The following is a 50,875-nucleotide window of genomic DNA, read 5'->3' on the forward strand; positions in this document are numbered from 1 at the left end:
CGCCCCACGTTTCAGAGGAGAGCGGTCAGCACCGCCCACACCACGAACGCCGAGGGCAGCAGGCTGTCGAGGCGGTCCATGATGCCGCCGTGGCCGGGGAGCAGCGTCCCCATGTCCTTGATGCCGAGATCGCGCTTGACCTGTGACTCCACCAGGTCGCCGAGAGTCGCGCACACGACCAGGACGGGTCCCAGGATCAATCCGATCCACCAGTGGCTGCCGATCAGGAACGTGATGCAGCCGACCGCGCCGACCGTGCCGACGAGCAGCGAACCGACCAGGCCCTCCCACGACTTCTTGGGGCTGATCGCCGGCGCCATGGGGTGTTTGCCGAACAGGACACCGGCGGCATATCCACCGACGTCGGAGCAGACGACGACCACCATGAGCGTCGCGACCCGGGCCGCACCGTCCTCCTGCGTCACCAGGTGGACGCCGAAGGATGCCAGGAGCGGCAGCCAGGCCAGCACGAACACGGTGAGTGCCAGGTCTACGAGATAGTCCTCCGGTGCGTTCGAGATGCCCTGGGCGAGCAGCTTCCACACCATCGACACCAGGACGGTCGCGACGAAGGCGACCAGCACTCCGGTGGGCCCGTACGGCCAGCTGATCCAGATGATGACCTGGCCGCCGATGAGCAGTGGCCAGAAGGCGACGTTGTACCCGGCGGTGTGCAGCCGCTTGGTGACCTCCCAGGTGGCGATCGCGAACGCGACGGCGACGAGGCCGTACCAGAGCATCGGCGCGAACAGCAGGATCAGGATGATGCTGACCCCGAGCGTGCCTCCGACTGCGATCGCAGCCGGGAGGTCACGACCTGCCCGTGACTTCTTCTCGGGCCCGGACTTCTTCTCGGGCCCGGACTTCTTCTCGGGGTCGGATGCCTTCTCGCTCACACCTCGAGCAATTCGTCTTCTTTGTGCTTCACCAGCTCGTCGATCTGATGCACGTAGGTGGCCGTGGTCTTGTCCAGTTCCTTCTCGGCACGGGTGACCTCGTCCTCGCCGGCCTCGCCGTCCTTCTGGATGCGCTTGAGCTCGTCGGCGGCCTTGCGACGCACGTTACGGATGGCGACCTTCGCATCCTCACCCTTGCCCTTGGCCTGCTTGACCAGGTCGCGACGACGCTCCTCGGTGAGCTGCGGGATGGCGACGCGGATGATCGTGCCGTCGTTGGTCGGGTTCACACCGAGGTCGGAGTTGCGGATCGCGGTCTCGATGTCTCGCAGCGTCGACGCCTCGTACGGCTTGATGACGACCAGGCGCGGCTCCGGGGTGTTGATCGACGCGACCTGGGTCACCGGGGTCATCGCGCCGTAGTACTCGATGTTGATCTTGTTGAACATGGACGGATTCGCCCGTCCGGTGCGGATGGAGCCCATGTCCTCCTTGGCGACGTTGACCGCCTTTTCCATCTTCTCCTCGGCGTCGAGCAGCGCGTCGTCGATCATCTTCGTCCTTGTTCCGTTCGGTAGGGCCTGGCGAGGCCGTGTTCTCGTGCGGGGCGCGGGTGTTCGTCAGGTGCTGACCAGCGTGCCGATCCGGTCTCCGGCCACCGCCCTGGCGATGTTGCCCTGTTGGAGCAAATTGAACACCAAGATCGGCATCTTGTTGTCCATACACAGACTGAAGGCGGTCGCGTCGGCGACCTTGAGTTCCTTGTCGAGGACCTCGCGGTGGGTGATCTCGGTGAACATTCGGGCGTTCGGGTCGGTACGCGGGTCCGCGTCGTAGACCCCGTCGACGGCCTTGGCCATGAGGACCACCTCCGCCTTGATCTCCAGCGCGCGCTGGGCGGCGGTGGTGTCGGTGGAGAAGTACGGCATGCCCATTCCGGCGCCGAAGATGACCACGCGTCCCTTCTCGAGGTGACGCTGGGCGCGCAGCGGCAGGTACGGCTCGGCGACCTGACCCATGGTGATGGCGGTCTGCACGCGTGTGCTGATGCCGCGCTTCTCCAGGAAGTCCTGCAGAGCAAGGCAATTCATCACCGTCCCGAGCATGCCCATGTAGTCCGAGCGGCTACGGTCGAGGCCACGCTGCTGCAGCTCGGCGCCGCGGAAGAAGTTGCCGCCGCCGATGACGACGGCCACCTGGACACCGGAGTTGACGACGTCGGCGATCTGATCGGCCACGGTCGCGACGACGTCCGGGTCCAGACCGACCTCTCCCCCGCCGAACATCTCACCGCCCAGCTTCAACAGGACTCGATGGAATCCGGAACGCCCGGACCCGGAACGCTCGGACTTGTCGAGATCGGATGGGGTGGGATCGGGCGCTTCGCTCATTCGCTTCCTCACTCGTCGGTTCGGAGAACTATGGTACGTCCTCACCGAATGCGACCCGCGACACGCGTAGGTGTCAGCGTGCGAGCGCCGCGCGGAACTGGGGCCAGGCGCGGTGCAGTTCGTCCTGCCAGTACGGCCACGAGTGGGTGCCGCCGGGGTAAAGGTGGAAGGTCGCCGGCACCCCGACCTCGCGCAGCCGGCGCTGGAGGTTGCGCGTGCACTCGGCCGTCGCGGTCTCGATCACCGCACCGACGGCGAGCTGATCGAACAGTTTGGAGAGGTTCCCGTCGATGCCCGGGCCATCGATCGTGTCGTAGCGCCCAGGTGTGCCGGAACCATTGGACACATAGATCGACTTGCCGCGAAACGACGCCGCGTGCACATACGGGTCGTTGGCCCGCCATGCCGGACTCGTCGGCGGCCCCCACATGTTGAGGGTGTTGCCGTGGCCGCGTCCCTCCACGACCATTCGCACGACCGCCTGGCCCATCGGGTCGCTGGTCTGGGCACACCCGCTGAACGAGCCGAGCGCCTCGTACAGTTCGGGGGCGTGCAGCGAGAGCTGGAACACCGAGGCCCCGGCCATCGAGATGCCCGCGATCGCGTTGCGGCCGTTCCCGTCGAGACGACGGTCGATCACCGCGGGCAGTTCCGAGGTGAGAAACGTGGCCCATTTTTGCACCCCGAGCACGGGATCCGGATGCTGCCAGTCGGTGAAGTAACTCGCGGTGCCACCCATGGGTACGACCACGTTGACGTTCTGATCGGCGAAGTACGTCCGGATGTCCGTGCGGTCGAACCAGCTGCTGCCGCCGTCACCGCCGGCGGCGCCGTTCAGCAGGTACAGCGTGGGCGCCGGCCGATCCCCTCGTGCGGGAAGAACTTTGACGGTCACCGTCTGACGCATCGCCGTCGACCGCACCGCCAGGTCGATCTCACCCGCAGGCTGCACGTGTTCGGCGACGATCGACGCCGGGTTCGGCTCCGCGGCAGCACGGCTGGGCAGACCGACCATCATCGCCAGCACGACAGCGCGACGAGACCCACTGCACCGAACATGCGGCGACCGTTCACCCCGGTGAGACCTTGTTCGTTCATCCACTCCGCTTTCCCACAGCACCACAGCGATGCGATCCGCATCACAGGCGATGCGGAGGCAGTCTGCCGGACGAGAGCGACGGTGTCCACCAGGGGACCAACTGACATCAGATGTGGTCAATTGTCCAGGAAGCCTGACATTTTCACCAGAACGAGGCCCATCCGTCGGAACCCCGTTACATCGTCGACCAATCTCATGTAGCGTCCGGGCGACCGTCGAAGTGCTATAAGTCACCTGAATGACAAGCGCCTCGAAACCCGGTTCACCCGGTAGCAAATCCCCTTCAGCAAAGAGGTGGTCACACGATGATTAAGTTCGGACTGATCGAGGAGTGGGACCCGCGCCCCGGTCATCTGACGAGTTGGGTGGCCTCACTCGCCTCGGTCACCGCCGCCGGACAGGCGCCCGCCCATCCCGTCCCCGCGTCGCATTAGCAGGAGGAATACCTGAAAGTTGCGTGGCGCAACGAATCCGCCGGTTTCCGGTTCGCCCGGTTGTGCCTCATGGCATTCGACGTCGCGGCCCCGCTGGATGTGGAGGCGATGACCACGGCGGTCAACGAGTTCATCCGGCGTCACGACAGCTTCCGTTCGTGGTTCTCGATCGAGAACGACGGTTCGGTGCTTCGTCATCTCGTGCCGACCGAGGACATCGAGATGGTGCCGGCATGTGGGGTCCAGTTGAGCGAAGACTGGCGTTAGCGAGTGCTGGTGTGGTGATGCCCAGAGGATCCCTCGGGGCATCGGATTCGGGCCAGATAAATCGGCTCGTAGCGCTCGGTCGCGACGAAACGGTGCCTGCGGCGACTTCCCTGGGTGGCCGGCGTGTCGCCTGGTTGAGGAGTGAGAGTCGTTCGCGTGGAAGGATTTTCGCCTTCTGCCCATTTTTTCTGCGGAAACTGGCGCTAAGCATCTACCGCACATAGTGACGCACTATGTGCGGTAGTCTCGGGCGAGTCCTGGCGCGATGCGTCTCGTGGGCGGGGGCGACTCGGGAAACTATCTGCGGTAGTGCGTGGGGAGGTCGGTGGGATGGGACAGGTTCGGAGGCTGCCGCGGTCGGCGGGTGGTGTGCGGCTGGCCGATGCGGTGCGGATCTATCTGGCGACGATCACGGTGCCGAACACGCGCGCGACGTACGCGGCGGCGCTGGTTCGCCTCGTCGCCGACTTCGGGGCGGATACGGATGTGGCGCTGCTGGGTTCGGAGCCGGATCGGGTGAGTGGGTGGTTCACGTTCGTGTGGGGTGGCAAGTCGGCGAAGACGTTCAACATCCGGTTGACCGCGCTGGGGTCGGCGTGCGGGTACTGGCGGGAGCAGCAGTGGCTGGCCGGTGATCCGCTGGTGCGGCTGCGGGCACGGCCCGCGCCGCCCGACACCAGCAAGGCGCTGAGCCGGGACCGCGTCGCGGAGATCTTGGGATCGGATGCGGGCCTGCGGCAGCGGGTGTTGTGGCATTTGCTGTATGAGTCCTCGGCGCGTGCCGAGGAGGTGTTGATGCTGGATGTGCCCGATCTCGACATCGCGAACCGGTGTGCGGTGGTGACCCGTAAGGGTGGGGCGCGTGAGGTCATCGCGTGGCAGACCGGCACTTCACGGTTGTTGCCGCGGATGCTGGCGGGCCGCAGGACCGGCCCGTTGTTCCTCACCGACCGCAGGGCCCGCCCCTCGGTGGCCCGCAACGATGTCGACCCGGTGACGGGCCGGGCCAGGTTGTCCTACCGGCGCGCGGCCGAGCTGTTCGAGGCCCACACCGGGCACTACGACAACGGCCCGTACACGCTGCACCAGTTGCGGCATTCCCGGTTGACGCACGCGGCCGAGGACGGCGCGTCGACGCCGCTGCTGATGAAGCTGTCGGGGCACACGTCGGTGCGCAGCCTCGCCAAGTACGCGAGGGTCTCCGACGAGGGGCTGCGGCGCTATCAGGCCGACACCGACCCGGCCGCGCGTCGCCGTCCGGGTCGCTGAGCCTGCCGACGGGATCGAAACGGTCAGGTCGTCGCGGGGCCGGTGCTGCCGTGGCTGGTTTGTTGTGGTCGGGGTAGCGGCAGGAGTCGGTGGTCGGTGGTGAACACGCGCCGCACGAGTCCGAGAGTCACGACGACGGTGGTGGTGGATACCGATGCCAGGACCAGGAACATGACGACGGCTTGCAGCCGCACGGCCTGTACCGGTGCGACGCCCGCGAGGATGAGTCCGGTCATCGCTCCGGGCAGGAATACCAGGCCGGTGGCTTTGGTGGTTTCGATCTGCGGTGTCAGCGCCGAGCGCAGTGCCGCGCGCACGTACGGTCGGGCGGCTTGGCTGGAGGGTTGGCCGAGTGCGAGCCGGGCCTCGACCTCGTCGCGCTTGTCGCGCAGTTCCTCGACGAGGCGGCGGGCGGCCAGCACGGTGGCGGTCATGGAGTTGCCGACCATCATCCCGGCGATGGGGACCAGGGTGCGTGCTTCCAGGGGAAGGACCCGGAATCCGAAGACGACGCCGAGGGTGATCGCGGCGGCGGCGGCGAACGCGGTGATGGTCAGCGCCATGATGCGGGGGAACTCGGGTGCGCGTCGGCGGGCGACGTCGCCGGCGTAGGCGACCATCGCCGCGGTCCACAGCCACGACCACGCCAGTGACCGGCCGGGTTCGAGCAGCAGGCTCAGCGCGGCCCCGACCAGCAGCAGCTGAACCAGCGCCCGGACCGCGGCCCACAGGATCTGCCGGTGCAAGCCGAGGCGCTGCCACAGCGAGATCGTGGCGGCGACCCCGACCAGGGCCAGGGAGGTCGCCAGCCCGGCGATGCTGATCAGATCGTTCACGATGGGATCTCCTCGAGGGTGTCCGGTGGCGGGTTGACCGGGTCGAGGCCGACGCATCGTCCGGCGTCGATGCGTAGCACCCGGTCGGCGACACGCCGGACCTGCTGTGGATCGTGGGTCACCCACAGCACGGTCACTCCGTCGCCTGCCAGCCCGAGTACCGCGCGTTCCACGATGTCTACGGCCGATTCGTCGAGTGCGGAGGTGGGTTCATCGAGCAGCAAGACCTCGGGTCCGGTGATCAGGGTGCGCGCCAGGCACATTCGCTGCGCCTCACCCCCGGACAGCGCGGTCGCGTCGCGGTCGAGCCAGGACCCGGACAGCCCGACCCGCGCCAGCACCTCCCGCATGCGCGGCGGATCCGCGTCCGGGTCGGCGGTGTGCAGGTTCTCGGCGATCGTGCCGGGAAATGGTGTGGGTCGCTGGAACACTATGCCCACCTGTCGGCGCAGCCGCAGGGGATCGAGTTCGGCGATATCGCGGCCACCGTAGAGCACGCGTCCCGTGGTGGGAATCTCGAGCCGATTGCACAGCCGTAGCAGCGTGGACTTTCCCGACCCCGAGGGCCCGTAAATGGCCGTCACACCGTGGCCGGGGACGACCGCGCTGAACCCATCGAGCGCACGCACACTGTCGCGCACCACCACGACATCGTCGAACCCGAAGTCTGCCGCACTCATCCGACCTCCTCGAACCCCGGGCAGCCCAGCTGCATACCTGGGAAACACTATCGGAGTTCGATATCGTGAGTCGATATCTTGTTGTGTGGGTGCGAGCGATGGGCTCGTGATCGTGACGAAGGGTGCGCAATTGTCTGTGCTGACACGTCGTAGGTTCCTGATCGGGCTCGGTGCGGTGCCGCTGGCGGTGGCCGCGTGCGGCACCGAGGATCACCCAGCGCCGTGACTTCCCCGGCGTGGAAGAGGCTTGCTGCGGCCTCGGTGATGCTGATGGTGCTCCTTGGCGTGGGGGCGGCGGCAACGAGCACCGAGGTGACGCGATGGGGTATCGCGGTCGATGACGCGGTGGCCGGGTGGCGTAACGGGGTGTCGACCGCGCTGTCGATCGCCGCGACGCACGCGGCGTCCGCGGCGGTCGGGGTCGCGGCGACGATCCTGGCTCCGGCCGCACTGTGGTGGCGCCGCCGAGGTCGCGACGCGGTACAGACACTGCTGGTGCTCGGCGGTGCGCTGATGATCGCGTCCGTGATCAAGCTGGGTGTGGCCGAGGCCCGGCCCCCGAGCCGGCTGTGGGTGATCGCTCCCGACAACGCACAGAGCTTCCCCAGCGGCCACACCACCCTCGCGGCCGCCGCCGCGCTGGCCGCGGTGCTCGTGACGCAGGGCGGCTGGCGCATCCTGGCTGGGGCCGTCGGCGCCACCGCAACCCTGGTCGTGGCGGCGGCCCGGGTGTATCTGGGCGTGCACTACCCCATTGATGTCCTCGGTGGCGTACTGGCCGCCATCTGCGCGGCGTTGCTGGCCGCCGGTCTGGTCGAACTGCCACCCCTGCGCCGTCACCTGCGCACCCCGGCCGTCTCCCGTCCCTGATCCCGGTGGGCACCGCCGGATCCCCTGCCCCAGCCGGTGTCACGCATCGGCATCCGGCGACACACACGTCCGACAGAGTGGTCGACTCGCGAACCGACGGGTGGCGACCAACACGCCGCGCGTATATCGTCTCCCGATATCGGAGAACGATAGGAGAAACCGGTGGTGTCGAACAGCAACCCGTCGGGCACGGCGCGGGCCACCGACGTGCCCGACGAGCTGCACCGGCGGCTGGGGGTCGCCGACGCGGTGGTGATCGGGCTGGGGTCGATGATCGGCGCGGGCATCTTCGCCGCCCTGGCTCCGGCGGCCCGCGCGGCGGGGTCGGGGCTGTTGCTGGGCTTGGCGGTCGCGGCGGTGGTGGCCTACTGCAACGCGACCTCCTCGGCGCGGCTGGCCGCACGATACCCGGCCTCGGGTGGCACCTACGTGTACGGGCGGGAACGGCTCGGCGATTTCTGGGGATACCTCGCGGGGTGGGGGTTCGTCGTCGGCAAGACCGCCTCCTGCGCGGCGATGGCGCTGACCGTCGGCAGCTACGCCTGGCCCGCGCATTCGCACGCCGTCGCCGTCGGCGCGGTGGTCGCGCTGACGGCGGTCAACTATGCCGGGGTGCAGAAGACCGCGTGGCTGACTCGCACGATCGTCGCGATCGTGCTGGCCGTGCTCGCCGCCGTCGCCGTGGCCACCCTCACCTCCGATACCGCGCACGCCACCCGGCTCGACCTCGGAGGCGACGTCACCGCCGCCGGTGTCCTGCAAGCGGCGGGCCTGCTGTTCTTCGCCTTCGCCGGCTACGCGCGAATCGCCACCCTCGGCGAAGAGGTCCGCGACCCGGCCCGCACCATCCCGCGCGCCATTCCCCTCGCACTGGGTATCACGCTGGTCGTCTACACCGTCATCGCCGTCGCGGTGCTGAGCGTGCTCGGCCCGGATACCCTGGCCACGGCCACCGCGCCGCTGTCGGATGCCGTGCGCGCCGCCGGTTGCGGCTGGCTTTCCCCGGTGGTGCGGGTCGGCGCGGCGGTGGCCGCACTGGGGTCGCTGCTCGCGCTGATCCTCGGGGTCTCGCGCACCAGTCTGGCCATGGCGCGCGACCGGCACCTGCCCCACGCCCTGGCCGCGGTCCACCCCCGGTTCAAGGTGCCCCACCGCGCCGAACTCACCGTCGGCGTGATCGTGGCCGTCCTCGCCGCGACCGTGGACGTGCGCGGTGCGATCGGCTTCTCCTCGTTCGGTGTCCTGGCCTATTACGCGATCGCCAACGCCGCCGCCTGGACCCTCACCCCCGCCGAAGGCCGTCCCGCGCGCCCCATCATGGTGGTGGGCCTGGCCGGATGCCTCGTGCTGGCCTTCTCCCTGCCGCTGTCTTCGGTACTGGCCGGGGCCACGGTCCTGGCGCTCGGCGCCCTCGCCTACCTCACCCGCCGCGCGCTGGCACGCACAGCACCCGTGCCGGGCGAGGGCAACCACAACAACGATTGACCCTCGACACATCCGATCAGAGAGGTATCCCGTGTCCCCGTTCGACACCTGGCAGGCCCGACTGACCACCACCACCGCACCCGCGGCGGTGGTCCTGATCCGCTTCTACGTCGGCGCGGTCTTCCTGTTCGAAGGCATCCAGAAATTCCTCTACCCCGACCAGCTCGGCACCGGACGCTTCGACAAGGCCGGCATCCCCGCCCCCGATGTCCTCGCACCCTTGGACGGCATCTTCGAAATCGCGTGCGGCGCCCTCATTCTCGTGGGACTGCTCACCCGCCTGGCCGTGATCCCGATGATCGTCAACATGGCAGGCGCACTACTGATCACGAAACTGCCCATCCTGTGGGGTGATGCGGCGTTGTTCACCGGCAAGTCCGGGTGGTGGGACTTCGTCCACGAATCCCGCACCGACCTCGCGCAACTGTGCGGCAGCCTGTTCCTGCTCATCGTCGGCGCCGGCGCCTGGTCCCTCGACGCCCGGCTGCGCCCCGCCACGTCCGCCACCGCGGATTCACGCTGACCGCTCGCCGAGCTCGTCTCCGAGGACCTCTCTCGCCAGCTCCAGCAGGGCACGGCGGTCCTCGGCCAACGCCGCCCGCCCGGCGTCGGTGGCCCGATACACCCGCCGCGCCCGGCCCTCGACCACCTCCTGCCGCGAGGTCAACAGCCCGTCGGCCTCGAGCCGATGCAGCGTCGGATACAACGTCCCCGGGCTGATCCGGTACCCGTGGTGGCCGAGCTCCTCGGTCAACCACGCACCGTGCACATCCTCGAGCGCGGCGTGGTGCAGGATGTGCAACCGCACCGCACCCCGCTGAAACTCCCGCATGCCACCCTCCACACCAGCAATGACCAAACCGATATCGGACAACGATAACAGCCCGTGAACAGTGGCGATCGGTTCCGAACGCCCGGCGCTCGAGACTCATCAGTCGTCATCATCGGGAGCGTCCGGATCCCGCAGTGGCCGGTGCGCACCACCGAGGTCGGGCAGCAGAAAGGAGTAGTGACCGTCGAGACGGATGTGGCGGCGGACGAACGGCGACAGCCGGGCGGCATCCTCGTCACGCACCGGGTAGCCCTGGGCACGCAGCTCATCCAGAGCACGGCTCAGATACACCGAATTCCACAGCACAATGATGTTCAAAACGAGCCCCAGCGCGGACAGCTGATCTTCCATGCCGTCGAGGTAGGCGCGCACGAGTTCACCCTTGCGGCCGTGGAACACGGTACGGCCCAGGTCGTGGCGTCCTTCCTGAAGGTTGGCCTGTGCCTTGGCTTCCCGCCGGTAGGGTTCGTCGTCGGCCAGCCGCAGGATATGCAGGGTCTTGAAGATCCGGCCGTAGTGGGCGATGGCCTGGCCGAGATGGGTGGGATTGCCGTCGCGGGAAATCATGCGCGTGACCTCGTGCGCGGAGACCTCACCACGGTTCATCGACACCGCCACCCGGCACATGTCCTCCCAGTGAGAGCAAACTTTCTCGATGTCGATCCGCCCTCGTGCGGCCTTGTCCAGGGGCCCGTAGTCGGCGGCCGGGTCGATGCGCCACAACCGCTGGTCGGGCAAGTGCTTCAGCTGCGGCCGGTACTTGCGGCCCAGCAGATGCAGCAGGCCGAAGACAATGTCGGAATATGATCCGGCGTCGGAAATGATGTCGTCGGGAACCTTGCTGCCCTCGGGTTGACGCAGGATCACGTCGATGGCGTTGAGCGAGTCGCGCGGCGTGCCCGACACAACCATCGCGTTGAGCCCAGCGGCCTGGTCGTTGAGCATGTTCAGCCAGGTACTGCCCCGTTTCGGCCCGAAGTACTTTCGGTTGGGTCGGGCGTGGATCGACCGGACAGGTACCACGAACCGCATCCCGTCCACGCTGGCGACGCAGCCGCCGCCCCACAGCTGGGCCAACGCCACCTCGGCTTGGGCGTTGACCAGCACCGTGTTCGCCGCGGCCATCGTCTCCGCCCGTAGGTAGTGCTGGTCGACGTGGCGCAGCCGATCGCGCGTCGGCGCCAGGCGAGGTCACCGGTGTGAGCCCGACATTCATAGCCTGGGCGCACAGGAGTGCGGCCACCGACACACCCAAGTCCGCGACGCGGGCCTTGGTGCCGGCGACGTGGGTGAACGACTCCCCGAATTCCGGATACCAGCTCATCACCTCCAGGACCATCTCCGGCAGGTCCACACGCGGGATCATCGCCGCGGTGCGGCGGCGCAGATCGACCAGGCTCGGCGGGTCCGGCACCGCGTTCAACGCCGCCACGTGCAGTTTCCCGTCCTCGTCCACCGTCGCCGGAGTGTCGGCACCCAACCGTGCGGCCAGCTCCCGGTAGGTGGCGTCGAGGCTTTCGCCCAGCTCGCCCAGCATCGAGCGCGGATTGTCCGGCAGGCCGAGGACGTTCATGCCGCTGTCGCGGGCGGATTCCCACGCCATGCCCGACAACAGGTGCGCACGCGGGTCACGCCATTTGGAGGAGTTCTCGGCGAAGATGTTGCGGTGCTTGAGATGCCCGTGGAACTGCTCGAGCACACACAGGGTGTAGGCGGCCCGGTCCACGGTCTGTTCCGGCCGCTCGGGCGGGTAGACCAGGCGCTGCCAGCCGCCCCCGACCAGGTCGTGATCGACACGGCGGGCATCAAGCCAGCGGGCCGGTAACCCGCCGCGACCAGTGCGTTGCGGAGAGATCAGATCCGCCAGCGCGGCAACGGCTTTCAACACCGGCGCGGCATCGGCGGTGGCACCGAAATCGATGTTGCGCATCATCGCGGGCAGGAACGCCCGCACCGTGGCGTACCGGTTCGCCAGCTCCTCGAGCCGCTGCGAGTCGCACTCCGGATCCGCCTGCGGCACCAGCTCATCGATCGCCGCGAGCGCCGCACGCAGCTCCGCCTTGGACACGGTATTCTCGATCAGATCCCACACCAGCTCCAGCGACAAGCCCGGCTCGTTTTCGCTCATCTCCAGCAGCACCCGCACCGCCTGGGCCAGCTTGCCGGCGTTGCGGCTCACCCGCGGGTAGCGCTTCAGCTTCTCGTCCTTGGACTGGCGTTCGGCCTTGGCCATCAAGTCGGTGACCATCAGCAGGTCGAACAGCTCCAGCACGTCATCGATGGCTTTGGCGCGCAAGGTGAACACCGTCGCGCACAGCAACGCCAGTAACCGCTCCCGCTGGGATTTCAGCCGCCGCAGGTGCGCGGTCTTGCCGGTCAGGCCGTGCGCGGCCAAGGCGATCAACCGGCGCGCCGGCACCGCCGCGATATCCACCGAGGCCGGGATCACCGCGTTCACGTCACGCACCCGGGCAAGAGCGTTCTTCATGCCCGTCGACGAAGGGGTGAACGCGCCCTTACGCAGCCGCTCCAGCTCGACATACCTGCGGCGGTTCCCCTCCTGGGTGTCCAGCAGCCCCAGCAGCTGCCCAGCCTCCCTGCCCGACATCTGGCTGGCCAGCTGCGCCCACAGGCGCCGGTCAGCATCCTGCTTGCCGTCGGTGACCAGCCGCTCCAGGGTCGTGACACCAGGCAGTAGAGCGTTGCGTTTGCGCAACCAGTCCACCGCGCCCGCAAGCAGGGCCTTCGGGCCGTCGCCGGTCATCCACGCCTGATCCGCGATCCACGTCAGCAGCTCGGCCTCGACCTGCGCGTACGAGACCAGCCCCTCCCTGCGCTGGATCTCCCACGCGTGTTCGAACCGGGTCTTCTCCCGGTCGGTGTAGGACTTCACACACGACGGATCCGCGATCTCCAACTGCTCAGCCAGGTAATCGACCTCGCCCGGAACATCGAGCGGATCGGGCAAAAACATCCCCAAGTACCGAACAGTCACCAGCTGAAGCGCGAAACCGAGCCGATTCGAATCCCGCCGCCGGCCCGCGATCAGACGACGATCCTCGTCATCGAGGTAGAAGAACCGCTCCAGCTCGCCCCTCGACAGCACACCGAACTGGCCGTACCCGGCCCCGCCCTCATCACGCACAACCCGACATGCAACCACCACACGCCCGCCAACACCCACCAATCCGGCGAATCAACCGCCATAGCAACGGGTTTCGCCACCGGCACTCGCTAACGCCAGTCTTCGCTCAACTGGACCCCACATGCCGTGCCCGTCGACCACGGCGATCTCGACGCCGAGCGTCTCTGCACTCTCGTCCAGGACGAGACGGCCGGTCCGTTCAACTGGGACTGCTTCACCTTCGGTGCGATCGAATGGGATGGCGGTTTCACGGTCTACGCCGCCGTCGACCACCTCAACACCGACGGCATCTCCCAGGCGTCCACCTGCCTGGAGCTCATGACGCTCTACATGAACGCCGCGTTCGGCGCCGGGGCCGAACTCCCCTCCGTGGGAAGCTACATCGACTATTGCGCACGTGAACGCGCCATCTCCCGGCAGCTCACCCGGCGCTCGCCCCACGTCGAAAGGTGGATCGAGCTGGTCCGGGCCAACGAGGGCCGGTTGCCCAGCTTCCCGCTCCCCCTCGGCACCGGCGACGAAGGCTACACGCGGAGTGCGCTTCTCAACGCGACGGTGTTCGACGAGGCTGCCGCCCAGCGCTTCGAGGACGTCTGCCGCGAACTGGGTTCCAACGTGATCTCCGGGGTCATGGCCACCGCCGCCTTGGTCTACGCCGAATTCACCGGCAAGAACGAGTATTTCGGCATGACACCGAAGAGCACCAGGTCCGGCGCCGAGGAGATGAACTCGGTGGGCTGGTTCACCAGCCTCATCCCGGTACCACTGACGGTCGACGACACGACGACGTTCCGCAGCCTCGCACCGCAGGCGGCACGCAGCTACGCCGCCGGAAAAGAGCTAACCGACATCTCCTTCCACCGGGTGCTGGAGCTGGCCGAACCCCGGGACGGGCTCGATGTCGTGCCCGGCTGGTCGGTGCCGATGATCTCCTACATCGACGTTCGCAAGCTGCCGGGTGTAGAGATCTTCGAGGCCGGAAACGGTTGCCTGTTCGGCAACCGCGGTAGCAGCGAAGAGGTCTACATGTGGGTGAACCGCTTCCCCACCACGACCTCGATCACCTTCCTGTACCCGAACACCGACATCGCGCGGGAATCGGTGCAGCGCTACGTCGAACGCTTCGTCGAGGTCATCAGCACGGCGGCCGAGCAGGGTGACTATCGAGCCTCCTTGCCCGCACTCACCTCGTGACCGCAGGCCCGGCGTGGCTGGCCCTTGCCGGGTGTCTGCTGGGCGTGTTCATGCAGATGCTGGACACGACGATCGTCAACATCGCGCTCCCCGACCTGACGGTCGACCTCGGGGCGTCGACCTCGCAGCAACTTCTCGTGCTGACGGTCTACACGTTGTCGTTCGCGTGCACGCTGCTCACCGCGGCGACCCTCCGCGGACGGTACGGGCGTCGGCGCTTGTTCCTGATCGCGATGATCGCCTTCACCGTCACCTCGATGTTGTGCGGCATGGCAACGGCTCCGGTGATGCTCATCGTGTTCCGCGGTGCGCAGGGCATCAGCGCGGCGCTGATGTCCGCACAGACACTGGCCTTGATCGCCGCCCTGTTCACCAGGGAACGCCACGGGCTGGTCTTCGGGATCTACGGCGCCGTGGCGGGTCTCGCCGCGATCCTGGGTCCCGTCGTCGGTGGACTGCTCGTGCACGCCGACGTCGCCGGATGGGGTTGGCGCACCACCTTCTTCGTCAACCTGCCGCTCGGGGTCGTCGCCTGCGTGCTGGCGTGGCGTCGACTCCCCGCCGACGTCGACCCCGATCCCGACCGGCCCGACATCGTCGGGATGACGCTCTCGGCAACCGCGCTGCTCCTGCTGTTGTACCGACTCGCCGTGGGGCGGGAACAACAGTGGCCGGCACTCCTCTGGGTCATGCTCGGCGCCGCCGTGGTCCTGTCGGTCGCCTTCGTGTGGCAGCAGAAACGGCTCGCGGCCCGGGGCGGAACACCGTTGCTGCGCATCGATCTCTTCTCTTCCCGCCGGTTCGCGGTCGGACTGGGCATGTCGCTGCTGTTCTTCAGCGTCTTCGCGGGCTTCTTCTTCACCGTGTCGATCACGGCGCAGTTCGGTCTCGGGTACTCGGCGCTGGAGACCGGACTGCTCGCTCTGCCGTTCGCCTGTGGGGCGGCCGTGGGATCGGTCGCCTCGCCGTGGGCCGTCGCCCACCTGAGCGCGCCACGGGTTCTGCTCGGCGGTGTTCTCACCGTCGGGGTGGCGTTCGCCTGGATCGCGCTGGTCCTCGACCCGGCGTCGGAAATCCTTCCGGTGACGGCGATCCTGGCTCCCCTGGTCCTCGGTGGTGTCGGTACAGGATTGTTCGTCGCCCCCCCCTGCAGGCGGTCATCCTCTCCGACACCTCGGCGGAGACGGTCGGGTCGGCCAGCGGCACGATCCCGACGGTGCAACAGATCGGCGCATCGATCGGACTGGCGCTCGTGACGATGTTCTTCTTCGGACAGGTGGCCGGGCAGACCGGCACGAGCGTGCCCGCCGTGCACGCGGAACTCGCCGTCGCACTGGAGGATTCGCCGGTCGATCCGATGTTCCGGCCGGCGGTGGCCGACCGGTTCACCTGGTGCGCGACACGACAGCTCACCTCGCCACATCCGGAACGACCTGCCACCGGATGTGCGGGCACCCCGGCGAACAGCACGGTCGCGGCGATCGCCGGCGAGGCGCAGCCCTGGACGCAGAGTGCGGCACGCGCGGTCACCGCACGCACCTTCCTGGGTGCATTCCGCATGACGCTGTGGGTTCTGGCCGCACTCGCGATCGGTGTCGGCTGCCTGACGCTGGTGCTGCGGCGAAACGACAACCGCCCCGCCTCCACGATGGGAGACGGGGCGGTCGAGTCGTCGTCCGGGGAGGCCCGGGAAACGATCAGGCCTGGCCGACCTCGAAGCGGGTGAAGCCCTTGACGGTCACGCCGGCCTCGTCGAGCAGGGCCTTGACGGTCTTCTTCGAGTCCTGGACGGACGGCTGGTCGAGCAGCACGACGTCCTTGTAGAAGCCGTTGACGCGACCCTCCACGATCTTGGGCAGAGCCTGCTCCGGCTTGCCCTCCTCCTTGGCGGTCTGCTCGGCGATGCGACGCTCGTTCTCGACGACGTCCGCGGGGACCTCGTCGCGGGTTGCGTAGCGCGCCTTGAGAGCTGCGACCTGCATGGCGGCGCCGCGGGCGGCCTCATCGGCACCCTCGCCCTCACCGGAGTAGGACACCAGCACGCCGACGGCGGGCGGGAGATCCGAAGCACGCTTGTGCAGGTACACGGCGACCGGGCCGTCGTAGTAGACGACGCGACGGAGCTCGAGCTTCTCGCCGATCTTGGCGGAGAGGGCAGCGATGGCCTCGTCGACGGTGCCGCTGCCGAGAGCAGCCTTCTTCAGCTCCTCGACGTCGTTGGTCTTGGCCTCGGCGGCCGCGGCCACGATGTCATCGGCGAGCTTCTGGAATTCGTCGTTCTTGGCGACGAAGTCGGTCTCGGAGTTGATCTCGATCATGGCGCCGCCCTTGGCGGCGACCAGGCCCTCGGCGGTGGAGCGCTCAGCGCGCTTGCCCACGTCCTTGGCACCCTTGATGCGCAGCTCCTCGACGGCCTTGTCGAAATCACCGTCGTTGTTGGCCAGCGCGTTCTTGCAGTCCAGCATTCCAGAGCCGGTGAGTTCGCGAAGACGCTTCACATCGGCTGCGGTGTAGTTCGCCATCGTTGGCGAGCCTCCTTCGAAAGAGTGTGGTGGGACCGAATTGCTGCGGCGGTGTTACTGAGCAGCCGGGGCGTCGGTGGCTGCCTCGCCACCGGCGGGAGCTGCGGCCTGGGTCAGCAGCTCCTGCTCCCACTCGGCGAGCGGCTCGCTGCCGGCTTCCGGCTTGGCGTCGCCACCGGCGGCACCGGCGCGGGCCTGGAGACCCTCGGCGACGGCCGAGGCCACGACGCGGGTGAGCAGGGCGGCGCTGCGGATGGCATCGTCGTTGCCCGGGATCGGGTAGTCGACCAGGTCGGGGTCGCAGTTGGTGTCCAGGATCGCGATGACCGGGATGTTCAGCTTGCGAGCCTCACCGACGGCGATGTGCTCCTTGTTGGTGTCGACGACCCACACGGCCGAGGGAACCTTGGCCATGTCGCGGATGCCGCCGAGCGTGCGCTCGAGCTTGTTCTTCTCGCGGGTCAGCATCAAGATTTCCTTCTTGGTGCGACCCTCGAAGCCACCGGTCTGCTCCATGGTCTCCAGCTCCTTCATGCGCTGGAGACGCTTGTGCACGGTGTTGAAGTTGGTGAGCATGCCACCGAGCCAACGCTGGTTCACGTACGGCATGCCGACGCGGGTTGCCTCAGCGGCGATCGACTCCTGAGCCTGCTTCTTGGTGCCGACGAACAGGATGGTGCCGCCGTGGGCGACGGTCTCCTTGACGAACTCGTAGGCCTTGTCGATGTAGGTCAGCGTCTGCTGCAGGTCGATGATGTAGATGCCGTTGCGGTCGGTGAAGATGAATCGCTTCATCTTGGGGTTCCAACGGCGGGTCTGGTGCCCGAAGTGTGCGCCGCTGTCAAGCAGCTGCTTCATGGTCACGACAGCCATGAGATGTCCTTTTGTCGCAGTTGTCTGTCGACACCGGGTTGGTGCCGACCCTGGCGCCTGCCGGCGAGTGCCACCCGAACCGGTCGATGACCAGGCCCGGGACTGCCCACTCGGCGTGTGTTTTCGCAGGCGCGCGAAGTCACCCCATCAACAACCGATGAGGTGCGGACGAAAGTTTACGCGCGTCGACCAGCGAAAACCAAAACGTTCCGGCCGCCGACCCAGGCCACGGATCCGGATCGGCGCCGCGTGCGTCCAAGAGGTGTGCCGCCCGCTTGTTCCCGCCTTGTGCTCACCGCGTTGTTGTGGCTGGCCGTCCTGTGCCCGACCCCGCAGGCCGGTACCGCCGCACCTCGCCCCTATTCTGCCCCGCTGTCTCCGCGTCCGACGGTCGTGACCGGCTTCGATGCGCCGGAGAAGAGATGGCAACGGGGTCACCGGGGTGTCGATCTCGCGGCCGCACCCGGAGTGCCGGTCGCCGCGGCGGGAGCGGGTCGCGTGCGGTTCGCGGGCCGGGTCGCCGGACGCCCGGTCATCTCGGTGCAGCATCCGGACGGGGTGATCACGACGTACGAACCGGTCGATGCCGCCGTCGACGAGGGCGACCATGTGTCCCGCGGCGAGCTGATCGGCACGCTCGTCGCCGGGCATCCGGGCTGTCCGGTGCCGGCGTGCCTGCACTGGGGCGCTCGACGCGGGGTCGGACGCGATGCGGAGTACCTGAACCCGCTGGGCCTCCTCGGGGCGGTGCGGGTCCGGCTCAAACCGCTGAAGCCGGGGCCACCACCGTGATCAGGCGCGGGGGTGTGCCTGGCGGTGCACCGCTCGCAGGCGTTCGACGCTCACGTGGGTGTAGATCTGCGTCGTCGCCAACGACGAGTGCCCGAGCAGTTCCTGCACGACGCGTAGGTCGGCTCCACCTTCGAGGAGGTGTGTCGCGGCGCTGTGCCGGAGGCCGTGTGGTCCCATCGCCGGGCCGCCGGCGGCCGCGACCGCTTGGGACACGACCGACCGTGCCATCCGCTGGTCGAGCCGGCCGCCGCGTGCCCCGAGGAGCAGCGCGGCTCCTGATGTGTCGGTGGCCAGGGCGGGACGCCCGCGTCGCAGCCAGTCGTCGATGGCCTTGGCCGCCGGTTCGCCGTAGGGCACGGCACGTTCTTTGTCACCCTTGCCGATCACCCGCAGGATGCGTCGCCCGGCGTCCACGTCGTCGACGTCGAGCCCGCACAGTTCTCCGACACGGATTCCACTGGCGTACAACAACTCCAGGATCAGGCGATCTCGGAGTGCGATCGGGTCTCCGGGGTCGCGGTCCTGAGCGGTCGCATCGATCGCGGCGTCGGCCTGTCCGGGCGCGAGCACCGCAGGCAGGGTGCGATGTGCTTTCGGAGCCTTGAGTCGCTGTGACGGATCGGTGGCCATGATGCCCTCGCGAACCGCCCAGGTGCAGAAGGTCTTCGCCGCGGAGACCTGCCGCGCGATCGTCGTGCGGGCGGCGCCGCGGCGTGTCAGTTCGGCCAGCCAGGCGCGCAGGAGGGCGAGGTCGATGTCCGCCGCGGCGACTCCGCGGGCACCGGCGAACGACAGCAGCGCCCGCGCACCACCGACGTATGCGCGGATGGTGTGTTCACTGCGACCTTTCTCCAGGCGCAGGTGATCGGCGAAGTCGTCGAGCATGTCCGTCAGCACAGCGTGCGGCAGGAGCGGGTGCAACCCCACACGCGGTGCCGTGGCCGGATCGATGCCTATCGGCCGGCTCTACCGACCGACACCGGCGCCTCTTCGGCGGCGCGCAGTTCGGCCTTCCATTTCCGGAAGCCCTCCTCCGTGCGGCCGCGCCGCCAGTACCCGGAGATCGAGGCGTTGCCCGCGCTCACCTTGCGCTCCTTGCGGATGTAGCTGCGCAGGTTGTGCATGACGGCCTGGGCCTCGCCGTGGATGAAGACGTGGGGTTCGCCGTCGAGCCACTGCGCCTCGCGGACCGCGGCGATGAGGGGTGCGTTGTCGCCGGCGACCGAGTCGTCGACCTCCCCGGCCGGTCCGCCGCGGTGTACCCAGACGATCTCCGCGCCCGGGGGCGCGGTGAGGTCGAGCTCGTCGTCCGGCCCGGCGACCTCGATGAACACCTTGGCGACCGCGTCGGCGGGCAGCGCCTCGAGTGCGGCGGCGACGGCGGGCAGTCCCGCCTCGTCGGCGGCGAGCAGGTGCCACGGAGCTTCGGACTTCGGCCGATACCCGCTGCCCGGTCCGATGAACCGGACGGTTTCGCCCGGCTCCACCGAGGCGGCCCATGGGCCGGCGATGCCCTCGGTGCCGTGGACGACGAAATCGACGAGGATCTCCCGGGCCTGGGGATCGACACGGCGAACGGTGTAGGTGCGCAGGACGGGTTGCTGTTCGGGAGGCAGCGTCGTCCGCAGTTCCTGGAGGTCGAAGGGCTCCGGGTAGGTCACCCCGTCCGGCGCGAAGACGAACTTCACGTACATGTCGGTGTCGGCGTCATCGGGTGCCCCGACCGCCTCCTGGAAGTCGTCGAAACCTTCTCCGCCCAGGTAGAGGCGGACGAAGTGCGGGCTGATCTGTTCCCGTCGGAGCACCGTCATCGTGTTCACGCGCTTGGCCATGGAACCTCCTTGTCGCGACCACCTTACGCCTCCTACTTAGGCCCACATAAGAGATGATTTCGGTTCATTCCGGCGAACTCGCGGTACGCGCTTGTAAGGTTTTCTCACGATCAAGCGATGTGATCCGAGAGTTTGCAGTTCTTGAGATCCGACGTCGCGAGACCCGACCAGAGGCGATTCCATGCCGGACCACCCCGCGGAGCCCCAGCCGACCCGAGAGGGCGCTCCGACGCGCGGATCGCGTCTCGGCGCCGACGACTGGCTCGACGCGGCGGTGGAGGTCCTTCTCGAGGACGGGATCGACGGTCTGAAGATCTCCCACCTCAGTGCCCGGCTCGGCGTCACCAAGGGCAGCTTCTACTGGCATTTCACCGACCTCGCGACGATGAAGTCCGAGCTCGCCGCCCACTGCAAGAAGGTTCAGGCCGCAGCCGTGGCACAGATCGCGGAGCTCGAGGTGCTCCCGCCCATCGAGCGGATCGAGGGCATGACGCGGCTCATGTCCGACCCCCGGCGTTGGCGCATGGAGGCCGCGATGCGCAGGTGGGCCGAGACCGACGAGTCGATCGCGGACTCGATCTCCGAGCTGGACGGTCAGATCTTCCAGATCGCCCATCAGGCGATGCGTGAACTCGGCTTCGACGAGGCGGAGGCCCATGCCCGCGCGACCACGCTGCTCTACGCCGCTATCGGCTTCGTCCACGCCCACGGACGCCTCGGCGAGGCGACGCCCGACGACCTCCGCATCTTCCTCGACATCCTGACGCGGAAGTGAGTCACCCGGTGGCCAGTCGCCACTGGCCGCCGACGTTCTCCACCAGCCCGTCGATGTCCAGTCGCGCCAGAGCCGCCCGCACGGCCGGTACCTCGAGCCCGGCCGCGAAGGCGATCTCCTCGATCCCGACACCACCCCGACCGGGGATCGCGTCGTGTACCCGCAACTGATCGGCGCTGAGCCCATCGGTTGGCTTCGCCCGTCCTCGGCCGAAGTCTCCCCCGCCGTCGGGCCGGACGAGGTTCACCGCCGACGCGACGTCGGACACCAGAACCGCCAATCCGTCGGCGATCATCCGATGACTGCCGACCGAGGTCGCCGACGTCACCGGTCCGGGGACCGCGCCCAGCGGACGGCCGAGCTTGCGCGCCCACGCAGCGGTGTTCGCCGCACCCGACCGCCGGCCCGCTTCGACGACAACGGTTGCCCCGGACAGTGATGCGACCAGCCGATTACGGGTCAGGAAGCGGTGTTTGGCCGCGGTCGTCCCCGGCGGATACTCGCTGATGACCGCGCCGGTCCGGGCGATCTCGGTCAGGAGCGCCGAATGCGCGGCCGGATAGTCACGGTCTATCCCGCAGGCCATCACGGCCGCGGTCACCCCACCGGCGGACACGACGGCGCGGTGGGCGGCACCGTCGATGCCGAAGGCGCCACCGGAGATCACCGCGAATCCCTCACCGACGAGACCCGACGCCAGCACCTGCGTGACGTGTTCGCCGTAGGCCGACGCCGCGCGGGAGCCGATGAGGGCGATCGAGGCGGCGGCGAGATCGTCGAGGCGGGCCGGTCCGCGGACCCAGAGTGCCAGGGGTTCACCACCGCGAGCGGCGGTGTCGGCCTGGCTCAACGCGAGCAGCGACCACGCCGGCCATTCGGGATCGGAACGGGTCACCAACCGCGCCCCGATCGCGGCGGCGGCATCGAGGTCCTCGGCCGCACGGTCGGAATCGCATCGTGCCGCGGTCGCGGCCAGCACCGGTTCATGACCGTCGGGCACCGTGCGGCTGCGGATGGCCGACGCCGCCTCGACCGCACCGACCTCGTCCACGAGCGCGATCACGTCCGCACACGGCGGTTCGGCCACGCGCGCCAAGTAGGTCCACGCCGACAGCTCCGACGGGTACTTGCCACTCACCAGGTCGCTCCTCGGTCTCGGTACAGAAGTGCTTGTGCGACATCGTCTTCGACGGGAGCGTCGGTGCCGCGCAGATCGCTGAGGGTCCAGGCCAGGCGCAACGCACGGTCGGCGCCGCGTGCCGTCACCCGCCCGTCGCGGAGAAACAGTTCGATGGGCCGGAGGACGTCGGGGGGTAGCCGGAACTTCTGCCGCAAGGCCGATCCCGGCACCTCGGCGTTGGTGCGCCACCCGAATTCCGACCACCGCTCGACCGCAGCCGCACGCGCCGCGGTGACCCGCGCGCGAACTTCGGCACTCGACTCTCCCGCCCCACTCATCAGCGCGGCATTTCCCGGCGGGTCCATGCGGACCCGGATGTCGACACGGTCCAACAGGGGTCCGGACAACTTGCCGAGATAGCGGCGTCGCACGACCGCGGTGCACACACAGTCGACGTCGTGTGCGGGTGCACACGGGCACGGGTTCGCCGCGAGGATGAGCTGAAACCGCGCGGGATATACGGCGACCCCGTCTCGGCGCGGCACTCGCACCTCGCCGTCTTCGAGCGGCTCCCGCAGGGATTCCAGGACCTTGACGCTCATCTCGGCACATTCGTCGAGAAACAGAACTCCGCGGTGTGCCTTGGAGACCGCACCGGGACGGGCGAACCCGGTTCCGCCACCGAGGAGCGCCGTCGTCGACGAACTGTGATGCGGGGCGACGAACGGCGGTTCGGTGATCAGCGGACGCCCTGCTGACAGCTCCCCGACCAGCGAGTGGATCGCCGTCACCTCCAGGGAATCCTCGAGACCCAACGGCGGGAGGATGCCCGGCAGTCGTCGCGCGAGCATGGTCTTGCCGATGCCCGGCGACCCGGTCATCAGGACGTGATGCGCTCCGGCCGCGGCGATCTCGAGTGCGTGCCGCGCCTCGTGCTGACCCACCACGTCGGCCATGTCCGGGATCGGCGGCGGCTTCGTGGGTGCCGTCCGGTGGAAGTTGTCGAGTACGAGATCACCCGCGAGCCAGGCCGCCACCTCCTTGAGGCTCGACGCACCACCGACGTCCATCCCCTCGACCAGCGCAGCCTCCGCCACCGTCTCGATCGGCACCACCGCACGTCGATAACCGGCTTGACGCGCAGCGATCACCGCCGGCAACACTCCCCGGATCGGCCGCACGTTCCCATCGAGCCCGAGTTCACCCAGGAAGATCGTCGACACCAGCTTCTCCGACGACACCTGTTCTGTCGCAGCCAGAATCGCCACGGCCATCGACAGATCGAACCCCGACCCGACCTTCGGCATGTCGGCCGGCGACAACGCCACCGTCACCTTCAGATCGGGAAACGTGAACCCCGAGTTCTTGATCGCCGCCCGCACTCGGTCCCTAGCCTCCCGCACCGACGCATCCGGGCTACCGGTCACCGAGAAACCCGGCAACCCCGACCCCACACTCGCCTGTACGTCGACGACATGCGCCGCAAAGGCGTTGAGCCCCACCGCCTGCGTTTGCCCCAGCATGGGCACAGTGTGGTCGAGGAGCCCCTACCCGGAACCGTGTCACCACCGGCGGACGGGTGATCTGTGGATGAACGTCGAGTTGTTCAGCGGCCGGACCATGGCCTGGGTTCTACGGAACGAAGTCGCACGCGATGTCAATCCGGCTAAACGACTTCGGCTGAGATCGCGTCGACGGATCGATGTCGCACGCGATGTCAATCCGGCGGATTCGACTGTCGCGCACTACCTGACAGCCGGACCCTGTGGACACGAATCAGATCTTGTCGGTGATCGGGTCTACATTGGTGGTCAGCAAGTGATCCGGTCGAATGTGCCGGATCTGCAACACTTCTGGGGGCAGGGTGTCGGACGATCGGATCGACCCATCGGGCGGATCATTCGCCGGGGTCGATCCTGCCCACCCCTACGACGCCGACATGAACTCCCTCATGGACGCGTTGGCAGAGTCGCAGCGCCGGGATTCTCACGAGGACTGGTTGCGGTACCAGCTGGTCACCGCCATCGCCGACCGTTGCATCGCGGTCCGCAGCACCCTGGCCGGCGGGATCGTCGTCAGTGGCGAAGCCGACTGCGTCATCCGAGTGGCACGGCAACTATCGCTCACTCGACGACAGGCAGAGATCCTCGTCGACGAGGCCATCGGCCTGCGCGAGTCCCTTCCCGAAGTTCTCGACACACTCCGTGACGGCATCACCACCCGCTGGCAGCTTCAGGTGATCCTGTCCCGCACCGCACTCGTCCCGCCCGACTCATCGATCACCCCGACCCTCGACGCCGCGATCGCCGCCACCCTGCGCAGCAAGAAAGGGTCGTGGACCAGGGCACGGTTGCGTGACATGGTCGACCGGCTGGTCTTCCGGCACGATCCCGACCTCGTCCGGGAACGGCGCAAAGAAGCACTCGACAACCGTGGCATGTCGACTCACACCCTGGACGACGGGACCGCCGAGATCACCGGTGTGATGGCCGCGGAGAACGTGCGCATCGCGGCCAAAGCCGTTCGCGTGTTGGCTGATTCGGTGTGCAAGCACGACGGTCGCACCGTCGGGCAACGCAACTCCGACGCCATGTTCGCGCTGTTGACCGGCACCGTGTTCGAGTGCTGCTGCGACCGTGAGGACTGCACGGCCGAGGTCCCCGAGCCCGGAGCGGCACTCGCCTCGGTGCGCAGCGAAGTCATCATCCATGCCGTCACCGATCCCGCGACGCTCAACGGCGCACCCGGGATCGGCTGGATCGACGGCCACGGCGTCATCTCCGACGAGCACGTCCGCGACCTCGCCAACCGGCCCGACGCGACGATCAAGCCGGTCACGCCGGCACGTACAGCACCCACACGTTTTGCCGCCGAAGCGCCCTCTCCGGAAGACGGCCGCGACGAGCGTGACGCACAGTCCCGCGAAGCCCGGCGCCCGCAACCCGCAGCCACTCCGAACGATGAGCCGGTCGCGCCGAACGTTCCCGTCGCGCCGTCGTCGGATGTCGTCGTCATCTACCCCGGTTCTCAACCGTCTGACCCCTACCGCCCGACCACCGCGTGCGCCGACTTCGTCCGCATCCGTGACGGCTACTGTGCCGAGCCGGGTTGTGAGCGTTCGTCTTTCAGCTGCGACCTCGACCACGTCACCGAGTTCGACCATCAGCGCCCGACCCGCGGCGGTCTCACCTCGAGTGAGAACCTCAACGCGAAGTGCCGGTTCGGCCACCTGCACAAGACCTTCGGCGACTGGGTCGACGTCCAGTACCGCGACGAGGACGGCCGCCTGGTCACCGAATACATCACCCCCGAGGGCTACCGCATCCACGGTGACGCCGAAACCCTGGAAGACCTGTTCCCGAACCTGCGCCGAATCCGATTCGAACAACCTGCCCAAGCCCCACCCACACCACGGGTCATCACCGGTGCCGACACTCCGCCACCGAACAACCGAACCGCCGCGAAACACGCCCGGCGGAGGGCCGAACGCGCCCGCAACCAGCGCGAACGCGAACGGCGCGAGCAGACCGACGGACCGGCGCCGTTCTGATCGATCGTCGTCGCTAAGCTCGACAACCGATGACTGACGGAACTTTCGACAAGGCGTTCGTCGGCGACCTCGACCGACTCTTCCGCTGGCGACGCGACGTCCGTCGATTCAGCCGCGAACCCCTCGAACCACACCTCCTCCCCGAGATCCTCGAGTCAGCGGAGTTCTCTCCGTCGGTCGGCAACAGCCAGCCCTGGCGCTGGGTCGAGGTGCAAACCGCATCGGCGCGGGAGGCGGTGCGCGACAGCTTCATCCGATGCAACACCGAAGCACTCGACGGCTACACCGGCGAACGCGCACAACTGTATTCGTCACTGAAGCTCGCCGGCCTCGACGACGCACCAGTCCATCTCGCCGTCTTCTGCGCGCCCGACGCCGAGCAGGGCCACGGCCTGGGTCGCCAGACCGTGCCGGAGACGCTCGAATACTCGGTCGTCACGGCCATCACCACGATGTGGTTGGCGGCCCGGGCCCGCGGCGTCGGCATCGGCTGGGTGTCCATTCTCGAACCCGATGCAGTGACCGAAGCACTCGCGGTTCCGGCCACGTGGAAACTGGTCGCCTACCTCTGCGTTGGATATCCCGAACACGAGAACGACATCCCCGAACTCGAACGCGTCGGGTGGCAATCACGCACCGACTCGGAGACGCGGCACCTCATCCGTTGACACCGCATCGTGACCCTTCTCGGACCCTCCTGTAACACAACTCCAGTAACAATGGTCACGTCAATAACTTCAGAAACACCTGTCACACGGAGGTCTGCGTGCCCAGCCGTTTCACCAAGGGTGTCCGACTGGCGCTGGCGGGAGCCTTCGCAATCGGTACCACCGCGATCGTCCTGACCGCCGGTACCGGCATCGCCGAGGCCGCGCCGTGCGGGAATTCCGGAAACGGTTCGAGCTTCCTCGGATTCGGCTCGTCGGGCTCATTGGGTTCGGGCTCCGGCTCGGGTTCCGGCTCCAACGTCCCCGACCCGGGACCTCAGCGACCACTCATCCCCTATGTCGGGTCCATCTCCCGCAGCGTGGGCTGGGTGACCGGCCCGTACAGCAAGAACGACACCTACGACCGCTTCGGCATCGGCGGCACAGATCTGGGAATCGCCTGGGACAACGGCCGCGGCCAGACCCTCATGGCCTTCGGCGACACCTTCGGCAACTGCAACGCCCCGAGACAAGAGTGGCGGCACAATGTCCTCTTGCGCTCGAACGACAACGACCTCGCCGACGGGCTGAAGGTACCGAACGGAGTCGCGGGAGACATCAACTCGGGCACCGTGATCGGGGATCGGCCGAACTTCGCCCAGGAACTCATTCCCTCACTGGGCATCTCGAACATCGAGGTCACCACGATCCCGACCGCGGCGATCTCGATCCCCCACGGCGACGGCTTCCGCCAGTACATCAACTACATGTCGGTACGGTCGTGGGGTTCGGCGGGCAACTGGGTCACCAACTACTCGGGCATCGCCTACTCCGACAACAACGGCCAAACCTGGACCAGCGACCCCGACACGATCCTCATCAACGCGCCGATCGATCTCGCCCTGCCCGGCAACCTCCGCGCGATCGACGTCAACAACGGCAAGTTCCAGCAGAACGCGTACATGCGCGGCCGGCCCGGCACCGATGAAGCGGGCTACATCTACCAGTTCGGTACGCCCAACGGCCGTTTCGGCGCCGCGTTCCTGGCGCGGTTCAAGCCGGAGGACATTCTCGACCTCGACAAGTACGAGTACTGGTCGGGCGAGCGGATCGGCTGGGTCGACAGCATCAGCGACATCCACGACACCGAAGGTGTCGTCGCCCGCCAACCCGTCAGCGAACTGTCGGTCTCGTGGAGCCCGTATCTGAAGAAATACATCATGCTCGATGGGGACAACGGCATTCGGCTCCGCACCGCCGACCATCCGGAAGGCCCCTGGAGCGGCCCGCGCACCATCGTGGCACCCGGCAACCCGGTCGTGTACGGACCCATGATGCTGCCGAACTCGCCTGCGCTGCTGGGCACGGGCAAAGATCTGTACTTCAACGCCTCACGCTGGAGCGACTACAACGTCATGCTGATCCGCTCCGATCTCAGCAAGCTCTAGAACCGCCAAAGCTCTCGACCACTCAGTCGTAGACGCCCCGGTGATGTCTCACCCGGGCACGTGCGGGATCGTCCGGGGTGAAGCCGTCGAGTTGCACGCTGATGACGTCGAACCGGATCTGACGCCATCGTCGTTCCTGCCCGGCGAGCCAGGTGCGCGCGAGCCGACGCATCCGGGCGAGCTTGTCCGGCGTCACCGCCATGACGGGATCGTCGAAAGTCCGGCTCGCACGGGTCTTGACCTCGACGACCACCAGCGTCGGGCCGTCCGTGGTGTGCGGGTCGACGCCGACGAGGTCGAGTTCGCCGTATCGGTTGCGCCAGTTACGTTCCAGGACAATCCAACCCAGTGACCCGACGAAGTCGGCGGCGATGTCCTCCCCCAGCTTGCCGACGTGCGCGCGACGATTGACGGGACGACCGGCAGACGGAACGGTATCGCTCATGCCCTGAGCTTCACCGAACACAGCACGGCCGCGGTGGGACTGCTCCCGCCGCGGCCGCATCTGTGGACAACCATCGGGTTCTGCACACTGCTGAGTTGCTCACCCGAGAAGAGTTCAGGGTTCGTCGGGAAGCCGCAGTTCCGGCTTCTCGAGTTCCTCGATGTTGACGTCCTTGAACGTGATCACCCGAACCTGTTTGACGAAGCGCGCCGGCCGGTACATGTCCCAGACCCAGGCGTCGCTCATCCGTAGCTCGAAGTACACCTCACCATCGGTGTTGCGGGGAATCATCTCGACCGCGTTGGCGAGGTAGAAGCGCCGCTCCGTCTCCACCACGTAGGTGAACTGCCCGACAATGTCCTTGTACTCGCGGTACAGAGAGAGTTCCATCTCGGTTTCGTACTTCTCGAGATCCTCAGCACTCATCCTGTAAGCCTATCCCTGTTGTCGTTTGCGCTGGAGACCACTCGTGCCGCGACATTTCGGTACGACATGCGGTGTTGTGGTGACGGTCCCGCCGCATCGATGCGGGACATGTGAAGTGGCGTGCTGTATCCCTTGTGGATCGCGAAGTCGTAACCGGGCAGGTCGGAGTCCATCGCGACCATGATCCGATCCCGCGTCACCTTCGCGATGATGCTCGCGGCGGCGATGCAGGCTGCGGCCCCGTCTCCACCGATCACCGGCAGCGACGGCGCGGTCAGCCCGGGGACGACGAAACCGTCGGACAGCACATATCCGGGCGTCACGTCGAGGGCTGCGACCGCTCGGCGCATGCCCTCGATGTTCGCGACGTGGATGCCGATCCGGTCGATCTCGGCGGCGTCGATGACGACCGCGCTCCACGCGTCGGCATACCTGGTCACCGATCGGTACAGCGTTTCTCGGGTCTTCTCGGTCAGCCGCTTGGAGTCGTCGAGTTCGGCGAGCGAGGCCAACTGCGTCGGCTTCAGCACGCACGCCGCCACCACCAGCGGGCCGGCGCACGCACCGCGACCGGCCTCGTCGACCCCCGCGACCGGGCCGAGGCCCTGCCGGTAGAGCGCGAATTCGAAAGTCCGCAGTCCCGCCGCACGACGGACGGGCGAGCGCGGTGGCCAGCGACTCATGGTGTGCGTAGTCCCCACATGATCATTGCTGGGGATTGATCGAACCGACACCACCGATCCGCGAGAAAGGATAGATGATGGTTCGGACCTTGCCGCGGATGTCACTGATCGGCACGGTGCCCTGGTACCGGTCGTCGACGTGGTAACGCGAGTCCTGCGAGTTGAGGCGGTTGTCGCCCATCACCCACACGTTGCCCTCGGGCACCTTGATCGGGCCGAAGTCGGGACCGAGGCACGGCGGGACCGATTCACCCGGGCCGGCGACACCGGGACCGAATGCGGCGACGGTCTCGCGCTGCAGCTCCATGTTGATGTACGGCTCGTGCAGCGGCTTCCCGTCGACCTTCACACCGACACCTTCGTCGTTGCGGCACTCGACGGTCTGCCCGCCGGTCGCGATCACCCGCTTGACGAGGTTGTTCTCGTCGGGCGGGGCGAAACCGAACCACGACAACGCATCCTGCGCCTTGTGCATGACCGGGTTCGTCGATCGCGGGGACACCCACGACCCGTTCCAGGACTCGGACGGCCCCTTGAAGACGACGACGTCACCGGGCTGGGGGTCACCGAAGCGGTAGACCATCTTGTCGATGACGATGCGATCGTTGGTGCACCCGTCGCAGCCGATCAGAGTCGACTCCATCGACTCCGACGGGATGACGTACTGCCGTCCGATGAAGGTCTGCAGCAGCCAGGTGAGGAGCAGGACGCACCCCACGATGATCACGACCTCGCGCAAGAGCGAGCCGGATCCCGACTTGCGCTTGCCGTCCTCGGTCTCGTCCGGATCGGACTTCAACCGCCAGGGACGCTTCGCACCGTCGTCGCCGTCGGTGTCAAGGTCGCGATCGTCGCTGGGTCGCTGTGTGTCGGCCACCTCGTCAGGGTAGACGCGTCAGCGCTTTTCCTTGATCTTTGCGGCCTTGCCACGCAGATCACGCAGGTAGTAGAGCTTGGCGCGACGGACGTCACCGCGGGTGAGGACGTCGATCTTGGCGATGTTCGGGCTGTGCACCGGGAAGGTGCGCTCAACGCCGACGCCGAAGGACACCTTGCGAACGGTGAAGGTCTCGCGGACGCCGCCACCCTGGCGACGGATGACGACACCCTTGAACACCTGGACGCGTTCCTTGCTGCCCTCGATGACCTTGACGTGGACGTCGAGGGTGTCGCCGGGGCCGAAGTCCGGGACATCGTCGCGGAGGGACTGCTTGTCGAGGAAGTCGAGCGTGTTCATTGGTTGGGTCCTTGTCTGGCGTGAACGTTGAGCAGAGGAACCTGGCGGGCCGTCGGGCTTCGAACCGGTTCGTACTCCGAGTCGTCGGTGCCCGTCAGCGGGACAGGCAACCCGACTATTGTGCCAGAGAGACCCCGGTCCGACGAAATCGCCGGTCAGGGGCGTGAACCGGGCCCCACCGCGACGATGTCTGCGGCCCGGAGAGCCGAGAGTGTGGCCGACTCCATCGGGGTCGCGGCGGCGATCGCGGTGGGAGTGATCCCCGAGGCGGTCATGTGTTCGACGATCGCGAGTTCGGGTGCCCGGCCGTTCGCGGTCAGGGCCTCGTCGTCGGCGAGTTCGAGTCCCGCGCGCTGGTACGGCTGCGGATCGTTGGTCCCCACGACCACCACCCGCCGCCCACGCGCCCCCACACCGACCCCCACCGCGGTGCGGAACCACCCGGCGATGGCCGGCGGCACGCTCGCCTGCAGGTTCTCGGCGCGCCGGCGAAGCCAGGTCAGGTCTCCGCCGGTGGTGTCCCGGCCGGCTCGCGACCCGGCGGCGCCGATCGCCGCGCCCAGTCCGGCGGCCCCCAATCCGGCACCGAGGGCTCCCGCACCGCCCAGCGCACCCATCGGTGCGAACGGCATCATCCCGCTGGTCGCTGCGGGCGGGGTTCCGCCCGCGGATTGCCCCGCCTCCTCCGACCGTTGCGTGTAGTCGTCGCCGGCGGCCGTCAGGGCCAGACGGCCCGCACTCGACGCACTCACCCGCCACGAGTCGTCACCGACCTCGGCGAAGACCTCCGCCCGACGCCGGTCACGGTCGGCGACGAGGGCGATGGTCGTCATCTGCTGCTCGGTCTCGACGACGACGTCGGCAAAGCTCTCCAGCGACGCCGCCATGACGCGAAGCCGCCCGGCGACGTGCGGCAACGAATCCGGACCGGCACCGGTGATCTGGGCCAGTCCGTCGACGGTGGCGTCGCCGAACTCCCCCTCCACGGCCACGCCACCGATGGCCGGCGAGGCGTAGGCGGCGGTCGCCGAGACGACCACGTCGGTCACCCGCTCCACGGACTCGGCCAGAGCCCGCGCCCGCCGCGCGGCCTCGCGCAGCGACACCGGATCCGCGCCAGGCCACACACCCGGCGCGAGTTCATCCGCGATCTGCCTCGCCGAGGAGTTCATCGCGTGTCACCGGAATCGACGGCGCCGGCGGCATCCGCATCGGCGTCGGCGAGCGATTCGACGCCGTGTGTGAGGGCCTGCCGGTGCTCGGCGAGACGCACGATCACGGACCGCAGGAGGTCACCCGTTTCGGCGCTCGGGGGCCCGAAACCCCGCCGAAATGCCAACGCCCCCTCCCCGACCCCGACCGCGCAGTCGATGTCGGCGAGCAGTTCGACGAGTTCGGAATGCACCGTGCCCAACCGTGTCTCGGCATTGGCCAGACGCGCGGACAGGTCCGCCGCGGTGCCCACGTCGGCGGCGACCCGGTTGTGGGAGCGGCCACCAGAGGTCATCCGGGCGTCCGTTCTGGTTCGAGGCGCGCGTCGGCGTAGTCCACACCGGAAACCGTTGCGGCAGCGAGGAGTTCACCACGCCGGGAACTGAGCGCACGATCCGCTTCGGCGATGAGGGTGGTGAGGAGCTCGGACAGCTGATCGGCACGGTAGCGACGCAGGGCGGTGGGATCGATGGAGATGTCGACAGCGAGCCCGCGCGCATTGACGGTGACCGCGACGAGGCGGTCCCGGCTGATGGCTCGGGAGGTCAGCTCCGACAACGCCGCCCGGGTCCGCGCGAGTTCGGCACGCTGACGGTCGAGTTCGTCGACCATGGCCTCATAGCCCTGCATAGCCCTCCCACCGTGCGACTCGAGTCGTGCCGAATCCTAGCCGGAATCCGGCCCGCGGTCACCGGCTGGTTTCACAGGGTCGGCGAGAAGGTCGGGTCGACGGGCGCGGGTCCGCTCGAGCGCCTGCTCGTGTCGCCACTGCGCGACTTTCGCATGGTCGCCGGAGAGGAGGACCGGCGGGACGTCGAGCCCGCGCCAGCTCACCGGACGCGTGTAACTCGACCCTTCGAGGAGCCCGTCGGAGAACGAATCCTCCTGGTGCGAGCGAGGATTCCCGAGGACGCCGTCGATCAGCCGGACGGTCGCCTCGATCATCGCCATCACCGCGACCTCGCCGCCGATGAGGACGAAGTCGCCGAGGGACACCTCTTCGACGCGCACCCGGCGGGCTGCGTCGTCGAAGACACGCTGATCGATGCCCTCGTAGCGACCGCAGGCGAAGACGAGATGTTTCTCGGCGCTCCACCGCTGTGCGGTCGCCTGGGTGAACGGCACACCGGCCGGGGTGGGGACGACGAGGAGCGCGTCGTCGGGGCACACGTCGTCGAGACACGGACCCCAGACCTCGGGCTTCATGACCATGCCGGGACCGCCGCCGTACGGCGAGTCGTCGACGCTGCGGTGCACGTCATGCGTCCAGTTCCGCAGGTCGTGGACGTCGACGCTGATGCGTCCGGCGTCGATCGCCTTGCCCAGCAGGGCAACCCGAAGGGGCTCGAGATACTCGGGGAAGATCGAGACGATGTCGAGCCGCATCACTGCGCGCCGTCGGCCGAGTCCGGATCGAGAAGACCCTCGGGCGGGTCGATGACGATCAGTTCGCGGGTCACCGTCGGCACGATCTCCCGTACGAACGGGATCAGGACCTCACGCTTGTCGGGGGTGCGCACCGCGAGCAGCTCACCGCCGGGCATGTGCAGCACCGACTCGACGACGCCCACCTCGGTCCCGTCGGTGAGCTGGACGGGGACCCCCTCGAGTTCGTGGTCGTAGAACTCGTCCGGATCGTCGGACGGTTCGACCAGCGAGGAGTCGATGAGGAACAACGTGCCGCGCAGGGCATCGGCCGCATCCCGGCTCGCGACGCCGTCGAGAGACACCAACAGCCGCCCGGAGTGTTCCCGGGCGGCTGTCACGGTGAATTCACGTTCGCCGCCACCGCGCGGCAGTCGGCCGCGCAGCACCGCGCCGCGAGCGAAGCGCAGGTCGGGGTTGTCGGTACGGACATCGACGACGAGTTCGCCACGAATGCCGTGCGACTTCACCACGCGCCCGACGACGAGATCCACGATGCGTTTCGTCCTACGACGTGACCGTCAGCGGTCGGTGTCGACGATGTCGACGCGCATGCCGCGTCCGCCGATACCGGAGACGAGGGTGCGCAGGGCGGTGGCGGTACGACCGTTGCGGCCGATGACCTTACCGAGATCCTCGGGGTTCACGTGGACCTCGACGAGCCGGCCGCGACGACCGGTGACGAGGTCGACCCGGACGTCGTCCGGGTTCGAGACGATTCCGCGGACGAGATGCTCGACCGCGTCGGCGACGACTGCGCTCACGCGTCACCCTCGGCGGCGGGAGCCTCGGCGGCAGCTTCTGCCGGGGCCTCGTCCTTCTTGGCGGCCTTCTTCTTCGGGGTGGTGGCCGCGGCGACCGGCTCGTTGTCGGCAGCTGCGAGAGCGGCGTTGAACAGGTCGAGCTTCGAGGGCTTGGCCTCGGCGGTCTTCAGGGTGCCCTCGGTGCCCGGCAGGCCCTTGAACTTCTGCCAGTCACCGGTCACCTTGAGGATCGCGGCCACGGGCTCGGTCGGCTGCGCGCCGACGCCCAGCCAGTACTGTGCGCGCTCGGAATCGACCTCGATCAGCGAGGGCTCTTCCTTCGGGTGGTACTTGCCGATGGTCTCGATCACCCGGCCGTTGCGGCGGGTCCGAGCGTCGGCGACGACGATGCGGTACTGCGGGTTGCGGATCTTGCCGAGCCGCGTGAGCTTGATCTTGACAGCCATGTCTACTTCTACTTTCGTGTGGTCACTGCGCAATTCTGCAACCCACCCGGAATGGTGGACCCGGTTTTGCGTCTGTTTCGGTGTGACCGTCGGGCGGCCGTGACCGTATCCGACGAACCGTCGAGCCATTCTGCCAGAACAGCGGCTTCAGAAAGAAATCCGTCACGTCGCCCGGACGAAGTCCGCCTCATGTATCGGACGGAGATCCGGCATGTGGTTGTCCACCCCGCGAGAACAACCACATGCCGTACGTCGCCAACGCCACTCGCCTACCGAAGAATCGGTCCCCAGGCTTGCGACTCCTGCCGAAACCCCGTCCTCACCCCCGGATTCGGCAGGGTCTGCATTGAGCTGATCGGTTCGTCCCCAAACGAACCTCTGCAACGCGGTTGCTACCTTACGTGTCAGTAGGTAACTGCAACCAGAGTCCACCTTGTGGCGTTGCTCACACGAGGTGGCGACCCGACGACACCACTGCTACCGGATGGCGCAGGACGCCCAGGTCTTCGCACGGGTTCTCGCCGTAGACCACGAAATCGGCGCGGTCGCCGTCACCGAGAAGGTCTGCGCCCAGCCAGCGGCGGGGGCGCACCGACGCGGCCGCGATGGCGCCCGGCGTTCCCCAGCCCCACCTTCGACAGCGCCTCGATCTCGTCGACGATGCGGCCGTGCTCGACGAAGCCGCCGGCATCGGTGCCCGCGAAGATGGCCACGCCTGCCTCGCGCGCGGATTCGAAGACCTTCGGGGCGTCGGCGTGCAACTGCCGCATATGCGCCGCATAGGTCGGGAAGCGCTCGGCGCCGTCGGCGATCCCCGGGAAGTTCTCCACCTGGATCATGGTGGGCACCAATGCGATCGAGCGTTCGACGAGCTGATCGATCAAGTCGGCGGTGAGTCCGGAGCCGTGTTCGATGCAGTCGACACCTGCTCCGATCAGGTCGACGAGGGCGTCGGTCCCGAAGACGTGTGCGGTGATCCGGGCGCCGTGTTCGTGCGCGACGGCGACCGCGGCTTCGATCTGGTCCCGCGTCCACAGCGGCGCGAGGTCCCCGACCTCGCGATCGATCCAGTCCCCCACGATCTTCACCCAGCCGTCGCCGGCCTCCGCCTGTCGTGCCACCTCGGCCGCCAGCTCGTCGGGATCGTCGAGGTCGACGCCGTAGTCACGCAGATAGCGTTTCGGGCGGGCGATGTGTTTACCCGAGCGGATGAACCGCGGACAGGCGGGGTCGTCGTCGAGCGGATGGGTGTCCAGCGGTGACCCGACCTCACGGATCAGGAGCGTCCCGGCCCGGGCGTCGGCGTACGCGTAACCACGGGCTTGCTCGATGTCGACGCCGAGCCCCGGCGCGATGCCGACGTGGTTGTGGGCGTCGACGAGTCCCGGCAGAATCCAGCCGTCGTCGACAGCGGTCTCGGCCTCTGCGACGGGTGTGTGGCTGATGGTCTCACCGGAGACCCAGAACTCGATCGGTTCGCCGGTGAGCGGATCGGTGCCCCGATAGTGGCGGGCGGTGACATCCATTGCCGGGCTACTCATCGCTATTTCTTCTTCTTGGGCTGCTGGAACTGCGAGACGTCGATGCCCTCGAGTCCCGGGGGCAGCTGGTCGAGTCCGGCGGGCATGTCGGACAGGTCCGGGAACCCGGCGGGCATGCCGCCCGGCATCGCCGGGAAACCACCGCGCACCTTCGGCGGAGTGGGACCGCGCCCCTTGCCCTTCTTGCCCTTCTTCCCCTTGCGGTTGGACTTCCGGTTCATCCCGCCCATGCCCATGCGACCGGACATCTGCGCCATCATCTTGCGGGCCTCGAAGAATCGGTCGACCAGCTGGTTGACCTCGCTGACGGTGACGCCGGAACCGTTGGCGATACGCAGCCGGCGGGAGGCGTTGATGATCTTCGGGTTCTCCCGCTCGGCGGGGGTCATGCCGCGGATGATCGCCTGGACCCGGTCGAGTTGCTTGTCGTCGACCTGGCTCAGCACGTCCTTCATCTGGCCGGCGCCGGGGAGCATGCCGAGGATGTTGCCGATGGGACCCATCTTGCGGATCATCAGCATCTGGTCGAGGAAGTCCTCGAGGGTCAGGTCACCCTGGGTGATCTTGGCCGCGGCGGCCTCGGCCTGCTGTGCGTCCCAGTGCTGTTCGGCCTGCTCGATGAGGCTGAGCACGTCGCCCATGCCGAGGATCCGGCTGGCCATGCGGTCGGGGTGGAAGACGTCGAAGTCCTCGAGCTTCTCACCGGAGGACGCGAACATGATCGGCTGACCGGTGACCTCGCGCACCGACAGGGCGGCACCGCCGCGGGCGTCGCCGTCGAGCTTGGTGAGCACCACACCGGTGAAGCCGACGCCGTCGGCGAAGGCCTCGGCGGTCGTGACCGCGTCCTGACCGATCATCGCGTCGACGACGAACAGCACCTCGTCGGGAGCGGTCGCGTCACGGATGTCGGAGGCCTGCTTCATCAGCTCGGCGTCGATACCGAGGCGGCCCGCGGTGTCGATGACGACGACGTCGTAGTGCTTGTTCTTCGCCTCCTCCACACCGGCGCGCGCGACGGAGACCGGGTCACCGGAGGTGACGCCGAGTGTTCCCTCACCGCCGACGCTGGTGCCCGGGTGCGGCGCGAAGACCTGGACGCCGGCACGCTCGCCGACGATCTGCAGCTGCGAGACGGCGCCCGGACGCTGGAGGTCACAGGCCACCAGCAGCGGTGTGTGGCCCTGCTGCTTGAGCCACTTGCCCAGCTTGCCGGCGAGGGTCGTCTTACCGGCACCCTGCAGACCCGCCAGCATGATGACCGTGGGCGGGTTCTTCGCGAAGCGCACCCGACGGGTCTCGCCGCCGAGGATGCCGATGAGCTCCTCGTTGACGATCTTGACGACCGTCTGGGCCGGGTTCAGCGCCGCGGAGACCTCGGCGCCCTTCGCCCGTTCCTTGATCCGCGCGATGAAGGCGCGCACCACCGGCAGCGAGACGTCGGCCTCGAGCAGGGCGAGCCGGATCTCGCGGCAGGTGCGGTCGATGTCGGCGTCGGAGAGCCGCCCCTTGCCACGCAGGTCCTTCAGGGCACCGGTCAACCGGTCGGAGAGGGAATCGAACATGGGTCCCATCCTTCCATGTGGGTCGGGGAACCTCGGCTGCTGGGACCTCACATCTAGGAGATCGGCACCCCCGACCGGCCGGTGCCGCCGGAGGGCTGCGGCCCGTCACCGTCCTCGTCCCGCTTGGGCTGCGGCGGCGGGCACACCGCGATGATCGCGTCGGTGAGCGTCGCACGCATCTCCGCGGTGTCCTCGGCCAACCTCAGGCTGAAGATGTCGACGACGGTCGCGCCGAGGGTGGAGACCTTCGCCCAGCGGATGTCGGCGCCGTGCTGCTCCAGGACCGCGCTCACCCGGCTCAGCAGCCCGATCCGGTCGTCCGACCGGACCTCGAGCAGCACCGCCCCTTCGGTGGCGTCGGGTTCGGGGGTGTCGAGCCAGGTCACCCGCGGCGGCGCGACCGCGAACAGGGCGGGTACCGCGTTCTTGGGGTGACCGGCACCGTCGACGTCGGGGTCGGTGCTGCCGGCGCTCGCCCCGAGAGTCACCATCGTCCCCGGCGGGGTGCTGACCGAGCCGATGGTGGGTATCGGCGACTCCCGTTCCCGTGCATCGAGACGCGCGAGCACATCGAGTTTGCCGTTGACCGACGCGATGAGCTGCTGGCGCAGCAGACCTGCGTCCGGCGGACTGCCGAACATCGGCACGACGATGAAGGAGTTGACGGCCTTGCCGTCGTGGCTCTGCGCGCAGGCCTTGTGTGAACGCAACCCGCCGAGCGCGAGCACTCCGGCCATCTTCGACAGCAACCCGGGCTGATCGGGCGCGACCATCGTGACGTCGTAGGTGTGCGGACCGTCGGCGCGCACGAGCCGGACCGCGTAGTCCCCCTCGGCGGCGATCGCCAGCTGCTCGGGTGTCAGCGGTTCGGGTACCGACGGCGGGATGCCCTCGATGTGGCTCATCGAGCGCCGGACGAGTTCACCGATCAGTGAGGCCTTCCACTCGCCCCACACGCCCGGGCCGGTCGCCAGCGAATCCGCTTCGGCCAGTGCCGCAAGGAGTTCCAGCAGGACGCGGTTGTGACCCAGTGCGGTGGCGACGAACTCGGCGGTCGCCGGGTCGTCGAGATCGCGACGCGTCGCGACCTGCGGCAGCAACAGGTGGTGTCGCACCATGTCGGACAGGGTCGTCACGTCCTGCGGCCACAGGCCGAACCGGTTGCCGATCTGGACGGCGAGTTCGGCGCCGACGATGCTGTGGTCGGCCCCGCGTCCCTTGCCGAGATCGTGGATGAGCGCCCCGAGAACGAGAAGATCCGGCCGCGATACCCGCGTCGTCATCGAACTCGCATACGCCGCGGTCTCCACCAGGTGACGGTCGACTGTCCAGGTGTGGATCGCGTCGCGCGGCGGAAGGTCGCGCACCGCACCCCATTCCGGCAGCAGCCGGCCCCAGAGTCCGGTGCGGTCGAGCGCCTCGATCGGGTCCACCATGTGATGACCCGAGCTGAGCAGGACCAACAGGTCGCTCAACGCCTCCGCCGGCCACGGTTCCCGCAGTTCGGGTGCGTAGTCGGCCAGCCGGCTCAGGGTCGACGCGCTGATCGGCAGACCCGTCCTCGCCGACGCGGCCGCGACCCGGAGGATGAGCCCCGGGTCCTTGCTGGGAATAGCGTTGCGCGCCAAGACGATCTCGCCGCTGTGCTCGACCACGCCCTCGTCGAGCGGGCGGCGCAGCGGCGACCGGCGCAGCTTGGCCAGGCCGCGCCTCGGCAGTGCGTTGCCCGCGGTCCGCAGACCGACGTCGATGGAATAGCTGATCGTGCGGGCCGAGTCGCTGATGACACGCGCCAGATCGAACCGGTCCCCGATCCGCAGGGCGGCCCCGATCTCGTCGGCGTCCTGCGCGCGCACCTGTTCGCGCGGACGGCCCGCGATGCGGTGCAGTTCGGTCCGGATGTCGAGGAGCCGCGCGTAGGCGACCTGCGGTCCGGCGCCCGGCGAATCCGGCCGCAGACCGGCCATCCCGTGGGTGAGCTGGGCGATCGCCAGAGCACCGAGGAGCTGTACATCGCGCAACCCTCCCCGACCGTTCTTCAGGTCGGGTTCGGCGCGATGCGCGATGTCGCCGGCACGGCGCCAGCGATCCTGAGCGTGGGCGACCACATCGGGGAACCGATGACGGATGTCGTTGCGCCACTGCTGGCGCACACCACCGATCAGCAGATTCGACAGATCCTCGTCACCCGCGATGTGGCGGGCCTCGAGCAATCCGAGGGCCGCGGTGACGTCCTCAGCGGCGACCTGCAGCGCCTGCGGAACGGTCCGGACACTGTGATCGAGCGGAATGTTCGCGTCCCACAACGGATACCAGAGTCCGTCGGCGACCTCGGACACCCGCTCGAGGGGCATGTCGTCGTGCAGCAGGATCAGATCTAGGTCGGAGTACGGCAGCAGTTCGCCACGTCCCAGTCCGCCGACCGCGACGATCGCGAATCCGCTGTGGGGTTTGATGCCGAGTTCGGCGCCCTTGCTGGTCAGCCAGAACTCGTGCAGGTCGACGAGCACCTGGCGCAACGCCGGTGCGTCGAGTTTCCCGTTCCGGCTCGACTCGGTGAGCTGCCGGCGGGTCTTGGCCAGATCGGTCGCGGCTACGGGAGCCTCCTCGGTTTCGGGGGTTGAACGGTGCGGCCCCGCGCCCGACTGGTCGTCGGACGCGGGGCCGCGCTTGGGGTTCAGAAAGGGCACGAGCTCACTTACAGAGCGTCGCCGCCGCGCTCGCCGGTGCGGACACGCACGACCGATTCGACCGGCGAGACCCACACCTTGCCGTCACCGATCTTGCCGGTACGGGCGGCCTCGACGATGACGTCGACGACCTTGTCCACGGCCGCGTCGTCCACGACGACCTCGACGCGGACCTTCGGCACGAAGTCGACCGAGTACTCGGCCCCGCGGTAGACCTCGGTGTGGCCCTTCTGGCGTCCGTAACCCTGGACCTCGCTGACGGTCATGCCCAGGATGCCCGCCTGCTCCAGACCGGCCTTGACGTCCTCGAGCGTGAACGGTTTGACGATTGCAGTGATCAGCTTCATTAGTTATCCCTCTCCACGGGTGTCAGCGTAGTAGCGATTGGACTCGATCGTCATGCCAGCTCGTAGGCAGTCTCAGCGTGTTCTGCCTCGTCGATGCCGCTCTTCTCGTCCTCATCGCTGACGCGCCAGCCGAGCGGCTTGAGGGCGAAGGCGATGATCGCGGTGAGCACGGCGGTGAACGCCAGGGCGAAGAAGGCGATGACCGCCTGGACCACGAGCTGCTTGTAATCGCCACCCCAGAGGAGGCCCACGTCCTTGCCGAGGAGACCGATGGCGAGAGTGCCCCACAGGCCGGCGACGAGGTGGACGCCGACGACGTCGAGCGAATCGTCGTAGCCGAACTTGTTCTTCAGGCCGATGGCCACCGCGGCCAGGGCACCGGCGATGAGACCCAGGATCAGCGAGCCGACCGGGGTCAGCGCACCACAGGCCGGGGTGATCGCGACCAGGCCGGCCACGATGCCCGAGGCGGCGCCGACGCTGGTGGCGTGCTTGTCGCGGATGAGTTCGACGATGAGCCAGCCGATGATCGCGGCTGCCGTCGCGGCCGTGGTGTTGACCCACACCTGGCCGGCGAGGAGGTCGGCGCCCAGCTCCGAGCCGACGTTGAACCCGAACCAGCCGAACCAGAGGAGTGCCGCACCGAGCATGACGAACGGGATGTTGTGCGGACGGTAGGCGGTACGACCGAAGCCGACGCGCTTGCCGATGATGAGAACCAGGACCAGAGCAGCGATACCGGCGTTGATGTGGACCACGGTGCCGCCGGCGAAGTCGATGGGCGCAACGACAGCCGCACCCTCGTCGTCGGTGCCGAACATCTTGGCCGCCAGACCGTCCTCACCCGCACCGAGCAGACCGCCGCCGCCGACCAGGCCGCCCCAGACCATGTGGGACAGCGGGAAGTACACGATCGTCGACCACAGGACGGTGAAGACCATCCAGGTCGAGAACTTCACGCGTTCGGCGAGGGCACCGCTGATGAGGGCAACGGTGATGACCGCGAAGGTCAGCTGGAAGCCCATGAAGACGATCGCCGGGATCGACAGCCCGCCGGTGACGTACTGCTCGGAATCGCCCTCACCGATCGTGCTCATGAGCTGGTCGGAACCGAACAGCGCGAACGGGTTCGCGAAGATGCCCAGAATGTCGTTCTCGCCGGTGATGCCGTCGCTGAAGGACATCGAGAAGCCCCACAGCACGTAGACGACGCTGATCGTCGCCAGGGAGCCGAACGACATCATCATCATGTTCAGGACGGACTTGCCGCGTGCCAACCCCCCGTAGAAGAAGGCAAGGCCCGGGGTCATCAGCAGGACGAGCGCGGCCGACACGAGCATGAATGCCGTGTTGCCCGTGTCGATGGGGCCAAACGATTCGTTTGGCAACAGAGCCAAATCCACTACGAAAACCTCCTCAGATGCACCGACGGCTCGGCGCCTGCAAAGAGATTGTCGGCACTCGGTTTCCGCAGTGGTGCCTTCACGTTTCGGGTACGTAACCCGATGAGCGATTTATATTTCGCGGGTGTAAAACAGCAGGTTCGCTCTGAGGGCTGTCTCAGTTTTGTCCCGGCGATCTCTCACCCGCGATTTCCGATCGGCGATCAAATTCACCAGCGTGCGGCGATCACAGCAGCGCGTCGACGAAGGCCTCCGGCTCGAACGGCGCCAGATCATCGGCGCCCTCGCCCAGACCGACCAGTTTCACCGGCACGCCCAGTTCCTTCTGCACGTGGAAGACGATGCCGCCCTTGGCGGTGCCGTCCAGCTTGGTCAGCACCACACCGGTGATGTCGACGACCTCGGCGAACACCCGTGCCTGCATCAGCCCGTTCTGGCCGACCGTGGCGTCGAGCACGAGCAGCACCTCGTCGACCGGTGCCTTCTTCTCCACGACGCGCTTGACCTTGCCCAGCTCGTCCATCAGACCGGTCTTGGTGTGCAGACGGCCGGCGGTGTCGATCATGACGACGTCGACGCCCGACGCGATGCCGCGGTCGACCGCGTCGAACGCCACCGCGGCCGGATCGGCCTGTTCCTTGCCGCGAACGATCTCCGCACCGACGCGCTCGCCCCAGGTCTGCAGCTGGTCGGCGGCGGCCGCGCGGAAGGTGTCGGCTGCACCCAAGAGCACGCGACGTCCGTCGGCGACGAGAACGCGGGCCAGCTTGCCCGTCGTCGTGGTCTTGCCGGTGCCGTTGACGCCCACGACCAGCACGACGGCCGGGCGCCCCGCATGCGGCAGCGCGCGGATCGAACGGTCCAGCGTCGGGTCGAGCTGCTCGACAAGCACCCGCTTCAGCAGTGCGCGGGCCTCTGCCGCCGACTTGACCGGGTTCGCGGCCAGCTCGGACCGCAGGGTCTCGACGACGGTCGTGGTGGTCGCCGTACCGAGGTCGGCCATCACCAGGGTGTCCTCGATCTCCTCCCAGCTGTCCTCGTCCAGGTCACCGGCGCCGAGCAGACCGAGCACACTCTTGCCGATCGCGCCCTGCGACCGGGACAGCCGACCACGCAGCCGGCCCAGACGGCCGGCGGTCGGTGCGATCTCCTCGCGCGGCGGTGCCGTGACCGCGCCGGACGCGTCGTCGGGTGCAGCCACCTCGGGCGCGGTCGCCTCGGGCGCGATGACGTCCGGCTCGGCGACCTCGGGTGCTGCGGTCTCCGGCGCCGCTGCCTCGGGTGCGGCTGTCTCGGGCTCTGCTGTCTCGGGCTCTGCTGTCTCGGGCTCGGCTTCTACCGGCTCGATGACGTCGGGCAGGGACACCTCGGTGATCCCGCGGCGGTGGGAGTCGCGCGGCACCGCGGCGTCGTCGCCGACCGCGGGCTGGCCGTCGACGTCGGTGCGCTCCTCGACCGGCTGGATCGGTGGTTCCGGCCGGACCGGCGGCTCCGGCTTGGGCTCCGGTGCCGGCTTGCGCGCCGGCGGCTCGGCCAGGGCCGTGTCACCACGACTGAAACTGAAACCCGACCCCGCCTGATAGCCCCCGGACCGGTCGACCTGACGGGTGGTCCCGTCGACGATCTCCGGCTTCGTCGTGGTGTCGGACAGCGAGATGCGACGACGACGCGCCAGCACCAGTCCGAGCACGATCAGCGCGGCGACGACGAGCACCGCGACGACGATCCCGATGATGATTCCGGTGTTCACTGGCTGGTGTCCTCCTGTTGAGCCACGGGCATGTTGACGCCCCGCATGCGCTGCGAGATGACGGTCGTGATGCCGTCCCCGCGCATGCTGACGCCGTAGAGGGCGTCGGCGATCTCCATCGTGGGCTTCTGATGGGTGATGACGATGAGCTGCGACTTCTCCCGCAACTGCTCGAACAGCTTGATGAGACGACGCAGGTTGGTGTCGTCGAGCGCCGCCTCGACCTCGTCCATGACATAGAACGGTGACGGGCGGGCACGGAAGATCGCCACCAGCATCGCGACCGCGGTCAGGGATTTCTCCCCGCCCGACAGCAGCGACAGTCTCTTCACCTTCTTACCCGGCGGCCGGGCCTCCACCTCGATGCCGGTGGTCAGCATGTCGTTGGGCTCGGTCAGCACGAGCCGGCCCTCGCCGCCGGGGAACAGCGTCTGGAAGACCTGGCCGAACTCGCGCTCGACGTCGGCGTAGGCCTCGGTGAACACCTGCAGGATGCGGGCGTCCACGTCCTCGACGACGTCGAGCAGGTCCTTGCGTGCGGCCTTGACGTCCTCGAGCTGCGAGGACAGGAAGTTGTAGCGCTCCTCCAGCGCGGCGAACTCCTCGAGCGCGAGCGGGTTGACCTTGCCGAGCGTGTTGAGGTCTTTCTGCGCCTTCTTCGCCCGGGCTTCCTGGGTGGCGCGGTCGTACGGCATGGGTGCCGGGGCCACCACCTGTTCACCGCGCGCCTTCGCCTCCTCGTACTCCTGCATCTCCAGGGCCGACGGCGGCATCGGGACGTCGGGGCCGTATTCGGCGATGAGGTCGTCCGGCGACATCGCGAACGTCTCGAGAATCTGCTCCTCGAGCTGTTCGATCCGCAGCGCCACCTGGGCACGGGCCACCTCGTCACGATGCACGGTGTCGCGCAACGAGTTCAGCGTGGTGGTCAGTTCCCCGGATTTCAGGCGCAGCTCGTCGAGGGTCGCCGAGCGCGCGACCCGGAGCTCCTCGAGCTCGTCGCGACCCGCCTGCGCCGACGCGACCGCCGCCGCGAGACGCTCGGCGACCTGCGCGCCGGCCCGCTCGACGGCCACCGCCACCCCGGCGGCCTGTCGCCGGATCTCGTCCTGACGACGTGCCCGCTCGCGGGCCTCCCGCTCACGCTGGGCGGCGCGCCGCAGCGAGTCGGCCTTGCCGCGCACCGACGAGAGGCGTTCCTCGGCGGTGCGCAGTGCCAGACGCGCCTCCATCTCGGTACCGCGGGCGATCCCGACGGCCGCCGCGGCGGTCGACCGCTCGGAGTCGTCGGCGGCCATCTCCGGACCCGAGTCCGACTCGTCGCGGGCCAGCCGCAGCCGTTCCTCCAGTTCGCGAAGGGACTCCAGGGTCTCGGCGCGACCCTTCTCCAGCAGGTTGCGCTGACGGGTGAAGCGATCGGCCTCCGCCCGGGCGGTGCGGATCTCGTGGCCCAGCCGGGCCATCTGCTCATACGCGGCGCCGACACTGGAATCCGATTCGTGGAGCGCGGCGAGTGCCTCCTCGGCCGCTTCCCGACGTTCCCGCTGTTCGGTGAGTGCCCCGTCGAGTGCGGCCTCCAGCTCTTCGACGCGCCGTCGGGTCGCGGCCAGGTCCTCGGTCGCGGCGTCGATGGCGGACTGCACCTCGAGCGTCGACGGACGCCGCGACGATCCACCCTCGATCGAGGCGGGACCGATGCGGTCACCGGCGTGGGTCACCACGCGCACGCCGAGGCTGCGGGCCAGTTCCAGGCCCCGGGCGGGGTCGTCGACTACGACGGTGTCGGCGAGGACGGTGTCGATCGCGGTGCGGATCTCCGGACCACAGGTCACCGCGGAGGATGCCCAGCGAGCGCCTTCGGGCAAGGCAGCGTCTCGTTGCCGTACGGAGTCGGTGAGGCCGCCGCAGATCAGGGCGGCCCGTCCCCCGTCGCCGGACTTGAGGGCCTCGAGCGCGCGGATGGCCGCCATGCCGTCGACCGTCACGATGCCGTCGACCGCCGGGCCGAGCGCACCGGCGATCGCGGTCTCGAAGCCGGGTTCGACGGTGACCAGCTCCGACATCGGTCCGAGCAGGCCGTCGGGCGCGTTGTCGAGCAGCCAGGCGCCGCCGTCGTTGCGTTCCAGGCCCATGGCGAGGGCCTCGACCCGCGCCGACAGCGAGGCGATGGACTGTTCGGCCTCGCGGTGCTGCGCCTGCAGGGTCGCGACACGTTCGTTGGACAGGTTCAGCGCGGTGACGCACCGCTCGTGGTGCTCGTCGAGGGCCTGCTCGGACGCCTCCAGCTGCGCGAGTTCCCCCGCTGCCGAATCCTGTTGCATGGCAGCGCTTTCGGCGCGTTCGGTGGCGTGGGCGATGGCAGCCGTCAGACGGTCGGCCTCGGCGTCGACCCCCTCGGAACGCGTTCGCAGGTTGTCGACCTGTCCCTCGAGACGGGCCAGTCCTTCCCGACGGTCGGCGATCGCCTGGACGGCGGCGAGATGGGCGGCCTCCGCGGCCTCGGCGATCGACTCGCGCTCGCGGAGCACCTCGCGGGCCGTCTCGAGTTGTTCGGCGGCGATCTCGACGCCCTCGGTCAGTTCGGCCTCGAGTTCGGCGGCCTCCAGGGCCTGCTCCTCGAGTTCCTCCGGGTCGGGTCCGGTCGCCTCGGTGGCGGCTTCGCTCAGATAGCGGCTGCGCTCGGCGGCGACCCGGCGGGTCGCGTCGACGCGCTCGGCCAGGGCCGACAACCGGAACCAGGCGCGGCTGGCCGCCGCGGCCGCCGGGGTGACCTCGGCGAGATGCTGCTCGTGCTCGGTCACCTCGGCATTGGCGCGGTCGAGTTCCGCGGCCACCTCGTCCTGGCGGCGCCGCACCTCGTCCTCGACGGCGGCGTGTTCGGCCATCTCGGCGCGCCGGATGACCAGGTCGTCGGCGGCGAGGCGCAGTCGGGCGTCACGGAGGTCGGCCTGGACGGTCTGCGCGCGGCGGGCGACCTCCGCCTGCCGGCCGAGCGGCTTGAGCTGGCGTCGCAGTTCGGCGGTGAGGTCGGTCAGGCGCGCCAGGTTGGCCTGCATCGCGTCGAGCTTGCGGACCGCCTTTTCCTTGCGCTTGCGGTGTTTGAGGACGCCGGCCGCCTCCTCGATGAACGCGCGACGGTCCTCTGGACGCGACTCGAGAATCGCCGACAGACGACCCTGACCGACGATGACGTGCATCTCGCGGCCGATACCGGAGTCGGAGAGCAGCTCCTGAACATCCATGAGGCGACAGGTGCTGCCGTTGATCTCGTATTCGCCCGCGCCGTCGCGGAACATGCGGCGGGTGATCGAGACCTCGGAGTACTCGATCGGGAGCGCGCCGTCGGCGTTGTCGATGGTGAGCGTCACCTCCGCACGTCCCAGCGGCGGACGTCCGGAGGTGCCGGCGAAGATCACGTCCTGCATCTTGCCGCCGCGCAGCGCCTTGGCGCCCTGCTCGCCCATGACCCAGGTCAGGGCGTCGACGACATTGGACTTACCGGAGCCGTTGGGGCCGACGACGCACGTGATGCCCGGCTCGAAGCGCAGGGTCGTCGCCGAGGCGAACGACTTGAAGCCCTTCAGGGTCAGGCTTTTGAGGTGCACGACGGTACAGAGTACTCACCATCGTGATGCGTTTCGGGCAACGCTCACCGTTCGAGGAAACCGACCAGGTCTCCGCGAGCGGGGTCCAGGCTGTCGACCACCAGATCCACCCGACCGGGGGTCTCGCCGGACCGCAGCGCATCGAGCAGAGCCTGCACCTTGTCGCGGGGTCCCTCGGCCACGACGTGCACCCGCCCGTCGGCCTGATTGGACGCGTAACCGACCAGACCGAGCTCCAGGGCCCGCGACCGCGTCCACCATCGGAAGCCCACGCCCTGGACGTGTCCGTGGACGAACGCAGATAACCGGACAGGGTCGGCACTCATGACTCAGTCCGTCACGATCTTCAGGTCGACCTCGGCGCCGGCCTTGATGGTGCGTCCCACCGTGCACACCGCGTCGATCGCACGCTCGACGACGACGAGTAGGCGTTGCGCCGCGTCGGGGTCGAGTTCGGAGAGGTCGACCTCGAGGACCTCCTCGATCCGCGGGTACACCTCGTTCTCGCGGTCGGCGTCACCGCTGACCCGGATGGTGGCGTCGTAGTCGTCGCCGAGGCGACGCGAGAGCGGACGGTCCGAGGACAGGCCGGTGCAGGCCGCCAGCGCGATCTTGAGCAGTTCGCCCGGCGTGAAGACCCCGTCGACGTCCTGCGAGCCGATCAGCACCTCGGCACCACGTGAGCTGCGCCCGGTGTACCGCCGGGTCCCGGTGCGCTCGACCCAGAGCTCGGTGTGCGCCGGGGCTGTGCTGTTCTCTTCGGCGGTGTTCTGTTCGATCGTCATGCTGGGTGAATCCTCTCGGGCGGCGGGGCGGCGCTGACACCGCGCACAATCATAAGAGCCGGGGATCAGAAGAGATTCCCCGCGGCCTCGTCGCCGACCGGGGTGAAGAAGTTGACCAGCGTGCCGTCCGGGTCCCTGACCAGCAGCGAGCGGTTGCCCCATGGCATGTTCGTCGGCTCGTTGACGAACACCGTCACGACATCACGCAGCACTGCGTAGACAGCGTCGACGTCGTCGACCCGGAAGTCGAGGGCGACGCTGCGGTTCGCGCGCGCCTGCGCGGCACCGTCACCGAGCAACGGGACCGTGGCGGTATCGGCAATGGCCAGCGTGCCGGACGGGGTGCGGAGCTCAGCGAACATCGGGTGCAACCGCGCAGCGGTGAGTCCGGTCGCCGCTTCGTAGAACGCGATGAGCGCGTCGACGTCGTCGGTGAAGATTCGGGTGGCTGCCAACTGCATTGGATTTTCTCCTCCGATGTGCGTGGACGCGACCGTTCGCCCGGCCGCAGGTGCGACGGTAGGAGCAATACCGGACAGAAACCGCCCGGTTTGATGGGCGATCATGGATTCATGGCCGACACCACCGCGCGGGCGCTGCGACTCCTCGAGCTACTGCAGTCAGCGCACCAACGCACCGTGGGCGAACTGGCAGAACACCTCGGGGTCGACGAGCGCACCGTGCGCCGAGACGTGGGTCGGCTCACCGAGTCGGGAATCCCCATCGAAACGCTGCGCGGACGGTATGGCGGATACCAGCTCGCGCCGGGTCAGCGCGTCCTCCCGCTCATGTTCAGCAAAGAGGAGGCGGTGGCGGTCTTCCTCGGGCTCGCCCGCAGCCGAGCCGCCACGGGCGAGACCGACCTTTCAGCGCAGACGGCGATGGCCAAGGTCATGCGGGCGCTGCCGGCGGCTGACGCGAGGCAGGTCGACGTGCTCCTCGGGTTGATGACGCCGGTCTCGCGCCGCGGGATGGATCCGGACCCCGCCCTGATGCTGACGCTTGCGGAGGCGGTGCATCTTCGACGCGTGGTCGACCTGCGCTACCGCAACGGGACGGGCGCGCCGTCTCGCCGGACGATTCACCCCTATGGCCTGGCCGCGCACTCGGACAACTGGTACCTGGTCGCCGCCGACCCAGACACGAAGCAGGAACGCACATTTCGTGTCGACCGGATCCGCACCGCGCGGTCTATGCCCCAGACCTTCGCCCCGCCGGCGGATCTCGACGTGGAGCAACGGCTCCTGGACCTCTTCGCCACCGCGGACTATCGCTGGCGGGTGGTCATGCGTATCCGTGAGACCGAGGAACGCCTGCGCGCACGCCTGCCGCGCAGCGTCGCTCGGATAGAGCGCATGGACGACGCAACCGACGGACCGACGGGCGACGGCCCGGCCGGCACCGAGTCGAGATCCACGCCGACAGCCTCGACTGGCTGCCGCCGATCATCGCCGCCATGGACGCCGATGTCGTCATCGAGCGACCCGATGAGCTTCGAGACCTGGTCCGGGACGCGGCGACGAGGATGCTCCGGGTCGTCAGCGTTTCCGGTGGCACGCCGAGATCCTGACGCGGCCGGGCGGGTCGTCAGGCCGCTGTCACCTCTCGGCCTGCGTTGCGTTCCTTCCATTCCCACACCGCGTAGATCACCTCGGTCGCATACCCGAGGTCGAGCTTGCCGCCACCCACGGGCACCGTCGCATTCGCTGCCACCCGCTCATCCGGCGACCACCGACCTGGCGCACGTGTCGCGGGACTCACGTCGATCACTGAACCGCCCGGCCGGTGGAACGAAAACCGTTGCGACCCATGACCGGTGATACTGAACTCACCCCGATGCAACGCACGGTGACAGCTTCCACACAACAAAATCAGGTTGTCCAGGTCGGTCGGTCCACCGGCCGACCAGAACACCACATGGTGGGCGTGCAGATGCCGTGTGCGTTCACAGCCGGGCACCTGACAGCACCGGTCTCTCAGGAACAACGCCCTGACCAGTGCCTTGTTCGGCGTTCGCGACTTACGCCCCAACCCCAGCAACGCCAACTTTCCCGGCGCTCCGGAAACCCTGCTGGACAACACCTTCCGAACCGCAGCACCGCAGTGCGCCTCGTCCAACTCAGCCTCCGACAGCGCCGGCCCGTCATCGAGGTGGGCCTGCTCCCCACCCTCGTCGGTATGGATCAGAATCTCGGCGCCCGGTGCGAGATCAGGCATCGCGATCCCCTCGTGCACCATGTCGGCCATGGCCACCATCGCCGGCGCCGGATTCGACGGCACATTCCGCCACAGGTCCCGACGATTCGCCGGCTTGGCCTCGGAATCCCGTTCACCATCCACGGTTTCCAACTCGCTCGCAGCGTTCCGCGGAACGCTCGACACCGCGTGCAAATCCGCATCGTCGCAGGTCCGGGTGCGTTCGTACTCCGCACGAACCGCACCGGCCAGAAGCCGGCACCATCGAGCGGAGACAGCGTCAGCGACACAGACAACGAGCCATCCGCATTCCACTTCCACCGGCCTGTCGACTCCACCGGTGGGCGATTCTCCGACTCGATGCCACGATCCCGATCGATCTGTCCCATCGCACGTTG

General features: G+C 68.1%; 44 protein-coding genes and 7 pseudogenes. 13 read left to right on the plus strand and 38 right to left on the minus strand.

The annotated features are described in order from the left end of the window. Positions 1-11 precede the first annotated feature (11 nt). From GOAMI_RS18640 to GOAMI_RS18655, 4 genes are all read right to left on the minus strand, one after another. A complete protein-coding gene (locus GOAMI_RS18640; RefSeq protein ID WP_006438140.1) occupies positions 12-896 on the minus strand; it encodes a phosphatidate cytidylyltransferase in 885 nt (294 codons plus the stop codon). Then, positions 893-1,450, minus strand: a complete 558-nt coding sequence (gene frr, locus GOAMI_RS18645) for a ribosome recycling factor (RefSeq protein WP_006438141.1) — start codon at positions 1,448-1,450, stop codon at positions 893-895. Before frr ends, GOAMI_RS18640 begins: the two co-directional genes overlap by 4 nt. A 66-nt stretch (positions 1,451-1,516) precedes the next feature. Next, positions 1,517-2,287 carry a UMP kinase gene (pyrH, locus tag GOAMI_RS18650; protein WP_006438142.1) on the minus strand — a complete coding sequence of 257 codons (771 nt, stop codon included), beginning with the start codon at positions 2,285-2,287 and terminating at the stop codon, positions 1,517-1,519. A gap of 73 nt (positions 2,288-2,360) precedes the next feature. Then, a complete protein-coding gene (locus tag GOAMI_RS18655; protein WP_081598271.1) occupies positions 2,361-3,305 on the minus strand; it encodes an alpha/beta hydrolase in 945 nt (314 codons plus the stop codon). Positions 3,306-3,691: 386 nt separating this feature from the next. Here GOAMI_RS18655 and GOAMI_RS23825 point away from each other — a divergent pair. Beyond that, positions 3,692-4,051, plus strand: a pseudogene (locus tag GOAMI_RS23825) (condensation domain-containing protein); the annotation flags it as partial. A 366-nt stretch (positions 4,052-4,417) separates the two neighbouring features. Beyond that, positions 4,418-5,356, plus strand: a complete 939-nt coding sequence (locus GOAMI_RS18665; RefSeq protein ID WP_006438145.1) for a tyrosine-type recombinase/integrase — start codon at positions 4,418-4,420, stop codon at positions 5,354-5,356. 23 nt (positions 5,357-5,379) lie between these two features. Here the strand turns inward: GOAMI_RS18665 and GOAMI_RS18670 are convergent, their stop codons facing one another. Together GOAMI_RS18670 and GOAMI_RS18675 are read right to left on the minus strand one after the other, a co-directional pair. Further along, positions 5,380-6,192, minus strand: a complete 813-nt coding sequence (locus GOAMI_RS18670; RefSeq protein ID WP_006438146.1) for an ABC transporter permease — start codon at positions 6,190-6,192, stop codon at positions 5,380-5,382. Continuing rightward, on the minus strand, positions 6,189-6,872 hold the full coding sequence (locus GOAMI_RS18675; protein WP_006438147.1) for an ABC transporter ATP-binding protein: 684 nt from the start codon (positions 6,870-6,872) through the stop codon (positions 6,189-6,191). The genes GOAMI_RS18670 and GOAMI_RS18675 overlap by 4 nt, the downstream gene beginning before the upstream one ends. A 222-nt stretch (positions 6,873-7,094) precedes the next feature. Between GOAMI_RS18675 and GOAMI_RS22370 the strand changes: the two genes are divergently transcribed. The 3 genes from GOAMI_RS22370 to GOAMI_RS18690 all read left to right on the plus strand — a co-directional run bounded on the left by GOAMI_RS22370 (position 7,095) and on the right by GOAMI_RS18690 (position 9,750). Beyond that, a complete protein-coding gene (locus GOAMI_RS22370) occupies positions 7,095-7,742 on the plus strand; it encodes a phosphatase PAP2 family protein (protein WP_210738451.1) in 648 nt (215 codons plus the stop codon). 165 nt (positions 7,743-7,907) lie between these two features. Next, a complete protein-coding gene (locus GOAMI_RS18685) occupies positions 7,908-9,227 on the plus strand; it encodes an APC family permease (protein ID WP_376740336.1) in 1,320 nt (439 codons plus the stop codon). A 31-nt stretch (positions 9,228-9,258) separates the two neighbouring features. Continuing rightward, positions 9,259-9,750: a DoxX family protein gene (locus GOAMI_RS18690; RefSeq protein WP_006438150.1), complete on the plus strand. Its 492-nt coding sequence runs from the start codon at positions 9,259-9,261 to the stop codon at positions 9,748-9,750. On the opposite strand, the gene GOAMI_RS18695 is transcribed toward GOAMI_RS18690, so the two are convergent. From GOAMI_RS18695 to GOAMI_RS23615, 3 genes and pseudogenes are all read right to left on the minus strand, one after another. Next, positions 9,742-10,059 carry an Rv3488 family transcriptional regulator gene (locus tag GOAMI_RS18695; RefSeq protein ID WP_006438151.1) on the minus strand — a complete coding sequence of 106 codons (318 nt, stop codon included), beginning with the start codon at positions 10,057-10,059 and terminating at the stop codon, positions 9,742-9,744. The genes GOAMI_RS18690 and GOAMI_RS18695 overlap by 9 nt on opposite strands. A gap of 99 nt (positions 10,060-10,158) precedes the next feature. Next, on the minus strand, positions 10,159-11,184 hold the full coding sequence (locus GOAMI_RS23610; protein WP_238063687.1) for a Tn3 family transposase: 1,026 nt from the start codon (positions 11,182-11,184) through the stop codon (positions 10,159-10,161). Positions 11,185-12,730: 1,546 nt separating this feature from the next. Next, a pseudogene (locus tag GOAMI_RS23615) lies at positions 12,731-13,243 on the minus strand (DUF4158 domain-containing protein); the annotation flags it as partial. An 87-nt stretch (positions 13,244-13,330) separates the two neighbouring features. Here GOAMI_RS23615 and GOAMI_RS18710 point away from each other — a divergent pair. Next, positions 13,331-14,398 (plus strand): annotated as a pseudogene (locus GOAMI_RS18710) (condensation domain-containing protein); the annotation flags it as partial. Between the two features lie 50 nt (positions 14,399-14,448). Continuing rightward, positions 14,449-16,124: pseudogene (locus GOAMI_RS18715) on the plus strand (MFS transporter). On the opposite strand, the gene tsf reads toward GOAMI_RS18715, so the two are convergent. Together tsf and rpsB are read right to left on the minus strand one after the other, a co-directional pair. Beyond that, positions 16,096-16,920: a translation elongation factor Ts gene (gene tsf, locus GOAMI_RS18720; RefSeq protein ID WP_006438157.1), complete on the minus strand. Its 825-nt coding sequence runs from the start codon at positions 16,918-16,920 to the stop codon at positions 16,096-16,098. The pseudogene GOAMI_RS18715 and the gene tsf overlap by 29 nt on opposite strands. Positions 16,921-16,974: 54 nt before the next feature. Further along, complete coding sequence (gene rpsB, locus GOAMI_RS18725; RefSeq protein WP_006438158.1) at positions 16,975-17,793, minus strand: 30S ribosomal protein S2; 819 nt, start codon at positions 17,791-17,793, stop codon at positions 16,975-16,977. A gap of 264 nt (positions 17,794-18,057) precedes the next feature. Here rpsB and GOAMI_RS18730 point away from each other — a divergent pair, with 264 nt between their 5' ends. Next, entirely contained in the window at positions 18,058-18,585 is a 528-nt protein-coding gene (locus tag GOAMI_RS18730) for a M23 family metallopeptidase (RefSeq protein WP_157228342.1), read from the plus strand. Here GOAMI_RS18730 and GOAMI_RS18735 read toward each other — a convergent pair whose 3' ends face one another. Beyond that, positions 18,586-19,512, minus strand: coding sequence for a tyrosine recombinase XerC (locus tag GOAMI_RS18735; RefSeq protein ID WP_006438160.1), 927 nt, complete (start codon positions 19,510-19,512; stop codon positions 18,586-18,588). It lies immediately after the preceding gene. 26 nt (positions 19,513-19,538) lie between these two features. Beyond that, entirely contained in the window at positions 19,539-20,417 is an 879-nt protein-coding gene (locus GOAMI_RS18740; protein ID WP_006438161.1) for a siderophore-interacting protein, read from the minus strand. A gap of 181 nt (positions 20,418-20,598) precedes the next feature. Between GOAMI_RS18740 and GOAMI_RS18745 the strand changes: the two genes are divergently transcribed. After that, a complete protein-coding gene (locus tag GOAMI_RS18745; RefSeq protein WP_006438162.1) occupies positions 20,599-21,192 on the plus strand; it encodes a TetR/AcrR family transcriptional regulator in 594 nt (197 codons plus the stop codon). A gap of 1 nt (position 21,193) precedes the next feature. Here the strand turns inward: GOAMI_RS18745 and dprA are convergent, their stop codons facing one another. Next, positions 21,194-22,330 (minus strand): DNA-processing protein DprA, encoded by a 1,137-nt coding sequence (gene dprA / locus GOAMI_RS18750; protein ID WP_006438163.1) that lies wholly within the window; start codon positions 22,328-22,330, stop codon positions 21,194-21,196. Further along, complete coding sequence (locus GOAMI_RS18755) at positions 22,327-23,835, minus strand: YifB family Mg chelatase-like AAA ATPase (protein ID WP_006438164.1); 1,509 nt, start codon at positions 23,833-23,835, stop codon at positions 22,327-22,329. The genes dprA and GOAMI_RS18755 overlap by 4 nt, the downstream gene beginning before the upstream one ends. Positions 23,836-24,143: 308 nt before the next feature. Here GOAMI_RS18755 and GOAMI_RS18760 point away from each other — a divergent pair, with 308 nt between their 5' ends. The 3 genes from GOAMI_RS18760 to GOAMI_RS18770 all read left to right on the plus strand — a co-directional run bounded on the left by GOAMI_RS18760 (position 24,144) and on the right by GOAMI_RS18770 (position 27,957). After that, entirely contained in the window at positions 24,144-25,862 is a 1,719-nt protein-coding gene (locus tag GOAMI_RS18760) for an HNH endonuclease signature motif containing protein (protein WP_006438165.1), read from the plus strand. Positions 25,863-25,891: 29 nt separating this feature from the next. Beyond that, positions 25,892-26,530: a 5,6-dimethylbenzimidazole synthase gene (bluB, locus tag GOAMI_RS18765; RefSeq protein WP_006438166.1), complete on the plus strand. Its 639-nt coding sequence runs from the start codon at positions 25,892-25,894 to the stop codon at positions 26,528-26,530. A gap of 98 nt (positions 26,531-26,628) precedes the next feature. Then, positions 26,629-27,957, plus strand: coding sequence for a glycoside hydrolase family 183 protein (locus GOAMI_RS18770; protein WP_006438167.1), 1,329 nt, complete (start codon positions 26,629-26,631; stop codon positions 27,955-27,957). 22 nt (positions 27,958-27,979) lie between these two features. Here GOAMI_RS18770 and GOAMI_RS18775 read toward each other — a convergent pair whose 3' ends face one another. The 22 genes and pseudogenes from GOAMI_RS18775 to GOAMI_RS18880 all read right to left on the minus strand — a co-directional run bounded on the left by GOAMI_RS18775 (position 27,980) and on the right by GOAMI_RS18880 (position 48,742). Then, complete coding sequence (locus GOAMI_RS18775) at positions 27,980-28,402, minus strand: YraN family protein (protein ID WP_006438168.1); 423 nt, start codon at positions 28,400-28,402, stop codon at positions 27,980-27,982. Positions 28,403-28,516: 114 nt separating this feature from the next. Next, positions 28,517-28,828, minus strand: coding sequence for a DUF2469 domain-containing protein (locus GOAMI_RS18780; RefSeq protein ID WP_005198978.1), 312 nt, complete (start codon positions 28,826-28,828; stop codon positions 28,517-28,519). Next, complete coding sequence (locus tag GOAMI_RS18785; RefSeq protein WP_006438169.1) at positions 28,825-29,511, minus strand: ribonuclease HII; 687 nt, start codon at positions 29,509-29,511, stop codon at positions 28,825-28,827. Before GOAMI_RS18785 ends, GOAMI_RS18780 begins: the two co-directional genes overlap by 4 nt. Positions 29,512-29,533: 22 nt before the next feature. After that, on the minus strand, positions 29,534-30,388 hold the full coding sequence (gene lepB / locus GOAMI_RS18790) for a signal peptidase I (protein ID WP_006438170.1): 855 nt from the start codon (positions 30,386-30,388) through the stop codon (positions 29,534-29,536). Positions 30,389-30,406: 18 nt separating this feature from the next. Further along, on the minus strand, positions 30,407-30,748 hold the full coding sequence (gene rplS, locus GOAMI_RS18795; RefSeq protein ID WP_004572295.1) for a 50S ribosomal protein L19: 342 nt from the start codon (positions 30,746-30,748) through the stop codon (positions 30,407-30,409). Between the two features lie 155 nt (positions 30,749-30,903). After that, on the minus strand, positions 30,904-31,920 hold the full coding sequence (locus tag GOAMI_RS18800) for a hypothetical protein (RefSeq protein WP_006438171.1): 1,017 nt from the start codon (positions 31,918-31,920) through the stop codon (positions 30,904-30,906). Beyond that, positions 31,917-32,255, minus strand: coding sequence for a hypothetical protein (locus GOAMI_RS18805; RefSeq protein WP_006438172.1), 339 nt, complete (start codon positions 32,253-32,255; stop codon positions 31,917-31,919). The genes GOAMI_RS18800 and GOAMI_RS18805 overlap by 4 nt, the downstream gene beginning before the upstream one ends. Beyond that, positions 32,252-32,590, minus strand: a complete 339-nt coding sequence (locus GOAMI_RS18810; RefSeq protein ID WP_006438173.1) for a YbaB/EbfC family nucleoid-associated protein — start codon at positions 32,588-32,590, stop codon at positions 32,252-32,254. Before GOAMI_RS18810 ends, GOAMI_RS18805 begins: the two co-directional genes overlap by 4 nt. Before the next feature lie 36 nt (positions 32,591-32,626). Then, complete coding sequence (gene trmD, locus GOAMI_RS18815; RefSeq protein WP_006438174.1) at positions 32,627-33,346, minus strand: tRNA (guanosine(37)-N1)-methyltransferase TrmD; 720 nt, start codon at positions 33,344-33,346, stop codon at positions 32,627-32,629. After that, the gene (gene rimM, locus GOAMI_RS18820; protein ID WP_006438175.1) at positions 33,346-33,879 is read right to left on the minus strand and encodes a ribosome maturation factor RimM; all 534 of its coding nucleotides are present in this window, start codon (positions 33,877-33,879) and stop codon (positions 33,346-33,348) included. The genes trmD and rimM overlap by 1 nt, the downstream gene beginning before the upstream one ends. A gap of 27 nt (positions 33,880-33,906) precedes the next feature. Continuing rightward, on the minus strand, positions 33,907-34,149 hold the full coding sequence (locus GOAMI_RS18825) for an RNA-binding protein (RefSeq protein WP_006438176.1): 243 nt from the start codon (positions 34,147-34,149) through the stop codon (positions 33,907-33,909). After that, on the minus strand, positions 34,146-34,595 hold the full coding sequence (gene rpsP / locus GOAMI_RS18830) for a 30S ribosomal protein S16 (RefSeq protein ID WP_006438177.1): 450 nt from the start codon (positions 34,593-34,595) through the stop codon (positions 34,146-34,148). The genes GOAMI_RS18825 and rpsP overlap by 4 nt, the downstream gene beginning before the upstream one ends. A gap of 445 nt (positions 34,596-35,040) precedes the next feature. Then, positions 35,041-36,121 (minus strand): annotated as a pseudogene (locus GOAMI_RS18835) (amidohydrolase family protein). Positions 36,122-36,138: 17 nt separating this feature from the next. Next, the gene (gene ffh, locus GOAMI_RS18840; protein WP_006438179.1) at positions 36,139-37,701 is read right to left on the minus strand and encodes a signal recognition particle protein; all 1,563 of its coding nucleotides are present in this window, start codon (positions 37,699-37,701) and stop codon (positions 36,139-36,141) included. Between the two features lie 53 nt (positions 37,702-37,754). Continuing rightward, positions 37,755-40,391: a [protein-PII] uridylyltransferase gene (locus GOAMI_RS18845; RefSeq protein WP_006438180.1), complete on the minus strand. Its 2,637-nt coding sequence runs from the start codon at positions 40,389-40,391 to the stop codon at positions 37,755-37,757. Between the two features lie 8 nt (positions 40,392-40,399). Continuing rightward, positions 40,400-40,738, minus strand: coding sequence for a P-II family nitrogen regulator (locus tag GOAMI_RS18850; RefSeq protein WP_004572306.1), 339 nt, complete (start codon positions 40,736-40,738; stop codon positions 40,400-40,402). 50 nt (positions 40,739-40,788) lie between these two features. Continuing rightward, entirely contained in the window at positions 40,789-42,141 is a 1,353-nt protein-coding gene (locus tag GOAMI_RS18855; protein ID WP_006438181.1) for an ammonium transporter, read from the minus strand. Between the two features lie 226 nt (positions 42,142-42,367). After that, positions 42,368-43,891, minus strand: coding sequence for a signal recognition particle-docking protein FtsY (ftsY, locus tag GOAMI_RS18860; protein WP_006438182.1), 1,524 nt, complete (start codon positions 43,889-43,891; stop codon positions 42,368-42,370). Next, positions 43,888-47,496: a chromosome segregation protein SMC gene (smc, locus tag GOAMI_RS18865; protein WP_006438183.1), complete on the minus strand. Its 3,609-nt coding sequence runs from the start codon at positions 47,494-47,496 to the stop codon at positions 43,888-43,890. Before smc ends, ftsY begins: the two co-directional genes overlap by 4 nt. Before the next feature lie 44 nt (positions 47,497-47,540). Next, positions 47,541-47,822, minus strand: coding sequence for an acylphosphatase (locus tag GOAMI_RS18870; RefSeq protein WP_006438184.1), 282 nt, complete (start codon positions 47,820-47,822; stop codon positions 47,541-47,543). A 3-nt stretch (positions 47,823-47,825) separates the two neighbouring features. Beyond that, entirely contained in the window at positions 47,826-48,281 is a 456-nt protein-coding gene (locus GOAMI_RS18875) for an OsmC family protein (protein WP_006438185.1), read from the minus strand. A 65-nt stretch (positions 48,282-48,346) separates the two neighbouring features. Beyond that, positions 48,347-48,742, minus strand: a complete 396-nt coding sequence (locus GOAMI_RS18880; RefSeq protein ID WP_006438186.1) for a VOC family protein — start codon at positions 48,740-48,742, stop codon at positions 48,347-48,349. 111 nt (positions 48,743-48,853) lie between these two features. Here GOAMI_RS18880 and GOAMI_RS23620 point away from each other — a divergent pair. Continuing rightward, positions 48,854-49,459: pseudogene (locus GOAMI_RS23620) on the plus strand (helix-turn-helix transcriptional regulator); the annotation flags it as partial. 409 nt (positions 49,460-49,868) lie between these two features. On the opposite strand, the pseudogene GOAMI_RS23625 reads toward GOAMI_RS23620, so the two are convergent. Beyond that, positions 49,869-50,875: pseudogene (locus GOAMI_RS23625) on the minus strand (HNH endonuclease signature motif containing protein); the annotation flags it as partial.

It is taken from the genome of Gordonia amicalis NBRC 100051 = JCM 11271, from assembly GCF_000332995.1.
Taxonomy (GTDB): Bacteria; Actinomycetota; Actinomycetes; order Mycobacteriales; family Mycobacteriaceae; genus Gordonia; species Gordonia amicalis.

Coding starts and splice junctions, on each gene's coding strand:
- GOAMI_RS18800 (WP_006438171.1), bottom strand. CDS start 31,920: ATGAACTCCTCGGCGAGGCAGATCGCGGATGAACTCGCGCCGGGTGTG.
- GOAMI_RS18775 (WP_006438168.1), bottom strand. CDS start 28,402: ATGAGCGATACCGTTCCGTCTGCCGGTCGTCCCGTCAATCGTCGCGCG.
- GOAMI_RS18695 (WP_006438151.1), bottom strand. CDS start 10,059: ATGCGGGAGTTTCAGCGGGGTGCGGTGCGGTTGCACATCCTGCACCAC.
- tsf (WP_006438157.1), bottom strand. CDS start 16,920: ATGGCGAACTACACCGCAGCCGATGTGAAGCGTCTTCGCGAACTCACC.
- rplS (WP_004572295.1), bottom strand. CDS start 30,748: ATGAACACGCTCGACTTCCTCGACAAGCAGTCCCTCCGCGACGATGTC.
- GOAMI_RS18675 (WP_006438147.1), bottom strand. CDS start 6,872: ATGAGTGCGGCAGACTTCGGGTTCGACGATGTCGTGGTGGTGCGCGAC.
- GOAMI_RS18780 (WP_005198978.1), bottom strand. CDS start 28,828: ATGAGTGCTGAGGATCTCGAGAAGTACGAAACCGAGATGGAACTCTCT.
- GOAMI_RS18850 (WP_004572306.1), bottom strand. CDS start 40,738: ATGAAGCTGATCACTGCAATCGTCAAACCGTTCACGCTCGAGGACGTC.
- GOAMI_RS18740 (WP_006438161.1), bottom strand. CDS start 20,417: ATGGCCAAGCGCGTGAACACGATGACGGTGCTCCGACGGGAACAGATC.
- ffh (WP_006438179.1), bottom strand. CDS start 37,701: ATGTTCGATTCCCTCTCCGACCGGTTGACCGGTGCCCTGAAGGACCTG.
- GOAMI_RS18665 (WP_006438145.1), top strand. CDS start 4,418: ATGGGACAGGTTCGGAGGCTGCCGCGGTCGGCGGGTGGTGTGCGGCTG.
- GOAMI_RS18810 (WP_006438173.1), bottom strand. CDS start 32,590: ATGCAGGGCTATGAGGCCATGGTCGACGAACTCGACCGTCAGCGTGCC.
- GOAMI_RS18875 (WP_006438185.1), bottom strand. CDS start 48,281: ATGACGATCGAACAGAACACCGCCGAAGAGAACAGCACAGCCCCGGCG.
- GOAMI_RS18745 (WP_006438162.1), top strand. CDS start 20,599: ATGCCGGACCACCCCGCGGAGCCCCAGCCGACCCGAGAGGGCGCTCCG.
- frr (WP_006438141.1), bottom strand. CDS start 1,450: ATGATCGACGACGCGCTGCTCGACGCCGAGGAGAAGATGGAAAAGGCG.
- bluB (WP_006438166.1), top strand. CDS start 25,892: ATGACTGACGGAACTTTCGACAAGGCGTTCGTCGGCGACCTCGACCGA.
- GOAMI_RS18655 (WP_081598271.1), bottom strand. CDS start 3,305: ATGATGGTCGGTCTGCCCAGCCGTGCTGCCGCGGAGCCGAACCCGGCG.
- pyrH (WP_006438142.1), bottom strand. CDS start 2,287: ATGAGCGAAGCGCCCGATCCCACCCCATCCGATCTCGACAAGTCCGAG.
- GOAMI_RS18870 (WP_006438184.1), bottom strand. CDS start 47,822: ATGAGTGCCGACCCTGTCCGGTTATCTGCGTTCGTCCACGGACACGTC.
- GOAMI_RS18880 (WP_006438186.1), bottom strand. CDS start 48,742: ATGCAGTTGGCAGCCACCCGAATCTTCACCGACGACGTCGACGCGCTC.
- GOAMI_RS18755 (WP_006438164.1), bottom strand. CDS start 23,835: ATGCTGGGGCAAACGCAGGCGGTGGGGCTCAACGCCTTTGCGGCGCAT.
- trmD (WP_006438174.1), bottom strand. CDS start 33,346: ATGCGGCTCGACATCGTCTCGATCTTCCCCGAGTATCTCGAGCCCCTT.
- GOAMI_RS18760 (WP_006438165.1), top strand. CDS start 24,144: ATGTGCCGGATCTGCAACACTTCTGGGGGCAGGGTGTCGGACGATCGG.
- GOAMI_RS23610 (WP_238063687.1), bottom strand. CDS start 11,184: ATGGCCGCGGCGAACACGGTGCTGGTCAACGCCCAAGCCGAGGTGGCG.
- rpsB (WP_006438158.1), bottom strand. CDS start 17,793: ATGGCTGTCGTGACCATGAAGCAGCTGCTTGACAGCGGCGCACACTTC.
- rpsP (WP_006438177.1), bottom strand. CDS start 34,595: ATGGCTGTCAAGATCAAGCTCACGCGGCTCGGCAAGATCCGCAACCCG.
- GOAMI_RS18785 (WP_006438169.1), bottom strand. CDS start 29,511: ATGAGTCGCTGGCCACCGCGCTCGCCCGTCCGTCGTGCGGCGGGACTG.
- GOAMI_RS18805 (WP_006438172.1), bottom strand. CDS start 32,255: ATGACCTCTGGTGGCCGCTCCCACAACCGGGTCGCCGCCGACGTGGGC.